Raw genomic sequence first — 56,359 nt, forward strand, 5'->3', positions numbered from 1 at the left:
GTAGTGACTGGTAATTCCTTGCCAGTCGCTCATAACGTGTAGACAACCGCCTGAATTTCTTGATTTTCTGAAAAAATCTTTCTACCAGATTGCGATCCTGATAGCAGTGCCAATCGACTTCGATGCGTGCCCGGCGATTCCTTTTGGGAGGAATCACCGGCTTTGCCCCCACGGCCTGAATGGTGGCTCGTAAAGCCATCGAATCATATCCCTTGTCACCCAGCACCGCTTGCGGAGAAAAGCCTTCCAGTAACGCGGGAGCAGCACGATATTCCGATGCTTGTCCCGGGGTGAGAAGCAGCCGTACGGGGTTGCCCAACGCATCGACAGCGGCATGGATTTTGGTACTCAAGCCCCCTCGGGACTTGCCCATGGCTTCTATGTGCTGGGTGGTTTTTTTGCCGCTCCCTGCTGATGGACTCTGACAATACTGCCATCGATCATCAGCTGCTCCATGTCGGGATCATCGGCTAACGTGTCGAAAATCTGTTGCCATACGCCTTTCCTGGCCCAACGGTTATAGCGCATGTAAACCGTGTGCCAACGTCCGAACGCGTCGGGTAGGTCGCGCCAGGGAGCGCCTGTCCGGGCAATCCAGAGGACGGCTTCGACGAATAGCCGGTTGTCCTTGGCTGTTACCCCACGGTCTGAAGCCTTGCCGTGAAGAAGGGGCTCAATTCGATGCCATTGATCATCGCGTAGAAGTAACCGAACCATATCTATGCTCAAAAATTTCCATAATGGACCGGATCAGCGCTCACCATCAATTGTTAACGCTCTCTAGGCTGCCGACTTAATTTTTCTCTTTGTCGACCAGCTGATTAGCGGCAATCCAGGGCATCATGCCGCGCAACTTAGCCCCGACTGTTTCCATCTCGTGCTCGGCGTTGAGACGGCGGCGTGCGGTCATCGACGGATAGTTGGTCTCGCCTTCGTTGATGAACATCTTGGCGTATTCGCCCGTCTGAATGTCCTTCAAGGCGCTGCGCATGGCGGCTCTGGACTGCTCGTTGATGATCTTCGGGCCAGTCACGTACTCACCGTACTCCGCGTTGTTGGAGATAGAGTAGTTCATGTTGGCCACGCCGCCTTCATACATCAGGTCTACGATCAGCTTGAGCTCATGGAGGCATTCGAAATAGGCCATTTCCGGCGCGTAGCCGGCTTCGGTCAGCGTCTCGAAACCGGCCCGGACCAGTTCAACGGTACCGCCGCAAAGTACAGCCTGCTCGCCGAACAGGTCCGTTTCGGTCTCATCCTGGAAGGTGGTCTCGATGATGCCGCTGCGACCACCGCCAATACCTGCAGCGTAGGACAGCGCAAGCTCCTTGGCACTGCCTGAAGCGTTCTGGTGCACTGCCACCAGATCGGGAATGCCGCCTCCGCGGACGAACTCGCTGCGCACGGTATGCCCCGGCGCCTTGGGCGCGATCATGACCACGTCAAGATCCTTGCGCGCCTCGATCTGGTTATAGTGAACGTTAAACCCATGCGCAAAAGCCAGCGTCGCGCCCTCTTTCAAGTTAGGCGCCATCTCATTTTCATAGATAGCCTTCTGGTTCTCGTCCGGCGCCAGCACCATGGCCACGTCAGCGACCTTGCACGCTTCCGCGACGGTGGCGACTTTCAACCCTGCGGCCTCAGCCTTGGCGGCAGAGGAAGAGCCTTCACGCAGTGCCACAGTCACATCCACGCCGGACTCCTTCAGGTTGTTGGCGTGAGCGTGGCCCTGAGATCCATAGCCGATAATCGCAACCTTCTTGGCCTGAATCAGGGACAGATCGCAGTCTTTATCGTAATAAACGCGCATAGCTAAAGCTCCACAGCAGTATAGGCAGAAACAGAATGGACAGAGAAAGCGCTAGCGCAACGACACGTGTCAGCGCTATCAGCCACCCCGGGCATCGCAGGCACCAGGGTGCGCCATGCGACATGAATAGACTTTACGTCATCCCGCTTATTGCGTAAAACGCTATATTTGCAATGCAGTATTGCAGTTATGGCAACGCTGGAGACATCATGGACTTTCGCTCGCTACACTATTTCATGGCCCTGACTGACACCCTGCACTTTGGTCGCGCCAGCGAGCTCTGCCATATCAGCCCCTCGACGCTCAGCCGCGCGATCCAACAGCTCGAAGAGAGACTCTCGGCCACGCTCTTCGAGCGCGATAACCGCCACGTAACGTTGACCCGACAAGGCCTTATATTCCAGCGCTATGCTCGCGACACCCTTGAGCAATGGGACAACATCCAGCGCACCCTGGCCGATGACGCTACCCAGCTGACCGGTGCCATCAGCATTTACTGCTCGGTGACCGCAAGCTACAGCTTTCTCTACGCCCTACTCAGCGACTTTCGCGCCCGGCACCCGGGCATTGAACTCAAGCTACGCACCGGTGATCCGGCCGAGGCCATGGGTCGAGTACTATCCGGCGATGATGACATGGCCATCACGCCGAGACCGCGCACACCACCGCCGGCGCTGTCATTCAAATCGCTGACCCGCTCACCGCTGGTGTTTATTGCGCCCAATGCGCCGCTGGACTGGCTTCCACAAGCCCCGGAAAGCTCGACCCCTGCGCAGTGGCACCGTGTGCCCATGATCCTTTCCGAGGCCGGCCTGTCGCGGGAGTACGCCGATACCTGGTTCAAGGCACTCGGCGTCTCCCCCCACATTTACGCTCAAGTGGCCGGCCACGAGGCGATTGTCAGCATGGTTGGCCTGGGGTTTGGCGTGGGCGTAGTACCACAGATCGTGCTGGATAACAGTCCCCTGGCCGCCCGCGTCCAGATTCTCAGCGTCAAGCCCGAGCTTCCCCATTATGACGTTGGGCTCTGTGTGCTTGGCCGACGCCTGAAGCGCCCGCGCCTGCAGGCCCTGTGGGACGCCGTGAGCGAGCAGAAGCTTTAACAAAAAAACGGCAGGCGCTGGCCTGCCGTCGTGGTGAAAACCGTTGATAGCGCTTGCGCTACTTTTTGGGCGCCACGCCCTTGGGCTGCGCGCTGCCTTCTCGACGAGTCGCTTCCGAATTGCGCGGGCGCACGTACAATACAAGCGCATGGTCCACGAGCTCGAAGTCGTGCTCCTCGGCGATCTCCTGCTGGCGACGCTCGATTACCTTGTCCACGAACTCGAAAATTTCCCCGCTTTCCAGGCAAACGATGTGGTCATGGTGCTCTTCCTGGGCCATCTCGAACAGCGCATGCCCGCCGTCGAAATTATGCCGTATCACAAGGCCAGCCGACTCGAATTGAGTCAACACCCGATACACGGTGGCCAACCCCACATCCTCACCTGCATCAATCAGGGTCTTGTAGACTTCTTCGGCGCTCAGATGATCCTTGCCCGAAGCTTGTTCGAGAATCTGCAGGATTTTTACCCGCGGCAGGGTCACTTTTAACCCGGCTTTACGCAGCTCATGATTCTGATCGGCCATGGTCACTCTTCGCAGTAACAGGTTAGGTCGGGTATGATCGACCAAAACCACGATAGTGAAGAACAGGCGCAAATGCAAAAACTGACGAGAATCATCGCTCTTTCCGTTACCTTGGCCACCGTCAGCGGTTGCAGCACCTTTGGTGTGTACAAGCGCGATATCCCCCAGGGCAACCTGATCACCCAGGAAATGGTCCAGCAGCTGCGTCCCGGCATGAGCCAGCGCCAGGTTACCCAAGTCATGGGACGCCCTCTGCTGGAGGCCCCGTTTGACGCCAGGGAGTGGGACTACGTCTTCCAGCTGGACAAGGCCTATAGCGGCGTTGAAACTCGGCGCCTCACGCTCACCTTCGATGACACCGGACAGCTGGTCAATATTGAAAAAGATGGCAATATTGCCAAGGATCTGCCGCTGGACATCAACACGGCACCCGGCGCTAGTGAAGGCGCTGACCCCCTGAAGGCGATGCCCGAGGAAAGCACCGGTGTTTCAGCGCCGGAGGCTGGCCCTGCCAGTACGCCGCGGCGCTAGCTCAACGCCGCTGGCGCTTGGCCCGCGCCAATCGGGCAGCCTTGGGATCAATGAGCAGAGGGCGATAAAGCTCCACGCGATCCCCTTCGCGCAGCCGGTAGCCCGCCGGCTCGCGCAGCACCTTGCCGAAAATGCCTACATCCAGCCGTTGAAACATCTCGGCGGGGACTTCCGGAAACAGGGCGGGCAAATCTGCCCGAGCCACCGCCTGGGCGGCGGTTGTACCCGGCGTGACCCCCAGGCTCACCAGGCGTTGCTTCTCCGGCCGGGCAAACGCTACTTCAACGGTTAATGAATGGTCCGCACTGCTCACGCCTCTCTCCTTTCCCGCAATTCTTGTCCCGAGCCCCTATCGTCAAGCCTGCACCAGATCTGTCATTGGCCATAAAGCTCATCGGCACGTCGGGTGAAGGAGTCCACCAGCTGAACGGCAATCTGCTCGAAAAGCTTGCCAAACGCCATGCTCAGCAGGCGGTTGGCAAATTCGAACTCCATCTCCAGACTGACCCGGCACGTCGTGTCATCCACGGGGGTGAAAAGCCAACGTCCCTTGAGACGCTTGAACGGCCCTTTCACCAACGACATTTCAATTCGCTCGGGCGTATAAAGGTCGTTGCGCGTGGTAATGGTCTGCTCGACACCGGCTCGCCCAAGCGTCATTTCCCCCACCAGGTGAGTTTCATCACGCTCCAACAGCCGGGCACGACGGCAGCCGGGTAAAAACTGCGGGTATTGCTCAAAGTCGTTCACCAGCTCAAACATTTGCTGGGGAGTATGCCGCACCAGGGCGGAACGATTCACGGTTGGCATTGACCTCTCCGCTGACTTCACTGTGCCCAAGGCGTATCATTGGGGCAATTTTCCATGAATGGTACCACGCCTTTTCCATTCACGAAGGGCAATCCACAGATCAATGATGAGGTGATATGGCCACGAAGAAGGGAAAAACCAAGAAGGGCCCGGGCAGCAGCGTGATTGCCCAGAATAAAAAGGCGCGCTTCGAATACCACATCAACGAGACCTTTGAAGCCGGGCTTGCGCTGGCCGGCTGGGAAGTCAAAAGCCTGCGCGCAGGCAAGGCCCAGCTTACCGATACCTATATTCTGGTGCGCCGGGGCGAAGCCTGGCTGCTGGGCAGCCATATCATGCCGCTGGATACTATCAGTACCCATGAGACGGCTGACCCCACGCGCTCCCGCAAGCTGCTCCTTCATCGCAAGGAAATTGCCAAGATTTTCTCCCGGATCCAGGACAAGGGGCACACCTGCGTGCCGCTCAAGCTGTACTGGAAGCGTAATCTGGTAAAGTGCGAGCTGGCCCTGGTCAGCGGCAAGAAGCAGCACGACAAGCGCGCCACCGAAAAAGCCCGCGACTGGCAGCGGCAAAAAGGTCGTATCATGCGGGAACAAAATAAAGGATAGCTGGTCAATGAGGGGTGAGCACGTTAGAATGCTCACACGCTAAGGGGGCGACATGGTCTCGACGCCGATGACAACCCCTGCGGTGCATGCCGAGAGCGTGATGTATCTCGTAAATCCAACATCACGAAAAATAGTCGCAAACGACGAAAACTACGCTCAGGGCGCGCTGGCAGCGTAAAAACTGCTAGCTTCTTGCCCGGCTCCAAGGCCATGTGCCTGTTCATGGCTGCGGAGATACGAGCTAAAACTGACAGGATCGCAGTTGGCGGCGTCTTCACGTCAGCTGTTAAACCTTTGAAGACTCGCGTGGCTGAATCCTGATCGTCGGAGTCAGTCGCGCTAAAGCAAAAGACGAAATCTAAGCATGTAGAGCCAATGGGCGAGTATCGGCGGACGCGGGTTCAATTCCCGCCGCCTCCACCACTTAAGTAAGCGAATCAAGCACCTACGGGTGCTTTTTTCGTTTATTGGCCATCCCATTAGCCATCCCCAAAACGCTACCCTGGCGCCCTGTTCGATGCCTGTAGGCAGGTGCGCGCGATTCATCATTCTTCAACATCCTGGCAGAAGGCAGCCCTGGCCGGTGCTTTCGATTCCTTGCCAGGGACGCCGGTTCGATTCCGAGAACTAAGCTGGGCGGGCCATAACAGCCGAGAGACTCCCCGAACAATGTCCCTGTTTTCCCGATTTTTCTTGTTTCTCGCCCCCCCCTCTCTCGGGAAGTGGGACACTCAGCCTCGCGCCGACCATGCAAGCCATCCCGTTTGATTGGGGAGGCTGATGCCCAGACATCAGCGCTCTACTCACGGGGGCTTGGGCGCCCTCAGTCCACAGACGCAGGCAAAGAAGCCATACTGCGCCCTCACTAGGCTTAACTTAGGGGAGCGAACCCCCTACCATACTCAGCCTAATCGGCTCCATTCGCTCCTCATCGCCCCAGGAAAGGGACCTTCCATGCAATACCGCCCTGAAGTTGATGGCCTCCGAGCCATTGCAGTGCTGCCCGTGATCCTCTTCCACGCCGGTTTCTCGGCCTTCTCTGGAGGCTTCGTCGGCGTTGACATCTTCTTTGTCATCAGCGGCTATCTGATCACCACCATCATCTACCAAGAGATGGCCCAAGGTCGCTTCTCCATGTGGCGCTTCTACGAACGTCGTGCCAGGCGCATCCTCCCAGCCTTATTCGTAGTGTCGCTCGCCTGCATTCCCTTCGCCTGGCTTTGGATGCTGCCCAACGAGTTCAAGGACTTCAGCCAGAGCCTGGTCGGGGTGGCCACCTTCACCTCCAACATCCTCTTCTGGCGCGAGAGCGGTTACTTTGCTGGCGCAGCCGAGCTCAAGCCATTGCTGCATACTTGGTCGCTGGCAGTCGAGGAGCAATTCTACATCCTCTATCCGCCGCTACTGCTCGCACTTTACCGCTTCGTTCCCAAGTTACTGTTCAGCATCATCAGCCTGGGTGCGTTAGCCAGCCTTGGCCTCGCGCACTGGGCCTCCTCTGCGCACCCATCGGCTAACTTCTACCTTCTGCCTACACGTGCCTGGGAGCTCGGCTTAGGAGCCCTAGTGGCCATTTACCTGCAACGGCTGCGCTCCGGAGATAATGCCAGTTCACCATTGGAAGGACCGCTGCGCGAAGTCGCTGGTTTGCTTGGTCTGACCCTGATCCTCTACTCCATTGTCGCTTTCGACGAGGCCACCCCCTTCCCGAGCCTGTGGACCCTGATCCCCGTCCTCGGCACTGCACTTATAATCCTCGCCTCCAATCGCAACACCTTGGTCGGCCGCCTACTCGGCGTGCGTTTACTGGTCGGTATTGGCCTGATCAGCTATAGCGCCTATCTCTGGCACCAGCCGTTATTTGCCTTTGCCCGAATCCGCCTCTTCGAGGGCGTGCCTGATTCGGCCTTCTGGCTCTTAATAGCAGTGACGTTCGCATTGGCCTGGCTGACCTGGCTTCTTATCGAAGTACCAACACGGAAATATCTTAAACTACCAAGGCCACAGGTTCTCTCTGCTGCAGCTTCCGGTTGTTTGGCGGTCGGTATCGTCGGCGGACTGGGCTGGTTCAATGGCGGCCTACCAGATCGGTCTGCCCCTTCTGGGCTCAGCTTCTCTCAGCTTGATTCGGCTAAAATGACAAAGGTCAATCATGGGCTCAGTAGCACCTGCGAAGGATCATTCACTCTATCGCCAGATTGCCGCACAGGAGAAAAACCCTCGGTCATGGTTTGGGGGGATAGCTATGCCATGCATTTAATGCAGGCATTGACCTCTAGCCAGGCCTCGAAAGAAGTCGACTTTATTCAGTTTACGAAATCTGTGTGCGCCCCCATCTTCGACTTGGCGCTTACGAACCACAAATATGGCCCTTCATGGTCTGCGGGGTGCATCGACTTCAACAACCAAGTCAAGGAGTGGCTCAAAGAAAGTATAGATGTTGACTATGTAATCATGTCGTCTCCAATGGGCATAATATTCAACAAAACTTATGACGGTTCCGGAAAACTATATCCAGCAACCGAATCCTTAGTAATGGAAAAACTGAACGAAACGGCTAACTACATCAGAAGTCTTGGCAAAAAACCTGTCTTCATCTCCCCGCCCCCCAGGACCGGCGACAACCTTGCCCGCTGCGTTATTGGCAGCCTTGTTTTCACCAACAGTAAAGGGGAAGAAATTAGCTGTGACTTCTCTTATAATGAAACCAGCTCAGAGCATAAAAGCGTCACCCAATTTCTCCATAACACAGAGATCAACATGGCCGTAGTAGAACTATCAGACCACATGTGCGATGGAAATAAATGTTCAGCAGCTATCAGTGACACAAACATCTTTCGTGATCCAGGTCACCTCTCTCACGCCGGTTCAGCACTCATAGGCCAAGAGAGCAATCTGTTAGGCGTGGCCATGGAAGCGGCTGATAGCTTTTCTGCGACTGACTGAAAGGACAAGGCCTCAAGGTGATCCTCAGCAATGTAATCGGTAGGAGCAAAGCTTGTTCCCTCAGCAGCTTAGGCCAGCAGTGATGTGCTGGCCACCCGCGCGTACTGGTCGAAAAATCATCAGACGCCCGTCACGGCAAAGGCGCCCAGCCTGGGGCGCCCTTGGTTGTTGCCGTCACTCAACCACCAATCCTTCCAAGAGCTCGGACCATTCATCAGGCCGCTACAGCGCCAGCTCTTGCTCAATAGCCTGCCGGACGAACTCGGCCGGGTTACAGTGGCTATGGTGCGTCATTTGCTGTTGCACTCGCGGCATTCGTTCTGCGCTGCCCTTGGGAGCCGGTGGCTTATGGTTGGCCGGCCGAACCACCTAGAAGTCCTTCACGGTAGCAGAATCACTCAGTAGGCGGTGAGCCTTGCGACGGGCGGCCTCGGTCTCAGAAGCCACCTCAAAGGTGTCGTCTATCATAGCCACCAACTCGGCCCGTACCTGCCTGCTCAGGGGCGCCAGCGTCACGCGTAGGCGATGCGCCAGCGCCGGCCCAAGGTCGCGGCCTGCATCAGCTAGGGCGGCCAGCAGCGTCTCGACCTCATGCGCCGGCCCGGCCTCGCCCTGCTCTACCTGCTCTACCTGCTCTACCTGCTCTTGGTGGTGTCCCACGTGTCCCGCCTGTCCCAATGGCTCAACCATGCGGGTTTGCGGCGGGACAGGTCCGGGACTGATGGTGCCCATTCGTGTCCCAGCGAAGGCGCGGTAAACATCGTCCAGGCTCATGCATCGCCCTCCTCGGCCTCAGCCGGGCGGATCGCATAGACGCGGCGCCGGCTACCATTGATCCGCACGCGCACGGACCGCGCGCCTGCATCGCGTTCGACTATCCAGCCGGCCACCTCCAAGGCTTCTGTGCCGCGCTTCACGTCGAAGCCGCCCAGCGCCTCGGCCAGCCCCTCGCCACTGAATAGGTAGGTGCGGCCCTCAGCATCATCACGCCACCAGCCGGCCCGATCTCGCACCATAGGGGAATGGCTCAGAGTGTTCTCGACGCTGCTGAATCGGGCATCGCCATGTCTCTCGATGAAACCGGCCACGTTGGCCAATATCTGCTCATGTTCGGACCTGACGCCGCCCTGCCCGGCGGCCCATGCGTGGAACGCCTCAATAGCGGCGGCCATGGCCTCGCCCGGTTGCCAGCCCGTCAGCCCGTACTCGGTGGCCAGCTCGCCGGCCAGCCCGATCAGCGCCAGCACCTTGGCGGCCCGGCCTTGCAGCGGGCGGGACGTGGCGAAGCCGTCCACCTGGGCGAAGCGGTCCACCTCGCCGGCCAGGTCGCGCTCCTCGGCCACCAGCCGCTCGATGAACGCCGGCCCAAGGTGGCCATGGTGGCGCGTCACCTCGCTTTTCAGGTGATCCGCGAAGGCGCGGCCATCGGCCAGGTGGTGCAGGGTATCGAAGGCACCGTGCTGGCGCTTGGCTGGTATATCCAGCAGTCGGACGGCCTGCCCGGCATGGGGGCGCTTGCCAGCCTCGCTCATGTGGGCGGCCAGGGTGCGCTCGCCACTGCTCAATACCGCAATGCGCCAGCGTTGTGGTCGCCTGGCAGTGCCATTGCGGCTGGCACGGGCTTTGCCGGTGCCGTTGCCCAGCGCATAGACAGTGGCGCCGATCTCTTTGCCATCGGCCTCGCCTATCTCGTCCAGCACCAGCGCAGTGTCGCTCAGGGCGGCGGCCACGCCTTCCAGTCCATTACCGGTGGCACGCCAGGTGCGCTTGAAGTCGGGACCGCCCCACACGCTCGACGCGACCTCCAGCAACGTCGTCTTGCCGTTGCTGCTGTCGCCCACCAGATGGATGCCTGCCGTCTGCCGGTGGCACAGGTGCAGTAGCGGCCCGGCCAGGGCAGTGGACACGGCCAGCACCATCAGCGGGTTGCCGCTGCATAGCCGGCCAATGCTCTCGCGCCAGCTCACCAGGCTGCCGGCGGTGGCGTACTCGTCTTGTCCGGCCACCTCGCTCTGGAAGGTGATTCGACGCGCCAGCTCGCCCTGGGCAATGGTGCGCCGGGGCATGACAAACGCCAGCGCCTCCTCGACTCTGTGCCAGCCCACACGGGTCGCGGCCACCACCACTTCATAGGGCCGGCATTGTAATGCCCAGCGGTGCAACGGCTTGAAGCCGTCAGGGTTGATACGAACGCCCATATCCAGCAGCTCGCCGCGCATCTCCTCGCCGCTGCCTTTCAGCAGCCGCAGGGGCATAGCCCATTGGCGCCACGGGCCATACGGGGATTTGAAGCGCAGCAGCAGCCCGTGGTTATCGCCGCGCTCGTCATGCGTGGCGGCAAGGCACTCGATGGGGCTGCATATCCACACGTCGAAGGGGATGGGCTCCCCGTCGCCCTTGGGCTGGCGCTCCCCATGGTAATACAGCCCCGGTGGCCCAAATTGGCTGGGGGCCAGGTAGCAGAGGAAGGTGGGGCGCCTGGGCTCCTTCACTTTGGCCGGTTCGGCCTCGCTGGGGTCCACCTCGCGGGTGATGGGACACGTTGGCACAGGTGGTGTCCCGGCGGTGTCCCGGCGAAAAGCCACGTCATTGCTGGGTTGGGACACATAGGACAGGTGGGACACGTCCAGCGGGGTATGGGCGGGCTTAGGGATTGGCGGCTGCCCGAACATGTCGCAGGTATCGAGGTCACGGTACTCACTCACCATGGCCACCTCCCAGCCGGCACAGGCGCACGTCGGCAAAGTCGGTGCAGCTCTCGCAGCCGTCGCAGAATTGCGGCATCAGCAGGTCGCCGCCAATGGCCAGGGCAGCGTGGCGGGCCTCAACCGCGCCCTTGTTGGCCTTGCCCTTGGCCGGCAGGTGGCGGTCATCGTCGCCACACACGGTAATGCCCACCTCAGCCGGCATACGTTGGCGAAGGCGCCGCGCCACGGGGGCCAGGTTGTCGGCATTGCGGGCCACCACCACAGGCGCGCCCATGGCCTCATGCAAGGCGGCGGCGGTACTCCAGCCCTCGGCCACCAGCACGCGCCCAGCGCCAGCCAGGTGGCCTATCAGGCTCGCCACGCCTTTGACACGCCCGCCCTTAAGGGGGCGCTTGCTGCCGTCGGGAAAGATGCGCTCTAGGTTGACCAGCTCGCCCTCGAAGTACAGCGGCACCAGCAGCGCCTCGCCGCGCTGGCGAAGGTTGTAGGGCGGTAGCCGCTTGCCAGCCAGCCAGGGGTGGCCAGGATCGCCGGGGCCAGCCTCGGCCCACCAACGCCGGGCCTTGTCGGCAGCCTTGGCCGCTTGCTGCTGGCGCTCATGCTCTTGCCGCTCGCGGTCGCGCATGGCGTCCAGCCGGGCCTGGGTGGCGGCCTCGGGGTCGCTGGCGCCGTGAAGCGTCACCACCTCGGACACGTCCAGATGCCAGATGCCAAAGCTCGCCGCCTGGGGGCCATGGATGCGATACCAGCCGTTGCCGTTGCCCTTGGGCTTGTCGGGCGCGTCGAATCGCTCGAAGCGGCCTGACGCCCTGGGGGTCAGCATCACGCCATAGGCGGCCAGGGCTTCAGCCAGTGCGACCTCGATGCTGCTGTGCTTGTCATTTCCTGAGTCTGAGTAGCATTGTGGCGAAATGGGATTTTGGGTAACCATCAGCAAACCCTCCGATTCTGGCTTGCTTCCCAGGTTTCCAGCTCTGCCACTCGCCAACGTGAGGATGCTGGCCCTATACGATGTGGCTTGGGAAAATCAGAACGCTCACGTGACCAGCGCCATACGGTAGGGATGGAAATCGCCAAGCGATCTGCCACTTGGCGAGCTGTCAGGAAGGTACTAACTGTCACGGTGATTCACCTCGTATTGACTTGATTGCAAGGTGAATCGTGAAGGCTCATCTATCTTTTGTTGTGTAAATACAGAAATGTAGAATGTACAGAATGACCTATTATCTCATTTGATAGGCATCCAGCGCGTCTCCTACCAATCTCTTCAGCTTTTCCTCTCTCATGCCACTACCTTGACCAGCCTGGGCCTCCATGGCCCTAGCAATCTGCGCGCAGTTCGGCTTCCCGCCCCACTGGTATTTTTTTTGATCTGTGCCAGTGTATGCCACCACTTCCACGAGAAGCCCAAGTGCCTCCAAAGCCCTAATTTCTCGCTTATCTTTCTTCTTTCCCTCCCTAACATCCTCGTCAGATAAAATCTGAGCGACAAGGGTTTCCAAGTCATCCTTTTTGAAAACCCACTCTTCTGGCACTGGCTTCCCCGGCCTTTCAGGAAAGCTCTTTCCACTTGGCAAGCTTTTATACTGGTGCCCAGGGATAAAGGACTCGCCGCTCTTCGGGTCTTTGACATACCACTCGCTCAAGGGGCTGAAGGCTGAAGGAGTTTTCAACTCATACTTGCCCATCAGCACACAATCTGTGTCGTCAGCATTAACCGTCATCCCAGGAAGGGGAGATGAAGGAACCGGATGCTCGTGAACAGTAAAGTTTAGGTGGGCTTTTGGAGCTCCCTTATCCCCAACCAAGGGCCACGCGGGCATTGAAAGATCAACGAAAATCGGGATATCGCCAGATCTGGCCAGCTCAATCAACTGGTCAACACTCACATCCTCGCCAATGCCGATGCTCAAAAATTGAGCCGCCGACTCCAAGGAGTGCCACTGCCGACGCTTCATAATAGTTTCAGAAAAAGCCACTTGTCCCTCACGATCATTGGTGGATTAGCTTCCTACAAACCGTGATGATATAGCATGAGACGAGTACTTTTATACGCAAAACCCAAGCTGGCAACATGCCCAGCACCATCAAGGCCTGCGCATCACGGTAAGGCTTGCCAAGCTATGACTGAGCGTCTTTCCGGAGCGAAACTACGCTAGCACCAGCCTTGGCCGGTTCCGCGCAGTATTCCGCCCATGACTTCATCAGCTTGGCACGCTGGGGCATCAGTTCGTCGCGGGCATAGGCGGCACGGGTGGCATCGCTGTTCACGTGGGCCAGCGCCAGCTCGCTGACTTCATCCGGAAAGTTCGAACGGCTACGCGCCCAGTCCTTGAAGGCAGAACGGAAGCCATGCGGGACCACGGGGCGGCCATCGGTAGGGTCGGTGTACTGTTCGCCCCCTTCCTTCAGCTTGGTGGCGTTCATACGCTTCACGGTGGCCAGGATAGTCACGTCGCTGATTTTCTTCCCCCGCGCGGCCGGGAACACCAGCGGTTGCCCTTCCATGCGGGGCAGGGATTCCAGCAGGGCCACGGCATCCGGGCACAAGGGCACGTGGTGGGGCTTGCCTGCCTTCATCCGGTCGCCGGGAATCGTCCACACCCTGGCGGCCAAATCGACTTCATCCCACGTGGCGCCCCTGACTTCCCCGCTACGGGCGGCGGTCAAAATGACGAATTCCAGCGCCCTGGCGCCCATGCCTTCACGGGAGCGAAGGTCTGCCATGAATTCCGGGACGCGCTGCCAGGGAAGGGCCGGTTGGTGGCGCTTGCCCTTACCCAGCTTGGCAGGCTTGGCCAGCACGGTATCAAGGCATCCAGCCCAGCGGGCCGGGTTGTCCCCCTGGCGGTATCCGCGCACGGTCGCCCAGCTCAACACGCTTTCCAGGCGCTGGCGCACGCGGGTGGCGGTTTCCGTCTTGGTCGCCCAGATAGGGTTCAGCACGTCCAGCACGTGGGGCAGCTCTACATCAGAAACGGCCAAGTCCCCAAGGTGGGGGAAGGCGTGGCGCTCAAGGGACGATAGCCAGTCGTTCCGGTGCTTCACGCTTCGGAATTCCCCGGCCTTGTCTTGGTGGTAGCGCTCGGCAGCTTCCCGGAAGGTCACGCGCTTGGCTTGTGCAGCCACGTGGGCAGCCTTGGCGGCCTGGCGCTCGGCTACGGGGTCAATGCCTTGCGCCAGCTTGTCGCGCAGCTCGCGCGCCTTGGTGCGGGCATCCGCTAGGCCGGTGCCTGGGAAGCTGCCCAGCCCAAAGCCACGGCGGCGGTTCCCCACCTTCACGCGCAGTACCCACGAACGCCCCCCGCCAGGGGTGACTTGCAGCAGCAGCCCCGGCACGCCCCCCACGGCATGGAACCCTGGCCGGTCGATGCGCCTGACTTCAGCGGCGCTCAGTTCCTTAGCTATCTTCGGCATCGCCCTTCCCCCATTAGCCATCCCATTAGCCATAAAAGATAACATAGGGTGACATTCCCTGATACACCACAAGACAAGGGAATCCAGGGAACACAAGGAGTTCAGCAGGTTACGGCTTCAGCATGGCGCGGCCTGATACGGGGGGAAGGTGGACGCCGCCTCCACCAAACAAGCAAGACAATCAAGCGCCTCAGGGCGCTTTTTTGTTGGCTGGCGGTTTGGCATATGCCTAACGATTTTTTCGGGGTCTCAGGTTTGATCTACGACAACTGCTAGACACATGGCGCCAGTGCCGTTAGGATACGCACCCATCAAGCGCCCATAGCTCAGCTGGATAGAGTATCGGCCTCCGAAGCCGAGGGTCGCAGGTTCGAATCCTGCTGGGCGCACCAGACAAATCAAGGGCTTACGCCAATTCGTGAGCCCTTTTTGTTTGCCTGTGTGGCCATTCCGTGACCACATGGTCGCCATAACAGCGGCGTCTAACGACCTCTGGCCTTATCCAAGGCACAGGATTGGCCACCAAAAGGCTCATAGACGACGGGCCAACCCTTTGGGGACGGCGCTTGCGGGCATGGGCCGACCCAACGCCGGATACGGAGCTTTCAGGATGTGGCCGATGTCCTGGACCCAAGGGCCAGGGCCGTTTTCGACGGCGCAGCGCTATTCGGCATACAGCGCCACCTTGCCAAACTCTGTACGAATTCCAGAGAATAACGGCTTCTCCACTCACCTGAGGCACCTGCATGCTTACCGAACTCTTCGCGGTGATGGCGCCGGTCCTGGCCGGAGCTGGTCTAGGATTTTCCTGGGTACGCCTGGGGCAGCCCTATCCGGTCGAGTTCGTCACCCGCCTGGTGTTCAATATCGGCACCCCGACGCTGGTCATCGCCTCGCTCTCCAGCGCCGAGATCGAGGCCAGCAACTTTGGCCGCACCATGCTCGCCACGGCGCTGGTGATCTGCACCATGGCGGCGATGACCTGGCCGCTGGCGCGTCTGCTGCGCCAGGACTGGAGGGTGCTGCTAGCACCGGCCATGTATCCGAACACCGGCAACATGGGGCTGCCGGTGGTACTCTACGCCTTCGGCAGCGCCGGCTTCGCCTACGGCATCACGGTGATGGTTACCGTCTCGCTGTTTCAGTTCACCCTGGGCTCGGTGATGGCCAGCAGCGGCGGCAATCCGCTACGCACTCTGGTGCGCACGCCGACCGTCTACGCCATCCTGCTGTCGCTGGTCCTGCTGCTCACCGGCACCGACCTGCCGCTGTGGCTTGCCAACAGCGTCGAGCTGATCTCGGGCTTTACCGTCCCCTTGATGCTGATCACCCTGGGCGTCTCGCTGGCCAGCATTCAGGTAAGAAGCCTACGCTCCGGCATCAGCTTCAGCCTGCTGCGCATTCCGGTCGCTGCGGCGCTGGCCTGGAGCATCGGTGCACTGCTGGGCCTGCCACCGCTGGCCCACAGCATCGTGGTGCTGCAGATGAGCATGCCGGTGGCGGTGTTCAACTACCTGTTCGCCCAGAAGGCACGGCGTGAACCGGAGTATGTGGCCAGCCTGGTATTCTGCTCGACCCTGCTCTCGCTGCTCTACCTGCCGCTGCTGCTGGCGTGGCTGATGTAGATATCGGGCCCAGCGTAGTGGACTCTCCGGTACCCTGTATTTACAGCTGCCAGTCATTGTTGGTAAGCGGCGCTCCGCCGTCAGAAGTGACTCGCACGGTGTCACTCAACCCGATCCCCCATCGTCCCGGTAGCCGCAGGCAGAGCGGCAAATGGAAAACCATATCAGGGGCAAACTCGGCATGCTGCCCACGGGCGATGTAGCCTGTCCCTTCGACCCAGCTGGGAGGAAACTGAGCCCCTACCGTATAGCCAAACACGCCCGAAAAGAACACGCGCTCGACGTGGGGTGCCAATACGGTCTCAGCGGCCCGCGCCGCATCGTCAAAGGAAGCGCCTGGCCGCATGGTGGCACACAGCGCCTCAAACATCTCACAGCAAACGTCTCGCAGCGCCTGCATGTCCGCACTGGCTCGCCCCGCCACAGCAGTGCTCATCATCGGCGCGGTGTAGCGTTGAATAGCGGAACCAAACTCCAGAAAGACAGGGTCGCCCGGCTCTATTGGGTGGCGCTTGTGATTGACATGAATCGTACCGATACGCCGGCCGGTAGCAACGATGGGCTGAAGGCTCATGAATTCGCTCCCCGCTGCCAGCATGGCCCGGCTACCCTCCGCTGCCACCTCGCTATCGGTAACGCCCGGAGCAATCATCGCTTCGGCCGCGCGTAATCCCGCTGCGGTAATTCGCGCACTCCGGCGCAGGCAATCAAGTTCTGCAGGCGTCTTGACAATACGGACACGGTCAAGCAGCTCGCCTCCATCATCGCGAAAACGATCGGCCCCCAGGCGTGCTTGCAGCTCGCGGATAACACCGTAGCGCAAACCGGCTCCGAAAGGGTCCAGGCCAACGGATCGAAAAGGGGCCAGCATATCGGCCAGCGGTTCAATCACCTCATCGATGCCTTCCCAGCGGTACCCCAGTATCTCATTCCACCCTTGCAGTAACCACGGCAGGGCCGATCTCGATAGAGGGCACCTGTAACACCAGGCGGTCGGCCGACACTACCAAACAGGCATGCACCGACACCTCAAAGGTGTGATACCCCGTCAGATAGAAGATATCGGCCGGGTCAGTCAGCAGCAGCGCCTCGAGCCCGACAGCCTGCATGGTTTCTCGCACCCGTTGCCGGCGCCTCGCGAACTCTGCAGGGGGAAAAGGCAGTTCGCTCTCGGCCAGACTTTCAGCCAAAACATGGCGATAAGCGTGATGATCCACAAGCAGCCTCCTGATAAACAAGAATGCCTTTCAGGGGCTCTTCGTCGTTGGGTGTGGAATTCGCCCCCTGAGCTGGGCCAGGATATGACCTCCACGACGACAGGAGGTATGACATGGACGGCACCCAGATTCTGACCCTCGGCCTGGGCCTGGAAGCGCCCTGGATTCTCAAGGACCAGCACCTGGATACCTCCGTATCGCCCCACCGTCTGGACCTCTACGTCGAGGCCGAGCGTGGCAGCCTCTACCCCTGTCCTGATTGCGGCGAGGCCTGTCCGGCTCATGACTTCGCTGACAAGACGTGGCGGCACCTGAACTTCTTCCAGCATCACTGCTACTTGCATGCTCGCGTGCCGCGTACCAAGTGCCCGGAGCATGGCGTCAAGCGTATCGAGGTGCCCTGGGCGCGTCCGGGGAGTGACTTTACCCTGCTGTTCGAGCAGGCGGCCATGTCGCTGGTCAAGGAGATGCCGGTGTTGGCCGTCTCCCGACAGCTGGAGATCTCCGACAAGCGGCTGTGGCGCATCGTGCATCACTACGTCGGTCGGATGCTGGGGCAGCTGGATCTGAGCAACGTGGCCACCGTCGGCGTGGACGAAACCGCGTCCCGGCGCGGCCAGCGCTATGTGACGGTGTTCCTCGATATGCAGCGCAAGCAGGAGCCGGTGATCTTCGCCGTCCCCGGCCATGGCAAGGACGCCATCGAGGCCTTCAGCGCCTTCCTGGCGGCCCATGGCGGCGATCCGGACAACGTGGTCGAGGTCGTCTGCGACATGTCACAAGCCTTCCTCAGCGGCGTGGCTGAGTACCTTCCCAAGGCCGAGGTCACGGTCGACTGGTTCCATATCGTGCAGACCTTCACCAAGCGACTGGACGAGGTGCGCAAGAAAGAGCGCCGCGAGCAGGAGCACCCCAAGTCGCTACGCTGGGCCCTGCTGAAGAGCCTGGATAACGAGAATCTGACGCCCAAGCAACTGGCGGCGCTCCAGGAGCTGGTGGCCGACCAGAGCGCCACGTCCGATGCCTGGGTGATCAAGGAGAAGCTGCGCTGGATCCAGAAGGCGCCGACGCCACGCGCGGCTCGATGGCGCATCACGCACTACCTCAAGGTCATGAAGGCGGCGGTCTCGGAGAAGCCATTGCTGAAGCCGATGGGAAAGGCCTTGGCGACGCTGGAGCGCCACGCCGATGCGGTGGTCAGGCGTTGGATTTCGGGACTGACGAACGCACGGCTGGAAGGCATGAATGGTCTGTTTCAGGCGGCTCGGTCACGCGCACGGGGTTACCGGAACGAGGCCAACTTCATCGCCATGATCTACCTGATTGGCAGCCCGGTAGGCCGCCTGTTCGATCAGGCCAAATCCACATGAAACGACGAAGAACCCTTTCAGGGAGTCATACCCGTCCTTTGTCACTCGGACAACCCTGAAGCAGAGAACCGCCAAGTATCGGGACCGCTTAACGCTGGGTGTCGGATGCGAGATGCTTCCCTGTCCTATAGGGGTTATCCTTTTCCTGCCATGGGCAGACGCTCCAAGCCGTATTGCAGTCCAAAAGCGCACTTTACTCTATCCAGAAGGCGAAGAGACGATATAGCGCAGCTGCTGGCTGTAGCATCACCCAGCACACAGGGGGCGCTGCCTCATAAAAGCACTACCACGGCAATCACCAAAGTGACAGACGGTGACTCACCATGCGTTACCTGATAATGACATGAGCTCCTCTAGCCCAGACGCGGCGGCGCCTTCCCCGCTTTCAGCCTATCGGCAAGCGCTGGCCTTCGGCTTTAGAGAGGACCCTGCCCAGCATGAAGCGGCCCTGTGTCTGCAGCGCTGTTATGAGCAGCTGCAGGCGGGCCAGTCGGCTATTCGGGGTGTGTATCTCTGGGGGCCGGTGGGTCGCGGTAAAACCTGGTTAATGGATCGTTTCTACCAGGCGTTAACCATACCGGCCCGCAGGCAGCACTTTCACCACTTCATGCGCTGGGTTCACCAACGCCTGTTTCAACTCACCGGCCAGGAAGAGCCGCTGACACTGCTTGCGCGGGAGCTGGCGTCTGAGGCGCGTGTGCTGTGTCTGGACGAGCTGTTTATCAGCGATATTGGCGACGCCATGCTGGTCGGCGGCTTGTTTCAGCAGCTGCTGGCTCAAGGCCTGGTGCTGGTGAGTACGTCCAACCAGCCGCCAGACGATTTGTACAAGGACGGCTTTAATCGTGAGCGACTATTGCCAGCTATCGCGGCCATTAAACAGCATACGCAGGTAGTGGACGTTGATGGCGGCCGGGATCACCGGCTGCACCCCGGGGAGCGCCAGCAGCGCTATTGGGTTAATGAGCCGCAGGCGTTGGAAAAAGCCTTTGCCGAACGCCTAAGCCAGGGTGAGCAGCCACATAGCGAACCCCTGCTGCTGGGTCACCGCAAGATTCCGGTGGTGAAGCGAAGCCAACATATGCTCTGGTGTCGTTACGACGACCTATGCGAGCAAAAACTGGCATCGCAGGATTTTATCGAGCTGTGTGACCGCTTTTCCCATGTTTTCCTGAGCGAGGTGCCGCAACTGACCGGTAGCAGCCGGCAAAAGACGATAGCTCGTGGCACGGAAGACGGGGTGGTGCAGGTCGAAGCCGGGGAGCGCCGGCTGCCGGCGCTATCGCATCAGGACGATGGCGTGCGCCGATTTATTGCGCTGGTGGACGAGTGTTACGACCGCGGCATACCGCTTTACCTGGACGCAGCCGTGCCGCTACATGAGCTTTACCGCGACGGCGCGCTGGCCTTTCCCTTCCGTCGCACGTTGAGCCGTCTGCAGGAAATGCAGCTGCGGCGTTTTGGATCGCCCATGCCGAAATAGCTCTTGCCAGCGGGGTCATAACGTCATCGAGTGTTCTGGATCCCCTCTTGTGCCCCCAGCGTATGGCGCAACAGGTCAGAGAGGCGAATCACGCCCAGCAGACGGCGCTGCTCGTCGACTACCGGGATATCCTCGACGCGGCGCTCTACGTGCTTCTGAAAGAGATCATGCCGATATAAGATATCGTTGATCTCCTCATCCGCCTCGGCGCACATCACGCGATCGTTCATGTGCTCAGCCACGCTACCCAGGGTGATCCGCTCTACCAGCTCGCGCAGACTATGCGTGGGGCGCAGCGCGACCAGCAGCAGGCTGGATACATGCCAAAAACCCAAGTGCCCGCACACCCGCCCTTCGGCGTCGAGAACGAAGATATCCCGCCTTTCCGGATTATCCAGCAGCATGCGGGCTGCCTCCTGCAGCTCGTATTCACCGGTGAGGGTCAACGCCCTGACCGGATAGGCAGCTATCCAATCGCTGGTCTTCATTCTGTTTTCTCCGTCTCGCCGATGGTCGCTGTCTGACCCAGTTCACCGGCTCGACCCAGCCCAAAGCGAACGGCTACCGCGCCCAGTGTCTCGGTCAGCAGCGTGGTGGCGGTGACGATGTTGACGATCACCAGCGCAGACGCCTCCAGCCGCGGCACGCCGGTGAGCAGCAGCGCCATCCCGATAGCCACCCCGCCCTGGGGCAGCATGACCAGCCCCACGTTATGGCTGATGACCCGGGGCGCGCCGGCCAGCCGCGCCCCGGCCATGGCGCCAGCAATCTGTCCGCCTGCGCGCAGTACAAAGTACAGAGCGATCAGCCCCGCATGTCCCCATACGACGCCGGGGGCAAAATGGAGCCCGGCCAGGGTGAAGAACAGCACAAAGACGACTTCCTGGAGCTGCTCCAGGGGACGAAACAGCGGTTCGGAATGGGCGCCACTGAAAAACCGAGTGAAAAAGCCCAGCGCCATGGCAGCCAGCAGCGGAGAGAAATGCCAGGCGTCAGCCAGCCCGGTGAGCAGAACGATGGCGCCAAGCAGCCCCACCAGCTGCAGCTCCGGCTCGGGCAGATAACGCGCGGTGCGTTCAACCACGTAGCCGCCGGCTGTCCCAAATCCGATGGCCGCCACAATCTCCCAAATGACGGCCGGAATCGCCGCGGCGAAGCCGGTACTGTCCATGGCGGCCAGCACCAGCGAGAAAATGACCAGCGCCAGCGCATCATCCAGCGCCACCATACCCAGCAGCGTGGTGGTCAACGGGCCGCGAGCCCGGTACTGGTGGATGATCGCCACGATGGCGGCCGGCGCCGTGGTGGTGGCGATCGCTGCAAGCAACAGCGCCAGCGTCCAGCCGGGCACATCGGCCACGGCCAGGCCCACCAGCGCAAACCCTGTCAGTACCGCAAGAAAGCTACCGGCCACCTTACCGGCCGTCGCGGTCACAATCGCCCAGCCCAGCTGGCGAAGCTGCGTGACAGTTGCCGCTCCGCCGATTAAATAGGCGATGATGCCGAGAGTGACGGCAACGATAGAGCGAGTCCATTCGGTCGTTTCTGCGCCCAGCGGCCCACCAAGCAAATCGGGCGCGAAAAGGATGCCGGCCAATATATATCCCACCACGCGCGGCAGGCGCAGAAAGCGGCTGCCCAGCACCCCGAATGCCAGCCCGGCCAGCAGTAGCATTCCAATCAGCAGAACTTCCACATGACCTCCATCGGTGCCTTTTCAGCTCGGGGCGTGGGTCTGGCGTATCGCACGAATACCCGACGCAGCGCCTTGGCAGTATGTCCGCAGGCAATCGTCATCGCCCTATCCAGGCCTACATACAACGCCTTTTGACTCTGATCGGAGAGACCCGGCACCAAGGCGGCAGGTCCCTGGTTTTGTACGCAGCGGCACGAATCCATACCTCAATCAGCCGGCCAGGTAGGCCTCAGTGCCGGTAATGGACGCATAGGCAAACGCCAGCGCCGCCATGGCCGTCGCGTGTACCTGGGCCGCCGGCACCTTCGTGTTGTGGAACTCCAGCTCCATTGTGGCGCACGCATCCTCCACGACGGTAACGGCATAGCCAAGGTCACTGGCCGCGCGGGAGGTCCCTTCCACACACATATGGCTCATGGCGCCAATGATCACCACTTCCTCGATATCCTGCTCATCCAGCTGCTGCTTCAGGTTAGTGCCGCGAAACGCATTAGGATAGTTCTTGAGGACGACAGGCTCGCCTTCGGCTGGTGCGACGGCGGAAATCGTCTCAACGCCATCGCTTCCCGGTACAAAAACCTGCGCGTCGGGCTCGGCAAACTCATGGCGAACATGAAAGAGCGCTTCTCCCCCGTCACGCGCCGCATCAATAAGGCGAGCGGCATTTGCCAGGGCGTGATCCATACCGGTCAACGGTAGCTTGCCGGTGGGAAGATATTCGTTCTGAAAGTCTACGACGATAATAGCGCGCTTGGTCATGGCTACCTCTTTGCTGTTGCGTGTCTTGCGTGTCGGGCCAGGTGCGCTTGACGAAAAACCGAGCCGCTGCCGGACACGTGCGGGGCTTAAGCCTCTACCTGTGATCATATCAAACGGCTGATTTTTCAACAGATTGTCTTTACACTAACAATCACTGGGTCAGTTTGACGATGTCATTCTGTCTTGGCGGGCAACGGATCTGACTAAAACAGCCGTCCCTTTCACGCCACACAACGACGCTATGGAAGGCACGACACCATGCCCTCGCTCAGGAAAATGAGCCTGTTCATTGCCTCCGCCACCATCATGGCTCTGCTGCTGATATTTGTTGGCTGGCAAGGCGACGTCGCCGCCACGCTGTTCTCGCGCCTACAGGACATCATGGCAGGCTCTACCGGCTGGCTGCTCATTTTCATCATGAACGCCGTGCTGCTGTTTGCCTTATATCTCTTGTTTACTCCGCTGGCGCGAATTCGCCTGGGCGGGCCCGAGGCACGCCCCGAGTTCAGCCGTCTTGACTGGTTTGGCATGTTATTCGCCGCGGGCATGGGCATCGGGCTTTTGTTCTACAGCGTTTCCGAGCCGCTGCAGCATTACGCGTCGTTCGGCCCTTATCTGAATAGCGATGCCGCTACTGCCCAGTTTTCCATGGAAATGACGTTTCTTCACTGGGGCCTTCATCCCTGGGGTATCTACGCTCTCGTAGGACTAACGCTGGCCTTCTTCCATTATAACGCCGGCCACAGGCTCAGCTTCGAGGCGCCGCTACGCGAGCTTCTACCCGCCGCCTGGGCACGCCGTCTGGGCTGGGTGGCGAACATGGCAGCCGTCATTGGCACTATTTTTGGCATCACCACTTCACTTGGGCTGGGCGCCAGCCAGGCCAGCGCCGGCATCGCCGAGCTAACCGAGCTGGACGCCAGCCTGGGCCTCAACCTGGGCATTATCGGCGGGGTATGCGCGCTGGCCATGGTTAGCGTACTCAGCGGACTGGGCAACGGCGTGCGTCTACTCAGCAAGTTGAATCTGGTCATCGCGGCCAGCCTGATGCTCTTTGTGTTATTTGCCGGCCAGCCGCTGTTTGTTTTCAAGGCGCTGGGCGAGCATTTGGGCAGCTATATCAACGATCTACCCAAGCTATCCACCTGGAACGAGACCTATACCGGCACCCACTGGCAGGATCAATGGACCATTTTCTACTGGAGCTGGTGGATCTCCTGGTCCCCGTTCGTGGGCATGTTCATCGCTCAGGTCTCCCGGGGTCGGACCATCCGCGAATATCTGCTTGGCGTGCTGTTTGTCCCAACCCTTTTCAACTTCCTGTGGATGACGGTATTTGGCAGCAACGCGCTGTTTCTGGAACTATTCGAGGATGCCGGCTTTGCCGACATCGTGACCGTTGCTCCTGACGAAAGCCTCTATCGCTTGCTCGACTATCTCCCGCTGAGCCCCTTCACTACCGGCGTGGCCGTGCTGGTAGTGCTGATATTTTTCGTTACCTCAGCCGACTCCGGCGCCCTGGTGGTGTCAACGCTGACGTCGAACGGTAACGCCCCCAGCTGGCGACAGCGCTTTTTCTGGGTAGCCGCGGTAGGCCTGGTCACCGCCTTCTTGCTGCGAGCAGGTGGACTCGACGCCCTCCAGTCTGCGGCCATTGCCAGCGGCCTGCCCTTTGGCCTGCTGCTGCTGACCTTCATCCCCGCGCTTAGCATCGCCCTGCGTCGGAGTCTGTCAACATAGTTGCCATATAAAATGACTTCAGCTCTTTAAAATCCTGCGGCCTGTGGCACTGAGTCCCGTTCGGGATTTAGGTGCACCACATCCGGCAGGCTGAGTTTCCGGATGTCACCTGACCACCGCTCCGGGTGGCGCTGCTTCGCGGCTTCAAAAACCTCTCGGCGCTGCGCCAGAATGCCTTTGGCCTCGCCGTTGTGACGCTGGCTCGGCGTGACGTAGCGCAGGGCACTGTGCCGGTGCTCATGGTTGTACCACTCGGTGAATTGCTGGACCCAGTCTTGTGCCTCGGCCAGCGTGGCGAAGCCGTCGGCGGGGAATCCCGGCCGGTACTTCAGTGTCTTGAAGGCCGACTCGGCGAAGGCGTTGTCGTTGCTGACCCTTGGCCGGCTGTACGACGGGGTGATGCCCAGGTCGTAGAGCTTCTCCAGGAAGGTCGCCGCCTTCATCGGGCTGCCGTTATCAGAATGCAAAATCAAAGGCTTGTGACGATCGGTGAGGTGCTCTCGCCAGCAGGCCTTCTGGATCAGCTCGGCGGCCAGCTCGCCGGTCTCGGTTTCATAGACCTCGTGCCCCCTGTGTGTCAACCTGAATCCATACACCGGCTCAGTGAGTTAAGCTCAATATCAGAGCCCGAGGTTCAGGAGCCCGTATCATGCCGAAACCGCCAACCGAGCTGCCCGATCATCAGGTCACGCCGAATCCCAAGCTGGAGAAACGCACACGTCGTCAGTTCTCGACCGAATACAAGTTGCGCATCCTCGCAGAAGCCGATGCCTGCCAGCATGGTGAGCTCGGGCAGCTGTTACGCCGCGAAAAGCTCTACAACAGCCAGCTGACCACTTGGCGCAAGGAGCTTGCCGAGAGCGGCGTGGAGAAGCTCCACAAGACCGCCCCAGGGCCGAACCCGAGCAAGACGCCGGAGCAGAAGCGTATCGAGGCACTGGAGCGTGAGAACGCCCGTCTTCAGCAGAGGCTCTCGACCGCCGAAGACTGCCTATCGCTCCAAAAAAAAGCGCTATCGATGCTCGATCGCATGAACAATGGGAGCGAACCATGATCACGGTGCTCGAAGAGCGCCCGGCGCGCCTCCCATTGGCCATGGCCTGCCGAGCCCTGGGCATCAACCGCAGCACGGTGTACGCCTGGCGAAAACGCCGCCATGAGCCTTATACCGGAGCTTCAACGTCGCGCCGGCATTGCCCGCAGCCCAGGGCCCTGTCGGCCGAGGAGCGAGCGAAAATGCTGGAGATCGCACATAGCGAGCCTTATCGGGATCAGCCGGTGTATGAGATCTATCACGACCTGCTGCAGCAAGGGATCTATCTTGGCTCGCTCAGCACGTGGTACCGGCAGCTGCGTGAGGCCAAGGAGAGCGGTGACCGCCGTCCTCAGCGTGCTCCCCAACACCATGCCGTCCCACGCATCACGGCAAGGGCCGCCAATGAGGCCTGGACGTGGGACATCAGCAAATTGCCCACGCGGCGACGCGGCGTCTACCTCAACCTCTACGTGGTGCTGGACCTGTACAGCCGCTTCATCGTGGCCTGGATGGTCTCCCACAAGGAGAATGCCGCCTTGGCTCAGCAGCTCTTCCAGGAGGCCGTGGATCGCTACGGTATCCCGCATGGCGCACTGACGCTCCACCAGGATCGAGGCTCGCCGATGATCGCCCGGAGCTATCTGGATCTCATGGGAGAGCTGGGGGTCACGTGCAGTCATAGCCGGCCGCGGGTCAGCAACGACAACCCCTTCAGCGAAAGCCAGTTCAAGACCAGCAAGTACCAGCCCGATTACCCGGGGCGCTTCGAGAGCATCGTCCATGCCCGGCAGTGGTACAGCGCTTACGTCGACTGGTACAACCTGCTGCACCATCACAGCGGGCTGGCTGGCTTCACGCCGGAGCAGGTCTTCACCGGCCGATATCGCGAGATTGCCGAGGTCCGCCAGCGAGCGCTCGATGACAGCTTCGAGGCGCATCCCGAGCGGTTCCTACGCGGACGCCCAAAGGTGGCGCTGCCACCGGACAGTGTCTCGATCAATCCAGTACAGCCCGATGACGACGACCCGGCCCCCTACAGCGTGGTGAACTTCCCGACGCTATCGGCGGCAGGTGCCACCGCGACGAAATCGACACTAATTTTTAACGATCTGTCCGAATCAGGTTGACAGGTTCCGTGCCCAACGATCTTGCGGCTGAAGACGTCCATGATCAGGTACAGGTACCACCAGGTGCCGCGTGCAGGGCCCGGTAGTGGAGTAAGAAGCAGGGCGTAGTCGAGCTATTTCCCTACTTCTCCTCCCCGAACCGTACGTGCACCTCTCAGCGCATACGGCTCTCCATTCAAGTGTGGCTCAAAGCCATGGCAACATCTCGGTAGCGCGAAGTGACGGTGTTGCGTACCTCTTCCTGTGGCAGATAGGGATTTGCCTCAGGAAGCCGCCATCGGAAGGTCATCTTTCGACTGGTTACCAGACGTCTCAGGCTCGTTACGCAGAAAACACCTCTGCCATTTGGGCCAAAGAATTTCCATGTCTTGGCTTGTTTCTCTGTTGGTCTCAGGAAGTGTTTTCGCATCATGGACTTTATCGATGCGCGATACTTCCTTGATAGCCAGTGGCCAAATCGCCAGAAGACAATGCCATCTATCTTCCTGTAAGTGATCGCGGTGTAGGGCGTGTTGACGTTTCACATGGGCAGCCATAAAAAGCCGCAGGCCAAGGCCACCATGCTTTCGTAGTTTCGCTTGAGCTTGTCGTAACGCGTTGCGATGGCGCGATACGGCTTCAATCGAGCAAAGGCATTCTCAACCAGATGCCGATAGCGATATAAGCCTCTGTCCAGATTGGCATTTCCTTTCTTTGAGTTGCGTTTGCGTGGAATGACGGCAGCCATGCCCTTGGCTTCGATCTGTTCACGGATACGCTCGCTGTCATAGCCCTTGTCAGCCACCAATGCATCACCCGCTGGCAAATCGTCAATCAATGCCCGGGCTTCCGTGCTGTCGTGCACCTCACCCCCGGTTATTCTGAAGGTTATCGGTAGCCCATAGGCATCTACGGTCAAGTGGATCTTGCTGGTATTGCCTGCACGACTTTTGCCAATGGCTTCTGCGTCTTCCGTGGCAGCTCCGGTGCTGTCCTGGTGGGCCTTGACGTAGGAGCCATCAATGAACAGCCACTCAACATCAGGCTCCTCCACCAGAGAGCTGAAAAGCCTCATCAGCTTTCCACTCGCTGACCAGGCGTTAAAACGCTTGTAGACCGTGTTCCAGGGGCCAAACGTCTCCGGTAGGTCCCGCCACGGGCAGCCGGTGCGCATCCGATAAAGGATGCCTTCTATCGTGGTACGCAAGTCGGCCTTGTCATAAATACCTTGTTGAAGCAGGATAGGTTTCAGCTTCGACCAGTGTTCATCCGTGAGCATTTGTCGGGGCATGGCAGGCTTGCAGTTTGTTGGTGTGGGAACCTTTATTCTGCGAGCTTGCCCCTATCCTGCCAATACCCCTGCCATGAAACGTCAACAGGCCCTAGTCGGTATGCTGGTAGAAATTTGCCCATCCCGCCAGTCGGCGATTCAGGCGGTCCACCATGTCAATCCTATTCGCGCTATGATTGCTAGACAATTCTTTCGCCAGTGATGCAGCGAAATTCTTTGCCTTTTCACGGGGGATGGACGTGACCGGGCGCATTGTGCCATTGGGACCTGAGGAATCCCCATGAAATGGGTAATAAAATCAGCATGATAGGATTGAAAAAGCCTGCATGAGTCATGCATGTTGTGAGTTACGACACACAACAACATGCGAAGGAGACCCATGCAGGCCCCTCGATTCTTGCATAACTTGCTGACGTCTTCACTCTCCGTGATCCATGCCAAGCGGCTACAGACCGTCCTCGATACCGTTGGCGCTCTGCTGGGCGAGCGACGTCTGGGATTAACGGCCATTGGCCGTGCGTTGCCGAGCTCGACGGATGCCAAGCACGCCATCAAACGAGTCGATCGACTATTAGGCAACCCTCACCTTCATCAGGAACGACCGCTGTTCTATTGGCTCATGGCCTCGCTGCTGATCGGCCATACAACGCGCCCACTGATTCTGGTGGACTGGTCGCCGATTGATGACCGCGGCAGGCATTTCCTGCTGCGTGCGGCGGTGCCCTTCGCCGGGCGATCGCTGCCCATCTTCGAGAAGGTTCATCACAAGGAAGGATGCCCATACTGTGAAGCCTATCTGCTGGATGCGCTGGCAAGGATCCTGCCCGACAAGGCCACGCCGATCCTGGTGACCGATGCCGGCTTTCGTAACCCGTGGTTTCGGGCCGTTGAAGCGCGCGGCTGGTATATCGTTGGACGGGTCCGTCAGCCCGCCCGTTACCAGGCGTCAGGCGAAGCATGGCAACCCGTGAAGACCCTGTTTCAACACGCGACATCGGAACCGCAGGCGTGGGGCTCCGTCCGGATCGCCGAAAACCATCCGTTCCGCGCTCAGATGGTGCTCTATTATCGACCGCCACGGGGACGTAAGCATCGCAATAAACAAGGCCGGATCTCTCGGGACGGCGGCAGCCGGACGATCGCCCGGCGTCAGCAGGAGCCCTGGGTGCTGGTCAGCAATCTGCCGGACCGCTCAACGCTGGCGAATAAAGTGGTAACGATCTACCGACAGCGCATGCAGATTGAGGAAGGGTTCCGCGATGTCAAAAGTCCCTTGTTCGGGCTGGGCTTCGGCATGCATCAGTCTCGCCAGGGCAAGCGCATCGAGGTCCTGCTGCTGATCGCCATGTTGGCGAACGTGGCCATGATGGTGGCCGGCCTGGATGTCCGAGCCCGGGGGCAACAGCGGCGCTATCAGAGCAACAGTATCCGGCACCGGAGCGTGCTTTCCGTGTGGCGCCTGGGCTTGGAATGTCTTCGTCGTCATCAACCCGACGCCGTGCCTTGGCCTGCTTGGACAACCCTCCGAGCACGACTTCGCGAGGAAGTCAGGGAGCAGAGCCTATGCGGCGAGTAGCAACATATTCGTGGGGATTCGTCAGCATTGGGACCGCGTTTACGGACTACTCTATGACCCAGGAAAATGAACCCATCATTCACATGTGTAACATGGGTCTTATCCATATTCAGAGTTAATGAGAGGTCGTCCTCAAGGAACAGTCGGCACTCCTCGCGGATAGCCTCAGCATGAGCCTTGTTTCCTTTAACAACCAAGACGAAATCATCAGCGTAGCGACAGTAAGCTACCGCTGGTCGCCAATGTCGTCTTTCTCGCATGGCGATTGGAAATTCTCGTTGGATGCTAGAGTTCCAGTACCAACGATCTTTGCGAGCCTTCTTGCCAAGATAGCGTTTCTCAAGCCATTGGTCGAATTCATTCAGCATGATATTCGACAGTAATGGTGAAAGCACACCACCTTGCGGAACGCCGTCGTGAGCAGCATGAAACAGCCCTTTGTCGACATGGCCCGCTTTGATGAATTTCCAGAGGAGGTCTAGGAAACGACTGTCACAAATCCGCCTGCGAACGCACCGCATCAGCTTTCGGTGGTGGACAGTATCAAAGTAGCTTGCCAAGTCGCCTTCTATGACCCAGCGGCCCTTTGTTTCTCCACTATCCGTAAGCTGCAATTTCACGGTTCGGATAGCATGGTGCACGCTTCTTTCGGGGCGGAAGCCGTAGGATAAGCGATGGAAGTCGCTTTCCCATATGGGCTCCATTGCCATCAGCATCGCACGTTGTACAATCCTATCTCGCAGTGTTGGTATCCCCAGTGGGCGCTTCTTGCCGTTGGCCTTCGGAATATAGATACGACGAGCAGGCTGAGGCTGATAGGTTCCAGCCAGCAGCTCTGAGCGAATATCATCCACATAGTGGCTAATATCCTGCTCTACTACTCGTCGAGTCTCACCGTCTACCCCAGCAGTCTTGGCCCCCTTTGATGCCAGTGTTTTCCACGCAGCATCCAGGAGCCAATCGCGCCCTGCAATCAGCCTCAACAGTCGATCAATCCTACGATTCGGATCTTCTGTTGACCATGTTGCTAGCTTGCTCTGCATTTCCCTGATTATCAAAGGTCTTCACCTCTCTCAGTCAGGTAATTAGTGGAACAAGCCACTTGAACTGCCTCCCTTCGCCATGTGGTGGGCTTTCCCCACCTCGGACTACTACGGAGGCTCCGCCAGCTTGTTGGGCATCGGGGTCGCACTCCCTTACCATCCCATACAAGCCTTCCCTCGTTTACATGCTGGACTCAAGCGTATGGAGGAGGTTGCCGATCGCAATCTTTACCCTTGCATGCTGCAAGTTGGTGTACCCGGTACGGATTAGCTGCGCACTGTCCATACCTCTGTTGGCAACGACTTGGCTATTCGTTGCCCGCAGCAGAAGTGAGCCGTACCTGTACTCACTGCTGGGGTACACACCTCCAATAAGCCGTGTAGGAGGTGGCGACACGTTCAGCCCACAGACGCGGATTAATCGGTTCGTGTTCCTCAACCTTTCCATACTTAGCCTAGAGGTGCATCTTGGCGTAACGGCTTCGCCTCACACCCCGTTTCCCACGGGTTACATCACCCTGCCAGTGCACTGCAGGTCACTGCCGCTTCGGCTCATGCCCTCTCACAGCAGAGGGCAGCCCTTCACTAGGAGCATCCTGCTCGTCATGAAGGTATTCCAGTCATGCTCGTGCCCATTCAGCTACTTCCTGCTGCCTTCAGGGTCGAGGCACACACCAGCTGATATCCCAGCACCAAAGCCGGTTTGGCGCCGTGGCCTGGTGTGTGGTCGGCGGTCGCTTGCGCTGTGGGGCCTGCTGTCGGCCCCGGTGGTGTTGCTGATCGTACTCATGAAGCACTCGGTACATCGTCGACTCAGAGGCCAGGTAGTTCCCCTTGTCCGCCTGATCGGCCACGATGAAGGCCGGAGGGCGGCTTCGATACTCCGGGGCATTGCACAGCGCCACGATCGCCTCTCGCTCCCCGGGAGACAGCTTGTTGGCCGGCTCCGGGCGGTCGGCGTCGGGACGGCGATCAGCCATCACCTGGCCTTCAGTGACCCAGCGGTAGTAGGTGCGCACATTGATACCCATCACCTGACAGGCTTTGGCCAGCCGAGCACCGTCACGCTGGGCGTCTTGCACCAGAGTCACGATGCGTTGGCGATCCGGGAGGCTGGTCAGTCGTCCTCGTCGTTGGTCGTGCCCCAGATCGCCTCGGCTTTTTTTGACAGGGCCAACAGCGCCGCCGTCTCGGCCAGGGCCTTGTCCTTGCGGTGCAACTCGCGCTCCAGCTTACGGAGCCGCTTCTGCTCCTCCTTGCGGGCCTGGCGTTGCTGCTTGGCCTGCGCTGCCGCATCGTCGTTGGCGTTCATGCAGGCATCCCGCCAAGCCTCCACCTGCTCGGGGTAGAGCCCGCGCTCGCGGCAGTAGGCGCTGACTTCAGCCTCGTTCATCGGAGCTGTCTCCAGGACGATCTGGAACTTCTCCTGACTGGTCCACTGATCTGGCTGGGTAGAACGTGATGGCAAAACCTGTCCTCGTGCTCTGGCCTGTTTCCGCCAATTGTAGAGGGTTGTCGCGGTGATGCCTTCCTGTTCGGCTAATTCCGGGATGGTCATGTTCATGGGCGGCGCCATCTTCTTGAGGATGGCTTCCTTACGCTCTGCGGGGTAACGCACGTTGATCACCTCTCAATCCGTTTGGGTGACAACTACGTTGACGCATAGGGGCGTCGCCCTTACGTACGCCCCCCGAGCCCCGTGACGGCAGCGAGCACCGAGGTACCCGCCAAGCCTTCTGCACAGGAGAATGAGTAACGCTGTTGGCCCACCCCGGCCTGCCCTGCCGCTGGCATCCGCTAAGCCAGCGCCATTTCAGGGAAGCCGATCTCCAGACAGGTCGCTTTTTTCGCCCAGTTGCTCGAACTGTTGGCGCTCGCTATGCTGCCCGGGACCTGTCTTCACGATAACCACCACAGCGCAAGGAATTTCGGGGCCATGCAATCCACCCGCCGCTCGGTGTCGTTGTTTCGGCCGCTGGGCGGGCTTAGCCTGGCGGCCATGCTCACCGGCTGCGCCGTGCTGGCGCCGGCACCGCCCGCAAACCAGGAGAATATCTGCGAGATCTTCCGCGAACAGCCCCGCTGGTACGACTACGCACAGGACTCGCAGGAGAAGTGGGGCACGCCTATCGCCACCCAGATGGCCTTCATCCAGCGCGAATCCAGCTTCCGCAGCCATGTAAAGCCGCCCCGTCGCCGGCTGCTGGGCTTCATTCCCTGGACACGCCCCTCCTCGGCCTATGGCTACGCCCAGGCTCAGGACCCGGTTTGGGAAGAGTACGAAGACGACGCCGGACGCCTGTTTGCGCGCCGTACCCACATGAAGCACGCGACCGACTTCATCGGCTGGTACAACGCCCGGACCCATCGCCTGACGGGCGTATCTCTCCACAATCCCGAGCACCTCTATCTGGCCTACCATGAAGGCCAGGGCGGCTATCAGCGCGGGTCCTATCGGGCCAGGCCGGCGGTCCGGCGGGCAGCCCGCCAGGTAGCGCGCAGCGCCTCGCGCTACCGAGGCCAGCTGGCAGCCTGCGAGGAAGAGTTCCAGTGCGACGGCCTGCTGGCATTCTGGCCCTTCTGCCGATAGCGGCGCCGAGTTGCGGCGCGAGCACTCACTCATGGATAAGCGACTCCGGCATGTTAACTGCCGAATAGGCCTGATGGCTTGCAGGGCAGCGCTTGCAGCGCGGCCCCTGGCCTCTGTATGCCTCTATGCTAAGGTGGACGAACAGGCGCCTTTATCAGGCGTTTTGCAAGTTCGCACGTGACAGAAAGGAGGGTTTACCATGGCGCATCGTTGGCATGCCGATCCGCTCGTCTGGGGTCACGGCCCGCGTCTGCTTGAGGTGTTTCAGGAACCGACCTGCCCCTTTTCCGTAAAGACCTTCAACAAGCTCGACGAGTTTCTTAGCCAGGCCGGCAAGGACAACGTCCGCGTGCAGATCTGGCTGCACTCTCAGCCATGGCACCTGTACTCCGGTATCGTCATCCGCGCCATTATTGCTGCCTCAACGCTTGAGGGCGGTAAAGACAATGCCTATCGGGTCATGGACGCGGTGGGCAAGCACCGCGACGAGTTCGTGTTTGAGGATCACTGCCGAGGGGCCAACCGGCGCACTACGCCGGATGAGGTTCTCCAGCGGCTGGAAGAGTACAGCGGCGTGGCACTCACCCCGGCGTTTGACACCCCCGACCTTGAGCGCGAGATCAAGCGCCACGCCAAATACTCACGCCAGAACGGCATCCACGGCTCGCCCACCTTTATGGTCGACGGCCTAATTGATCCCGGCATGGGCAGCGGCGATGAAGTGAGCGAATGGGTCAAACGCCTTCTCGAATGAGCTCAACTGATTGGCCGCAGGAGATATTCCGCGGCCTGCCCAAGCAACGATTCATCTACAGCTCGGCAGGCCGGTAGCGAGGCAGGGACGCTTGCAGCAGAGCCCGCTAAGCTTCTAACACAAGCCGATCGGCAAGAGCCTTCATGTCAGGCACGACAATATCCGGATAGGGAACGCCCGGTGCGGGTAAAACGGCGTTGTGGGGGCGCTTGAGAAAAGCACTGCGGCAGCCAGCAGCCTGAGCGCCGATGGTGTCCCACAAATGACAGGCCACGAGGCACAGGCTGGAGGTTTCGACAGATAGCTCCCGGGCGACCAGACGATAGGTGTCAGGAGCCGGCTTGAACCGGCCCACCGTCTCGATGCTGAACGCACGCTCAAAAAATGGCTGAAGCCCCGCGTTTTGCAGCGGCGTGGGTGAAGCGCCAGCAGCCGAGTTGGTGAGCGTTACCAGCCTGAAGCCTGCAGCGCTCAATCGAGTGAGCGCCGGGGTAGCGTCAGCATGAGCCGGCATGGTGCTGAGGAGCTCCTGCTGCTCGTTAATATCCGCTTGCGTCACGCTAACCTGGTGGATATCCGCCAGCATTCGTAATACGCCCGCTCCAATGTCGCCAAAAGGGGTATAGAGACCGGAAAGCGTCATGGACTGGGAGTAAAGCACCAGCTGCGCAAACCATTCGCGCAGCACCGCGCGATCACCGAAAACGCGCTCAAAAAAGGGGGCAAGGTGCGTTATATCCAGCAGCGTTTCGTTAACATCGAAAACAATAACGGAAGAAGCTGTGACATGAGCCATGGTGTCTCCTCTGCGCCGCTCAGTCCTTGACAAGTATCGCCATTGATCTTGCAGCACAAAAAGCCGAGAAGCCATCGGCGGAAGACGTCAGGCCGCTGCCTTCTGCCGGAGCAACAGCGGTAACAAAAGCGCCAGCAGCGAAATACGCAGCAGGTGGTGGGTCGTGACGAACGCCGGCTCGATGCCGAGCGACAGCGCGACCAGGCTGAGCTCGGGGGCGCCGCCCGGCATATAGGCAAGCAGCGCCGCGGCGGCCGAGTAGCCGGTCAGCAAATGGCCGATCCAGGCCGCTACCATAGCGATGACCAGCAGTACCAGCGCCTGAGCCACCGCCATCAGCATGGCCCGGCCCACCAACGCCAGCGACGTACCCGCAAAGCGCACGCCGATCGAGACACCGATAAGCACCTGGGCCAGGGCCACCAGCACTGGCGGAATCGCCGCCTCGGTGACGCCGGCAAGATGCAGCGTCGCCGAGGCCAGCGCCGGCCCAAACAGCAAGGCATTGGGCAGGCGCAGCCGACGCCCCAGCCAGGCACCGCCCACCCCGGCAGCCATCAGCCAACCCGTATCCGCCGGCCCGGGCAGCGTGAACCATCGCGCCGGCCCCGGCGTGGCATTGCCCAGATCCACATGCCCGATAGCCTGGATCACCGGCGGAATGGCCACCAGCAGCACCATGATGCGCACCGCATGGGTAATGCCGATCACTCTCAGGTCGGCACCGGTTCCCGCCGCCATCATCCCGCCTTATTCACGAAGACGCTGACTGGGCGGCGTGAAGAGGCTGGCTGGCGGCGTCGCTCATCAGGATCGGCCTCTCCGACGCGAGAGGCCGCTGAGTAATGCCCGAACATGGCTTTCTTCCCGGTTTCTTATAGCTCTTGGGAATCCATTGCGACCGTCAAAGCAGCCGTGACCGCCGGCCGCTGCAGCGGTCGCTCGATTTCAGGTCCTGAAGCCGTCTCGCCGGGCGTCAACTCAGCGCCGTCAGCTTCGGCAGCCCCTTCAGCAACGTCGGCCACCACTTATCGGCGGCGGCACCCAGATGAAGGGTGATCCGCCGGGCATGCAGCTTCAGTGTGGCGGCGACCTTAAGCACCTGCTCGCGCATCCGACTCAGGCTCCAGCCTTGCCGAGTCTGCCGCTCCAGCAGGCAGCGCAGGCCATGCAGGACCTGATAAGCATAGAGGCTGAGTAGCAGGCTCACCTCGTTACGCGCCATCACGTCCTGAACCGTGGAGGCGCCACGATCCGTCGACGAGAGGTGTACGTCGAGCGCTGATTTCACCTCGCCCATGTGCGCTTCGGCGCTACCGCGCTTGCGGTACAGTGCCAGGACCTTCTCCGGCGGCCAGTCGAACTTGTTGAGGTTGGTGACCAGGAAGAAGGCATGCAACAGCAGGTCATCGGGTCGCTCTTGCACGACCAGTACCACGCGCCGTGGTTCAGGCCAGGTGCCGGCCTGGTACTCCAGGTCATGACACCATTCCCGTGGCTGCTCGGGCGGCCGACCTCGGGGCCGCTTCAGGTACGGCGCCGCCAGTGTCTGCAGCCCCGTGTGACTGCGCAGCCGGCCCAGGTACTCGATGCCGCGATCTTCCAACGCCTCCAGCGTGTCGTTGTCGGTGAACCCGGCGTCGATACGCACCCGAACCTGGGCGCCGGTGCTTTCGTTGAGCCGCTTCACCAGGTGCGGGATCCAGGTATCGGCGTTCTCGGCCGGGCCGGCGTTGCCTTCGCGTAGTAGGCCGCCCACCATGTCACCGGTTTCGGCCAGCGAGGCGACCAGCGGCGAGTAGATGCGGACCCCGTAAAGGCCATGATAGGCCGAGCCACCTTGGTGACCGTGGACCTCGATCGGCAGGCCGTCGATGTCGAGGGTCAACTGCTTGGGTCGCTCGCCGTTCTTCAGCGAGGTCAGGCGCCAGACTACCAGTCGCAGCAGGCCTTCATGCACGGCATCGATGTTGTCGTTGCGTCCAAGGCAAGTCAGCAGCCGCGACAGCGTGGCTTGAGACGGCCGGTCCTGGGCCAGTGGCGTCATTCCACGCGCATCGCTGCAGGCCAGCTGCCAGAGGGGATCACGCCGCAACGTGTCGGTATCGCTGAGGTCGATCCAGCCCATCGCGCGCTGCAGCACCAGGGTTCGCAGCTGGCTGGCCAGCGAGTGGCGGATGCGTAGCGGGTGGCGTTGATCGACCAGATTGTCTTCGAGCGCCTCGATCACACCGCTGTTGTCGAGGGCTTCACGCAGCAGCAGAGCGCCGCTGTCACTGGTGGTGCGGTGGCCGCTCAGCTCGACACGGACGGAGCCGTTGCACGAGGGCGTCCAGGTAGATAGGCTTTCACCCATAGCGGATGGCTCTCTTGGTTCAGGTTCTTGGCGGAACACATTGAATTTTCAAGAGAATACCATCCGCTATCTTCGTTTTCAGGCCGGCCTCATGAATAGGCCGGGATCATGGTAACCAGCGAAACGCCGCCCGGGACGCCGGCATAGAGCGCCGTATCCGCTGAGTAGCCGCCGAGCCGCCGTGAAAACCACACCGAGAACAACATCATGGCCGCCGTCGCGACCAGCATGATCGCCAGGCTCAGACTCCACCGCCCCAGGGCGCCCGAAAGTTCCGGCGTGAACGCCGACCCCAGCATCACCCCGATCACCACCAGCACGCCTTGACGGCTGCGCGTCGGTGAATGCAGTTCCATGCCGGCCAGGCTTGCCGCGGTAGTGGCCAGCATGGCACCCAGCAGCCAGGGCAACGGCAAGCCCAGCGCAAACGCCAGCGTACCGCCGGCAAGCCCCAGCGCGAGAGCGGGCAGCAGCCGAAGCAGGGAAGACAGCAAGGGCAAAGCAGAGTCCCTCAATTCAAAAAGTACGGGCCCGCCAGCGGGCCCGATGAAGAAGTGCCGGCCTTCTCACTGCCGCTGGCGGCCGGCAAGCAGCCTCCCACACTTGCTAGTCGCATCTGCCAGGGGGTCAAGGCGCGGCAGGTACCACCACCACGGGTACCGTCGCGCGCTTGATAACGCCTTTGGTAATCTTGCCGGCGTAAGACGCCCTGCTGCCCTGCTTGTTGGCCGCCATCACGATCATGCTGAAGCCGCCGTCAGTGGCAAAGTGCGCAATGATCGAGCCGGGATAGCCCTCCCGCACCAGCTGGGTAACCCTTTGCTCCTGCACCATTTTCTGCAGCGCCGGATAGCGTGTACAGGCCGTCTCAACTTTTTCGGCCAGCTCAGTGCGTCGCTCCTCGAGGCGCTGTTCCAGCAGCGCGTTCAGGGTTTCGCGGTCGCGGATATTGGTTTTCAAGGTATTGTACATGTCCTCGGGAAAGGACCTGGCGACGTGCAATATGTGCAGCTCGGCGCCGGTGACAAGCGCCAGGTCAGCGGCCTGTTCAAGCACGTGATCGCAGTTGCCGCGCATGCCGATGCTGCACAGGATCCGCTTTTTCTCTTGGGTCATACTGTCTCCTTGGCTTGTCGGGCGGCACAAGACTCAGCGCCTTCAATCGGCACATGCTCTGTGGCCGGCACTAAGCATTTTCTGGCCTTACCCTAAATATTTGATCATAACACCCGCGGCGACGGCAGACCCGATAACACCGGCCACGTTGGGCCCCATGGCGTGCATCAAGAGAAAATTATGCGGGTTGGATTCCAGCCCCACTTTGTTGGAGACTCGCGCCGCCATCGGCACGGCCGACACGCCGGCTGACCCGATCAGCGGATTGATCGGATGCTTGCTTATCACGTTGAGTAGCTTGGCCATCAGCACACCGCACGCGGTACCTATGGCAAAAGCCACGATACCCAAGCCGAGAATGCCGAGGGTTTCTACTGCCAGAAAGCGATCGGCCATCAGCTTGGAGCCTACCGAGAGTCCGAGAAAGATGGTCACGATATTGATCAGCGCGTTCTGTGACGTCTGCGATAGCCGTTCGACCACGCCGCATTCGCGCATCAGGTTGCCAAAGCAGAACATCCCCAGCAGCGGAGCCGCATCGGGGAGAAACAGCACCACCAGAATCAATAGAGCCAGCGGAAAAACGATCTTCTCGAGCGTCGAAACCGGGCGCAGCTGAGTCATGGCGATGGCGCGCTCTTTCTGCGACGTCAGGGCGCGCATGATCGGCGGCTGGATCAGCGGAACCAGCGCCATGTAGGAGTACGAGGCAACGGCAATCGCGCCCAAAAGCTCCGGTGCCAGCAGGCTCGACACATAGATTGAGGTGGGGCCGTCGGCGCCGCCGATAATGGCGATGGCCGCCGCCTGATCAAGGCTGAAGTCCATCCATCCCATCACCGTCATGAGCACTGCACCAAGCAGCGTGGCAAAGATGCCGAACTGCGCCGCCGCTCCCAGAAACAGCGTGCGTGGATTGGCCAGCAGCGGCCCGAAGTCGGTCATCGACCCCACACCCATGAAGATCACCAGCGGGGCGATACCGGAGGCAATCGCCACGCGGTAGAACTGGTACAGCATGCCGTGCGCGTAGCCCGCCTCCATGGCCACATCATTGGCGGAGCGTAAGAGCGACGGCGAGGCGTCACCGCTAAGCGCCTCCCCCAGCGCCTGGCGCCAAGCTTCCAGGTCGCCGCTCGCCGGCAGCGCTACCTTCAGGGCATCGGCCATTGGCTTGAGCAGTTCGGGAGGTCCCTGATGGATGGCCTGTTCGGCGGCCGACAGCGCAAGCCCGGCCTCGGGAATATTCGCCAGGATACCGCCAAACCCGATCGGCACCAGCAGCAGAGGCTCAAACTTCTTGGCAATGGCAAGCCACAACAGCAGCAGACCAATACCCAGCATCACGGTCTGGCCGAGGCTCAGGTTATATAGCCCGGAGCCGTACCAAAGTGTCAGTATCTTTTCCATGAGGTGTCCTTAAAGCACGATCAGCGCGTCGCCCACGGATACGCTGTCGCCTTCCGCTACCTTGACCTCGGAAACCGTGCCGCTCTGGGGGGCCCGCACTTCGGTTTCCATTTTCATGGCTTCAAGAATAAGCACTACCTCGTCCTCGACAACGCTCTCGCCGGGCTTGACGTTGATCTGGAAGATATTGCCGGCCAGCGGCGCATTGATGCTTTCTCCGCTGGAGGCCGCCAGTGCCGGCGCTTCGCTGTCGGCAGACGGCGCCGGTGACGACGGCTGCACCTGGGAAATATCGCCGCCTTCGCTCACCTCGACCACATAAGATGCGCCGTTGACGCTGATCGTATAGGTCTCGGGGCCGGCAGGCGGGGCCGGGCGCTCGGCTTTCTCGGAGACCGCTGGCGAAGTCTCGGACGCTGCCTCACCCGGTACAGGCTCAAAGGCGTCGGGGTTATCGCGGTTTTGCAAGAACTTAAGCCCGATCTGAGGAAAGAGGGCGTAGGTCAGAACGTCGTCGATATGGCGTTCGCCCTCGGCCAGGCGAATATCTTTCTGCTCGGCGGTCTCGTCCAGCTCATCGGCAAGCCTGGCCATCTCGGGCGACAGAAGGTCGGCGGGGCGCTCCGTCACGGGGTCACCGCCCTCCAGGACTCGTTTTTGGAGCGCTTCATCGAAGGGCGCGGGGGCGGCACCGTACTCTCCCTTGAGCAGGGCCTGAACTTCCTTGGAAATCGACCCATAGCGCTCGCCCATCATCACGTTCATCAGCGCCTGGGTACCGACGATCTGGGACGTGGGAGTCACCAGCGGAATCAGCCCCAGGTCGTCCCGCACGCGCGGAATTTCGGCCATGACCTCATCCAGCTTGTCGCCCGCTCCCTGCTCCTTGAGCTGATTTTCCATGTTGGTCAGCATGCCGCCGGGCACCTGGGCGACAAGAATGCGCGAATTGACGCCCTTGAGCGAGCCTTCAAAGGCCGCGTATTTGCCGCGCACCTGGCGAAAATAGGCGGCGATATCCTCAAGCTGTTCAAGGTCCAGCCCGGTATCCCGGTCGGTACCTTCAAGCATCGCCACGATCGACTCGGTAGGGCTATGGCCATAGGTCATCGACATCGAGGAAATGGCGCTATCGACGTTGTCGATCCCGGCTTCTATGGCCTTGAGGATGGTGGCCGTCGACAGGCCCGTGGTCGCGTGACAGTGCAGCTGGACGGGGATGTCCAGCGTGGCCTTGAGCCGGGTGACCAGCTCATGGGCCTCGTAGGGCCTGAGCAGACCGGCCATGTCCTTGATCGCCAACGAGTCGGCGCCCATGGCAGCAATGGTGTCGGCAAGTTCCACCCAGCTTTCCAGGGTGTGCACCGGGCTTTGGGTATAAGACAGCGTCCCCTGAGCATGGCCGTCGTTGGCCTTGACGGCGCCAATGGCGCGCTCCAGATTGCGCGGGTCGTTCATCGCGTCAAAAACGCGGAACACGTCGATGCCGTTGACCCTGGCCCGCTCGACAAAACGGTCTACCACGTCATCGGCATAGTGGCGATAGCCAAGCAGGTTCTGCCCGCGCAGCAGCATTTGCTGCGGCGTGTTGGGCATGACTTCCTTTAGCGCCCGGATGCGCTCCCACGGATCCTCGCCCAGATAGCGAATACAGGCATCGAAGGTAGCGCCGCCCCAGGATTCCAACGACCAGAACCCCACCTGGTCAAGCTTTTCCGCGATGGGCAGCATATCGTCCAGGCGCATGCGCGTGGCGAGAAGCGACTGGTGGGCATCGCGCAGGACGACGTCAGTGATACCTAGCGGGCGTTTCGTCTCGCTCATTGTCGTTTCCTTGTCATTGTGAGCATGGGAGCGTCAGATAAGAACTGCCAAGCGATCAGCGCGGATGATCCCGCCGATAGCGATGCACCGCCGCACTGAGCACGGCGATCAGCTGCTCGTCTTCACGGGCAGGTGCCCGTTCGGCAGCCGCCTGTGGAGAGGCCGATGCGGCTGGGCCAGGGGGCGGCTCGGGAAACAGGCGTCTAATCACCCGGGACATCAGAGTCGTGATCATGACCAGCACGGTCAGAAACACAACCACAAAGCCCATGCCGGCTGCCATGAGCGCGAGACTTTCACTGACTAGCTGGGCATCTTGCATAGAGACTGGCATCCTCCAGACGCAATTGACTCAAGGGTGAAAGCACGTTTACGCGCGGGTCCCACGCTATTGCGAGGTATTTTGCTCGTTCAACCGCATGGCATGGCGTCACAGGCAGCAGACGCTAGCGGCCTGGAGTTCACCCTGGCACGCTCCAAAGAAAACTCCCTGGCCATTGCTTTAGCTCCCCTCGGCGGCGGCTGCCACTCCTTCTGCCAGCACCTGAACGCTATCGATGACGGGAATCTGAGTGGTCAAACCATCGCGGATCACGGAGAGCTCCGTGCATGCCAGTACCAGCACGTCGGCGCCGCGGTGGTAAAGTTCTTCCGCTGCCTTGGTGAAAGCCGCAAGCGTTTCGTCATGATGGCCCTGGCCGCGCTTGACGGCACGGATTATCTCCAGCACCGGCGCTTCGTCTTCGGGGTACAAAAGCGACAGGCCGCGCTCTTCGATAAAGTTTTCATAAAGGCCGATTTTACGCAGCGCCGGCGAGCAAAGCATACCCACTTTGGCCCCGGGCGCCTGGCACGCAACCTCGTCCAGCGTCATCGCCACAATATGCCAGACGGGAATGTCCACCGCCTTCTGGGCATCCTGCCAGTAGTAGTGAGCGGTGTTGCACGGCATCACCAGGAAATCGGTGCCGGCCTGCTCCAGACGACGGGCCATCGCGGCAATGGTCGGGCCGGGGCTCTCCCCGGTTCCTTCAATCAGCGCCTTGATACGCGAAGGCACCTTGGGGTTGTTATCGACCAGCATGTGCACATGCTCGATATCATCTTCGGCCGGCGTGGCATCAATCACACGCTGCATAAACGTCAAGGTAGCGTCGGGACCCATGCCGCCCAGCACGCCAACCATTGCATGACGGTCAGTATGCTGAGCCTCACTAGCGTTATGATCAGCGGTCTTGTTCATGGCTTGCCTATTACCTCTCTGTTAGAAGCCCATGATGCGGGGCAGCATCAGCGACAGCTCGGGGAAAAATGCCAGCACCAGATCAATCACTACCATGGAGCCAACCAAGGGCAGAGCACGCACGGAAATCCGCTCGATCGAGACGTTGGCAATGCTTGAACTAATAAACATGTTTTCGCCCAGCGGCGGCGTAGAAAAGCCGATGCCCAGGCTCACTACCAGCACAATGCCGAAGTGGATAGGGTCTACCCCCAGCTCCATCATGACGGGCAGCAGCACCGGAGTGACGATCATGATGGTCGCCAGAATCTCTATGAACATCCCGACTATCAGCAGGAACCCTATCACCAGTAACCATATTAACCACAGGCTATCGGTAATATAGAGAATACCCTGAGCAATCATCGCCGGTATCTGGTGCTCTACCAGTATGCGGCCGAAGGCAGTGGCGGTAAACATGATGATAAGCACGCGCCCGGTGAGCCAGGTCGTGCTTTGAAAGGCCTCATTAAGGCCGCGCAGGGATGACTCCTTGTGAATAAAGACACCCACAAACAGAGCATAAAAAATCGATACCACGGCGGCTTCGGTGGGAGTAAACATGCCGGAGTAAATACCGCCCAGTATCACTACCGGTGCCATTAGTGACCAAATACCGTCCTTCAGAGCCTTGGCGACACGTTTGACGTCGTAGCTGTGCCCTTCTGTTTGATAGCCGTTGCGTTTGGCCGCGATATAGTTGGCTGTCACCAACCCTACACCGAGCAGCATCCCGGGGATCACCCCCGCCATGAACATCGCCGAGATCGACTCGTTGGCCGTCACGCCATAGATGATCAACGGCATACTGGGAGGGATGACGACGCCTAGCCCCCCGGCCGTTGCGGTCAGCGCAGCCGGATAGCTCTTGCCGTAACCCCGCTCGATCATCGCCGGAATTACCAGCATCCCCACCGCCGCCGTTGTGGCCGGACCGGAGCCGGAAATGGCACCAAAAAACATGCAGGCAATGACGGTAGCCGCGCCAAGGCCGCCGGCAGCGGGCCCGGCAAGCTCTTCGGCGATATAGATCAAGCGTCGAGCAATGCCCGCATCACCCATCAAGGCGCCGGCAAGAATGAAAGAGGGTAGTGCCATGAGGGGGAACGAGTTGATAGCGGAAAAGGCCAGCTCTATCAGCGAGCTTATGTCCTGCCCGCTGACCACGTAGACCGCCATGGAAGCCACGCCCAGGGCAACTACTATTGGTGCGCCAAGCAGCAGCAGCACTCCGAAAAAGGAAAAAAGGACTGTTGCGGCCATTGTTCTTACCCCTTGTCCGTGTTCGAGTCAGTATTATTTTTCTGATAGGACTCGTCCTCAGTAATCTTGTCGGTTTCCTCCTTTTCCACATCACCCGGTTCAATACCTTTTACCAGCTTGAGATACTGAACCTGCAAAACACGAAATGCCATCAGGGTAAAAGCAATAGGGAAAATAAAGTAGACGTAAGCCAGAGACCAGCCCAACGCCGGAGATTTATAGGGAAACTCAAGCAGCAGATCAATAAGCTCAAGACTCTTGTAAGCAAGCACCAGGCAAAAACCTGCCCAAATAAGGTCTACAAATAACAGCAGCCCCTTGGCCATATTCTTGGGAAGCAGGTTGATATGCACCTGCAGCCGATTGTGCGCACTCAGGTGAGCCGCATGAGTCGCCCCTAGAAACACAAACCAGACAAAAGAATAGCGTGCCAGCTCTTCAATCCATGACATGCCAATGCCAAGCACCATCCTCATGACTACCTGAACAAAGAGCAGGATGACGAATACGGCAAGCAGGGCGCGGCAGGCGTAGTCTTCTATATAATTGAGTTTTGATAACACGAGAGCATCCTCCCCTCAGGGGATAAGTGATCATAGCCAGGCCGGGCAGCAGCATGCTTCCCGGCCCGGCCCTACTTCACTCAGCGGCCCAAAGCTTTTTGCATTTCATCGAAGGCTTCCTTGCCGCCGATCTCGTCATAAAACTCCGGCCAGACTTCTTCCCTGGCAATTTCAATCCATTTGTCCTCATTTTCCAGAGTCGATACCTCGACGCCTTCTTCTTCCATGTTCGCGCGTGCCTTGGGCGCTTCGGTCAGCTGGAACTGAAGCGCATACAGCTGCGACTCCAGGCCTGCCCGATCAATAATCGCGCGCTCTTCTTCCGATAGCTTCTGATAGGTTCTAGCCCCCATCACAATAGGCTGTAGCGAGTACTGGTAATGCACTTCCGTGAGGTAGTCCTGCACCTCGTAAAACTTCATCGTATTGTTGACGATATAAGGATTGTCTTGCCCATCGATGACGCCCTGTTGCAGCCCGGTAAAGACTTCCGGCCAGGACATGCTGATGGGATTGGCTCCCCAAGCCTCGTAGGTAGAAACCATCTGTTCGTTCTGGGGCAGCCTCACCTTGAGACCGTCCAGCTCCTCTAGCGTGGTTATCGGACGCTGGGAATTCGTCAGGTAACGAAAGCCTGAATACAGCCAGCTGACAATGTGGACGCCGGCGTCTTCCTCGGCAATATTGTTCCAGCGATCGGCCAGCGTACCGGTAGTCGCCTTGACGGCATCCGCATGGCTGCGGATGGCATAGGGCATGGTCAGAGCGCCCAGGCGCGACGCGTAGGGCGTTAGGTTACCTACGCCTACCAGGGCAAAATCCAGCTTGCCGATGCGGGTACCCTGGATCATTTCTGTCTCGGCGCCCAGCTGGCCGCCGGGGTACAGCTCTACCTGCATTTCGCCATCGGAAAGCTCTTCGACCATTTCCTTGAAGCGCTGCGCCAGCGCCCCCTGGTCCGAGTCCATGGGATCTCCCATGCCGAGCTTGAACGTCTCGGCCTGGGCGGCCTGAACGCTCAGGAGGGAAAAGACGGCAGTTGTTAATAATGCTTTCTTGTACATTGTTATCACTCCAGTCGATAAGCGGTGAGTGTTACACAGTGTTGGATTTGCTGATGACTTCATTCATAGCATCGTCCATCAGCTGAATAATGTCGTCGCAGTCTTTCTCATCAAACGTCAACGGTAGGCGCAGGTCACAAAGCGTGGCCAATACACGATCGGCGTTGGGCAGTGGCCGAGTCGCGGGGAGATACCCCCAGCTATCATAGCGGCTGGTGTAATCTGCCGGCTGTGCCTGGCCGAACCACTTGACCGGGATACCGCGCTCGGCACAGCCAGCGACGAAGCCGGCAATATCTTCTCGGGTCAGCGACGGCAGACGAAACTGGATCGAACTGCCGACAAAGTCTTCCTTTTCATGGCGCGGAACGCGCTCAAAACGCTCCATGCGGGACAGGCCGGCATCCATGCGGTGATAGAGCGCATTCCAGCGCTCCTTGCGCGCTTCAAGCTCGGCCAGCTGCGGCCGCAGAACGGCTGCCCGAAGGTCATCCATCCGCCCGCTCATATTGGGCGTCACCAGTCGGGTATCGCCATACCCTGCCGCTTCCGGCGCGGCCAGATGACGATCGTAAAACATGTAAGACCCCGAGAGGATGACCGCTCGGCGCATCACTTCGGGATCGTCCGAACTCAGCACCCCGCCTTCACCCGAATTCAGGTGCTTATAGGTTTGCGTGCTGTAGCAGCCTACCTTCCCGAAGGTGCCGCTTGGCTTGCCGGCAAAGTTGGCCCCCAGCGTATGGGCGCAGTCCTCGATCAGGGTAATCCCATGGGTCTCACATACCGCCATAACAGCGTCCATGTCGCCAATGTGGCCGCGCATATGCGATAGCACGAAGAAGCGCGCGCCGGACTCCCGCGCTGCCGCCTCAAGGTCATCCGGATCAATGGTGGTATCGTCCAGGATGTCGACCAGTACGGCCTCCCCACCTGCGGCATGAATACTGCCCGGTACGGGCGACAGCGTGAAGGCATTACACAGCACGGCATCGCCGTGCTGAAGCCCGCAGGCACGCAGCGCCAGCTGCAGCGCATAGCCGCCCGAGGCACAGGCCAGCGCGAAAGGCACGCCAAGCGCGTCGGCAAACTCTTGTTCAAAGAGTGCTGTCTCGCCCTTCTCGCCTTCTACCAGGTTATAGCGGTGCAGGCGCCCGGTGCGCATGAGGGCCACTGCCGCGTCAATCGAGGCGTCGGAAAGCGGCTCTTGCTGGGTGAACGATTTCGAGAAACGGCGCATTTGGCGTACCTCAATAGCGCTGCTGACGGTGGACCGGAAACTGCCAGTCCTCGTCGGGAAAATATTTGATCAGACGCCAGTCGCAGGCCCGGGCATGCCCTTCCATGCCTTCCACCCGGGAAATGCGTGAACCCACCGCGCTGAACGTGCGGTTGGCCTCTTCGCTCAGCTGCTGGGTCGTCAGCACCTTCATGAACTTGTGCACGTTCAGCCCGCCGGAATAGCGGCCAGCCCGTTTGGTGGGAAGGATATGGTTGGTGCCGGAGCACTTGTCGCCGTGTGTGACCGTGCTGCCCTCGCCCAGAAACAGCGACCCATAGTTGGACAGGTTCTCTTTCCACCAGTCCAGATCCTCGCACAGGACTTGCAGGTGCTCACACGCGTAGCGATCGCTGATCTCAACGATTTCTTCACGGCTGTCACCGACGATGACTTCACCGTGATCACGCCAGGCAGCATGAACGACGTCAGCGTTGGGCATGTCATCGGCGACCTTGGGCACCAGCTCAATGACTTTTTTCCCTACCGCTTCGCTGGTGGTGAACAGCCACACCGGCGAGTTGGTCCCGTGCTCGGCCTGAGACACCAGATCGACGGCAATGGTCATCGGATCCGCTTGATCATCGGCGATGATGGCCGACTCGGTGGGGCCGGCAAACACGTCGATACCCACCTGACCAAACAGCAAACGCTTGGCTTCGGCCACGTAAGCGTTGCCCGGGCCAACGAGAATATCTGCCTCGCGGCCGTCGAAGAGGCCAAAGGCCATGGTCGCCATGGCATGCACGCCGCCCATCTCAAGAATCACGTCGGCGCCGGCCACATCGAGCGCATAGGCCACGGCCGGATTGATGCTGTCGCCGCGCGGCGGCGAGCAGGCGACCACGTGAGGCACGCCTGCCGCCTTGGCAGTGGCGACGCTCATCAGCGCCGATGCCGCATGGGCAAAACGCCCGCCGGGGATATAACACCCGGCGCAGTTAACGGGCAGCACTCGCTGACCAAGGCGAACGCCGGGCTCGGTCTCGATCTCGAAAGAGGTGAGACTATCGCGCTGCGCGTCGGCGAAGCGCCGAATCTGACGATGGGCAAAATCGATATCGTCTTTCACCGACTGGGGCACGCTATCGATAAGCTGCTTGCGCTTGGCGTCGCTGAGCGTGAAATCGGAGGTCCAGCCGTCAAACTTTTCAGCATAGTCACGTACCGCGGACTCCCCGCGCTTGCGGATATCCTCCAGCATTTGCTGCACCGAGGCAGTGATGCGCTGATCTTCGGAGGCAGCTTCTTCTCCTCCCTCCGCCGGCTTAAGATACTGAATTGTCATTGTCTTCTCCGAAATGGAGCTAAAGTTCAAAGGATCGTTGAAGTTGCCCAAAGACACTTAGCCGCTCAGCGGCCCGGCTCAGGCCTGCGCGTTATGCCTGGTAGTCAGGAAGCCCAAAGGCGTTGGTATAGCCAAACAGGGCAACGCTTCCGCCGGTGTGGAGGAAGACAACGTCTTCACCTTCCTTGAAGTGCCCCTGACGAATCAGGTCGATCAGCCCGGCCATCCCCTTGCCGGAATACACCGGATCGAGCAGGATGCCTTCGTGGCGCGCCAGCAAGGTCACCGCTTCCACCATGCTGTCGGTGGGGATACCATAGCCGTCGCCGACGTAGTCGCAGTTGGCAACGACCTTGTCGCGCTTGACCACGTCGGACAGCCCCAGCTTGGCTTCCGTCTTCTGCGCCAGGGCAAAGACGTTGGCTTCCTGCTTGTCCTTCGGAGCGCGCACGCCGACACCCAGTATCGGGATGCCCGCGTTGCAGGCCTCAAGGCCTGTCACCAGCCCGGCCTGCGTGCCGGCGCTGCCGGTTGCGTGTACCAGGTGATCGATCTGCAGCCCCATGTCGTTCGCCTGCGTCAGCAGCTCCAGCGCTGCGTTCACATAGCCTAGCGCGCCGATTTCATTGGAACCGCCGCCGGGAATAATGTAGGGCTTCTTGCCTTCGCTTTTCAGCTGCTCGGCCAGCTTTTCCATCTCGGCTGCCATGTCGGCACCTCCGGGACGCTTGCTGACGGTAGCGCCGTGCAGCTGGTCGAGGAGGACGTTACCGTTGTAGTTGTAGTCGGGAGCCTCACTACCGGTACGGTCTTCGAGTAGAATGTGGCAATCCATTCCCAGCTTGCAGGCCGCGGCAACGGTCTGGCGGGCATGGTTTGACTGGGTAGCCCCCTGGGTGATGATGGTGTCGGCGTTTTGCTCCTGGGCATCGGCCATCAGAAACTCGAGCTTGCGCGTCTTGTTACCGCCGGTGGAAAGCCCGGTGCAGTCGTCGCGCTTGATCCACAGGCGCGGCCCGCCCAGCAGGCGGCTCAGATTGTCCATGGGCTCTAGCGGTGTCGGTAGATGGCCAAGCCGAACACGGGGGAAACGGGAAAGATGCATACGGGCCTCCAGGCGGGTGGTTTTGTGCATAGCGTGCTCTCATCGCAACCATCGGCTAAATAACGGAATACTACGTTTCACAACCGATCGGTCTGCCCTCAACGCTAGCTCTCAGGTCTTGCTGCTTGCCAATGCCAAGTTACTCACTAGCGGTTAATTTTTTGCATGTATGGTAAAAAATACCAATATCGTCGATTCTTTTAGGACATTTACATGAAAACGGAGTGGCTGGAAGACTTCTTTGCCTTGATCGAGGCCGGGACCTTCTCCCAGGCCGCCGAGAGGCGCCATGTTACCCAGCCGGCCTTCTCGCGCCGTATACGGCAGCTGGAAGAGTGGCTCGGCGCTGAGCTGATCGATCGCACTTCGTCTCAGCTAACGCTTACCCCCCACGCCCGAACGTATGAGGTGCCGATGCGCAACTGGCTCGCCGGGCTCTATGCCATGCGCAGCCGCATACGCGCCGACGTGGAGCGCGGCCCGCGCGCCATTCTGACCACCCAGCACACCCTGACCGTCAGCTACCTGCCGCAGCTGCTGCGCTACTTTCGCAACCGGGCGCCTGAGGCGCGATTACAGGTCAGGACGGCCGACCGCATTGACTGCATCCACGATTTCCAGCGCGGCGAAGCGGATCTGCTGCTGTGTAACGAGGTGGTGGATTCACCGCTGTTTTTGTCTCAGGACGATGTCGAACGCGTCACCCTGGGCACCGAACAGCTGATTCCGGTATGCGCAGCCGACCGCCTGGGCCGGCCGATATACGATCTGGACAGTGAAGCCCGCCTGCCGCTTATCGGCTACGATGACAACAGCTTTCTGGGCAAGATTCTGGCAGCGCCCTACCTGCTGAACCTGCAGCGCCGCTATGAAATTGAGCTGGTTTGCGAAACGGCCTTCACCATCGGCATTCGTGAGCTTTCACTGGCCGGACTCGGCGTCGGCTGGTTGCCCCACGGCCTGATTGAAGAAGACCTGGCGGCGGGCAAGCTCGTCTCTCTGCTGGAAGTGCTCGGCGGACCCAAGCTGGTAGTGGCATGCTACACCCACCCCCAGGACGACGCCTCTAGCGTTAATCAGCTCTGGCAGCTGCTTAACGAGCGTCCACCTACCCTATAATCCTTGCCTTGTCGCTCGAGAGTCGGGAAACGCGAGGGATTTGCGACGAGCCGCGGGTGAGCGAGGCACAAACACGGCACCAGTGCCACGCTAAGACAGGCTGGCCACGACGGCCACGGCAGCCCGCTGACGGAAGGCGACGTCCTGATGGTAAGCGAGGCCGCCTCCCAGCGCGCCAATAGCCAGCACGCGCCGGAGGAGGCAATACCGGACTATCGGGCGACGCCCGAGCTGGCGCTGATTCCGGGCGCGCAGATTGCCGAGTTCGACGGCGCCAGCCTGTACGCAGCATTCAACCGGCCCTGGCACATTGACGACCGGGCTGACCGCATGGGCGTGCGCCTTTGTGGCCCGGCGCTTCGCTGCCGTCTTGACCGGATGATTTCGGAAGGGCTCGGGCTGGGCGCCGTCCAGGTCCCGTCGGACGGCCAGCCCATCGCCCTGCTCAACGATCGCCAGACCATTGGCGGCTACCCGCGGCTGGGAGCGCTCGCCCCTCTGGCCTGCGCCCGCCTGGCGCAGTGCATGCCGGGGGACACCGTCACCCTGAAGCCCGCATCAGCCGAGGCGGCGCTTGCCCACTACCGCCGCTTTATCAGAAGTTTGCACTAAGGGACGGCGTCAACGCCGCCCTCCCTACATCCCTGCCAGGCCAAAATAAATGCAGGCCAACACCAGCAGCAGCAAGAAAAGCGTTTCCGCCATCATCAGGATGACCGGCTTCCAGCCCACCACGGCAAGCTTCTGGAAAGATGTCTTGATACCCAGCGCCGCAATGGCCGTGACCAGACACCAGCGCGACAGGTCGGTAATCGCCTCGGTCGCCATCGTGGGAATCCAGCCTAGGCTGTTGATCAGCACGATGACGACAAACGCCACCAGAAAGCTGGGCAGAAGCGGCATTTTCCTGCCTCCCTCTTCCTGACGGCTGTTGCGGAAAATAAACATGAACACCATGACAGCGGGAACCAGCATCGCCACGCGCATCAGCTTGACGAAGGTAGAAATATCGCCGGTACCTTCGGAAATCATGTAGCCGGCCCCCACCACCTGCGCGACGTCATGGATGGTACCCCCCAGGAGAATCCCGGCATCGCTGTCGCTCAGGTTCAGCGCAGAGACGAGCAGCGGATAAACGATCATCGCCATGGTAGACAGGGTCGTCACCCCGGCGACGGTCATGATGGTATTGCGCTCGTGCGTTTCATGGCGTGGCATAACGGCGGATAGCGCCAGCGCCGCTGAAGCGCCGCATATCGCGACCGAGCCGCCGGTCAGCAGCCCCATGTCACGCTCAAGCCCCAACACGCGGGCCAGCAGAGCGCCGATTGCAATCGTCAGCGTGACGCCGCCAATCACCGTCACCAGGGGACCGATGCCCAATTCGGCCACCTGCTCGAGCGTGATACGCACCCCGAGCAAGGCCACCCCCAGGCGCAGTATCGTGCGTGCCGAAAACTCGATACCGGCCAGGCAGCGACCTTCTTCCGAGAGAAAATGCAGCGTCATACCGAATAGCAAGGCATATAGCAGCGTGGGACCGCCGTAGTTATCGGCAATAAACGTCGTGGCCAGGGCAATAGTGACGCAAATAATGACCCCGGGCATGACTTGCTGGCCCCTGGCAAACAGGTTGGGCAACGACAGTCGCGTTGGCTCGAGACTCGCCATCTTTTTATCACTCCTGGAACTATCAGCTTGCGTTGGGCATCACCACCACCGGCACCCGCGCGCGTTTGATCACGCCCTTGGTGACCTTGCCGGCGTAGGACGCCATTTGATGTTGCTTGTTGGCCGCCATGACGATCATGCTGATGTTTTCCTGGCTGGCGAAATGGGCAATCACCGAAGCGGGATGCCCTTCAAGCACGGTATTGACAATGCGGCCTTCTTCCATGGCCTTTTTCAGCGGCGGGTACTGCTGACAGGCAGCGTCAACGTTTTCTGTCAGCTTTTCGCGCCGCTCCCTGATGCGCTGCTGCATCATCGCTTCCAGAGCCTCGCGATCACGGATGTTGATTTTCAGCGTGTTGAGCACGTCACCCGATAGCGGCTTGATAACGTGCAAGACATGCATATCTGCGCCGGTTGCGTTAGCCAGAGCGAGGGCTTTTTCCAATACGTGACCATCGTTTCCGCGCAAGCCGACGCTGCACAAGACAGACTCATGTTCTTTCGCCATGCTTCCTCCTCCACTATCTCCTCCACTATCTCCTTCCCTACCTCGCCCCATCTCAAGCACGCCGTAGAGACGTTTTTAGCTATGGCTTTAATAACCCAGCAAACGAGGTAGCCACAAGGACAGCTGAGGGAAGTAGGCAATTACAAAAATGGCCGTGATCGAAGCCGCCGCAAAGGGCAGTGCCTTGAGGGAGATCTCCTCCACCGAGCATCCCCCGATCCCCGAAGCGACAAAGAGGTTTTCCCCCAGCGGCGGCGTCTGAAAGCCGATGGCCAACGAGCACACCACCACAATGCCGACGTGAACCGGGTCCATCCCCAGCATATACATGATCGGCAACAGCACCGGGGTAAGGATCATGATGGCGGCCAGGGTTTCCATGAACATGCCCACAAACAGCAGAAAGCCGATAATCATGGCCCAGATCAGATAGAGGTTATCCGTAACCGCCAGCATGACTTCGGCAATATAGGCCGGCACCTGGTTCTCAACGAGCAGGCGGCCAAAGACCGTCGCGGTAAACAGAATAAGCAGCACCCGCCCGGTAATCCAGGTCGTGGTCTCCAGCGTTTTCAGCGCCGGCTTAAGCTCCAGTTCCTTGTGCAGGAAAATCCCTACCACCAGGGTATAGACGATTGCCACCACGGCGGATTCGGTCGGTGTAAAAAGGCCGCTATAGATACCGCCCAAAATGATGATAGGTGCCAGCATGGACCAGATACCCTTGCGCAGGGTGGTGCGAATATCCGCCATGGACCAGTGTTCGCTCAGCCCGCGGTAGCCACGCTTGCGTGAAATGAAATAGTTGACCACAAGAATGAATCCGGCAATGACCATGCCGGGAATAATGCCGGCAATAAACAGCTTGGGAATGGACAGTGTCTGGAAGGGGCCGTGCTCGGCAATCGCCTCGGAGGGCGGCTGCAGCCCCATGCCCGAGATGCCGAAAATCACCATCGGAATAGAGGGCGGGATCACCACGCCCAGCCCCCCCGTTGAGGCCGTCACCGCCGAGGCGTAGCCGCGGTCATAGCCGCGGTTCGACATCGCCGGAATCATGAGCATGCCCACGGCCGCGGTCGTTGCCGGGCCGGAGCCGGAGATGGCGCCAAAAAACATGCAGGCAAACACCGTCGCCGCCGCCAGGCCGCCCGATACGGGCCCGGCAAAGGCTTCTGCTATGTCGACCAGCCGCTTGGAAATACCCGATACTTCCATCAGCGCGCCGGCAAGGATAAAGGCCGGCAGCGCCATGAGAGGGAAAGCCCCCACTGAGGTAAAGGCCATTTGGACAAAGGCCAGCGGATTTTCCCCCAGGGTAAGATAGGTGGCCAATGCGGCCACGCCCAGCGAGATCGCAATGGGAGCGCCCAGCACCAGCAGCAGGAAAAACACGCCAAACAGAACATAGACAAGCGTCGTGACCATTTTTATTCTCCCCCGTTTTCTTTCAGCTGCGGCTCATCCCGCTCTTTTTTGTCTATGCTGTCGAGCTCTTTCTCCTCAGCGTTTGGAGCAGATTTTTCCTTAAAGAACTTGAGGTAGTTCTTCTGAACAACTCTTATCGTCATTGCCACAAAGGCAATGGGCAATATGAAATAAAAGTACTTCATCGGGACGCCCATGGTTTGGGAAGTCCAGAAAGCGTTCATTCTGTTGAACACAAAGTCATAGCTCAAATATATAAAGACGGCATTAAAGCCAATCCAGACAATATCTGTGAGCAGCTCACAAAACGTTGCCACCCACCGGGGAAACAGTTTGAACTGAAAAGTGATACGGTTATGAGCCGACAGCTTCGTACCATAGGCGGCGCCCAGATAGGCAAACCAGACAAAGGCGTAAGTTGCCAGCTCGTCGCCCCAGGGTATAGAGTAGCTGAAGATATTCCTCATCACGATTTGCACAAACAAAAGCGCAACAAACCCTACCAACAGAAGCTGGCAAAGATACCCTTCTATATTATCTATAAAATAAAGCAGCTTCTTTTTCATATCAGCTACCACCTGACAAGACACTCGAGAAAGTGGCACCCGGGCTTTTCATTCGAAAAGCCCGGATATTTGAGTGGTTAATCCTGAAAGAAGGCTTATTTTTCGGGAGCCGGCTCGCGACCCAGGACTTCCAGCACGTGGTCAAGCTTTTCCTTGCCGCCGATACTGTCGTAGAAATCCGGCCATATGCTGGTTGCCTGGGAAATCCATTCCTCTTCGTTGTTATCAGGCTCGGTAATTTCGATACCTTCTTCTTCCACCAGCCGGGTTTTGATTTTTTCTTCCGTTTCTTGCAGGTAGTCGTAGCTGTGCTGAGTCGCCGCTTCACCGGCTTTCTTAACGAGCTCCTTGTTCTCTTCACTCAGGGCCTGGTAAGCCCCTTCGCCCATGACCAGCGGCTCAAGGGAAAACACGTAGCAGCTATCGGTGATGTAGTCCTGAACCTCATAGAACTTCATGGCATCAATGGTGATATAAGGGTTGTCCTGACCGTCGACGACCCCTTGCTGCAGCGCGGTAAAGGTTTCCGACCATGCCATCGGGTTGGGATTGACGCCCCATGCCTGATAGGAGGCCATCATGATTTCGTTTTTGGGCACCCGGATGACCAGCCCATCCAGGTCTTCCGGCGAGGAGACGGGCCTTTCGGAGTTACTCAGGCGGCGGCAGCCGGAATAGGCCCAGCCCAGGATACGAACGCCGGCATCGCGAATGGTATTCTCGGTCAGTTCCTCTCCGACCTCCCCCTGGGTCAAGGTCTTGGCGTCTTCCGCTCCCTGGATGACGTAAGGCAGCGTCAGAACGCCTACCGTGGGCGAGAAGGGCGTAATATTGTTAATGGCAATGATCGATAGATCCAGCATCCCCATGCTGGCGTTATTCAGCGTGTCCTGCTCGCTGCCAAGCTGGCTGTTGGGAAACAGATCGACCGTAATCTCGCCGTCAGAGCGCTTCTCTATCTGTTCGGCAAACGTCTTGCCCAGCTCATACTGGGTGCCACCGGCAGCGTCACCGATCGCCATTTTCCAGGTTTCCGCGGCGGCACCGGTGCTGAGCGCCAGGCAAGCGGTAGAAATAGCTACAGACAGTGTCAATTTTGTTGGGTTAGGCATAATGTCCTCCAGACCTTGTTATTATTTTGATGGCTGTCGTCGGGCAGCAATGTCCGGCCCGACGGCGGCATCAGAAACATGAATATGCTGACCCGTCTTCTTTTACGCACTTCTGGCGCCGTTCCATAGTGCCAGCTGGCCACCTGGTTTGGTGCCAGCAAGGAGAAGCTATGCCACCATCTAGTCTTTAGTCGCATCCTGCCGACTACTACCGAGTGCCATAATGGCCCGCTGTCCTTACTTCACCTGGCAAGCCAAGGGGTCTGACGCCATGCTGCTTTTCCATCTAGACCCGGCACGCCCAGAAAGCCTGCAAAATCAGCTGCGCGAGCAGGTGGCCAACGCCATTCTCGACGGCCAGATCCCGGTCGATAAGGCGCTACCCTCCAGCCGCAAGCTGGCCGAGCAGCTTAACGTGGCGCGCAATACCGTCGTGCTGGCCTACGAACAGCTGCTGGATGACGGCTACCTCATCGCCAGAAGCCGCAGCGGCTACTTCGTCAATACGGACGTGCTGGAAGGCCGCGCCGAACGCCCGGTGCGCCTCAACGATATCGACGCCGACCCCATGCCCTGGGAACGCCTGCTCACGGCGCGCCCTTCGCAGCAAAAAGCGATCCGCAAGCCGGTTGACTGGCATCGCTACGAGTATCCCTTTGTCTACGGCCAGATAGATCCGGCGCTGTTTCCTACCCAGCACTGGCGCGAATGCAGCCGCGACTCGGTGAGCGTGCCGGCAATCAACCGCTGGTCAGTCGACCATTTCACCGAGGACGATCCCGCTCTCATCGAGCAAGTGCGCACCCGGCTTCTTCCCCGGCGCGGGGTATGGGCCAGGCCGGAAGAGATACTCATCAC

Annotated in this window: 56 protein-coding genes, 1 tRNA gene, 1 other RNA gene and 1 pseudogene (2 of these 59 cut by a window edge); 18 read left to right on the plus strand and 41 right to left on the minus strand. The window is 59.8% G+C overall.

Annotation, left to right across the window (positions count from 1 at the left end; genetic code table 11):
* Together P1P91_RS13615 and ilvC are read right to left on the minus strand one after the other, a co-directional pair.
* Window positions 1-717, minus strand: a protein-coding gene (locus P1P91_RS13615; RefSeq protein ID WP_311883299.1) for an IS5 family transposase whose coding sequence is annotated in 2 segments (ribosomal slippage) — window positions 1-382 and window positions 385-717 — 750 coding nt in all (it extends 35 nt beyond the left edge of the window). Because the reading frame shifts where the segments join, the coding sequence is not laid out codon by codon here.
* Window positions 718-793: 76 nt separating this feature from the next.
* Complete coding sequence (gene ilvC, locus P1P91_RS13620) at window positions 794-1,810, minus strand: ketol-acid reductoisomerase (RefSeq protein WP_311883302.1); 1,017 nt, start codon at window positions 1,808-1,810, stop codon at window positions 794-796.
* Window positions 1,811-2,019: 209 nt separating this feature from the next.
* Between ilvC and ilvY the strand changes: the two genes are divergently transcribed.
* A complete protein-coding gene (ilvY, locus tag P1P91_RS13625) occupies window positions 2,020-2,913 on the plus strand; it encodes an HTH-type transcriptional activator IlvY (RefSeq protein ID WP_311883303.1) in 894 nt (297 codons plus the stop codon).
* A 58-nt stretch (window positions 2,914-2,971) separates the two neighbouring features.
* Here the strand turns inward: ilvY and fur are convergent, their stop codons facing one another.
* The gene (gene fur / locus P1P91_RS13630) at window positions 2,972-3,439 is read right to left on the minus strand and encodes a ferric iron uptake transcriptional regulator (protein ID WP_311883305.1); all 468 of its coding nucleotides are present in this window, start codon (window positions 3,437-3,439) and stop codon (window positions 2,972-2,974) included.
* Window positions 3,440-3,472: 33 nt separating this feature from the next.
* Between fur and P1P91_RS13635 the strand changes: the two genes are divergently transcribed.
* On the plus strand, window positions 3,473-3,970 hold the full coding sequence (locus P1P91_RS13635) for an outer membrane protein assembly factor BamE (protein ID WP_311883306.1): 498 nt from the start codon (window positions 3,473-3,475) through the stop codon (window positions 3,968-3,970).
* Window position 3,971: 1 nt separating this feature from the next.
* On the opposite strand, the gene P1P91_RS13640 is transcribed toward P1P91_RS13635, so the two are convergent.
* Entirely contained in the window at window positions 3,972-4,283 is a 312-nt protein-coding gene (locus P1P91_RS13640; RefSeq protein ID WP_311883307.1) for an RnfH family protein, read from the minus strand.
* Between the two features lie 62 nt (window positions 4,284-4,345).
* The gene (locus P1P91_RS13645; RefSeq protein ID WP_311883308.1) at window positions 4,346-4,780 is read right to left on the minus strand and encodes a type II toxin-antitoxin system RatA family toxin; all 435 of its coding nucleotides are present in this window, start codon (window positions 4,778-4,780) and stop codon (window positions 4,346-4,348) included.
* 116 nt (window positions 4,781-4,896) lie between these two features.
* Here P1P91_RS13645 and smpB point away from each other — a divergent pair, with 116 nt between their 5' ends.
* The 3 genes from smpB to P1P91_RS13660 all read left to right on the plus strand — a co-directional run bounded on the left by smpB (window position 4,897) and on the right by P1P91_RS13660 (window position 8,337).
* The gene (gene smpB, locus P1P91_RS13650) at window positions 4,897-5,391 is read left to right on the plus strand and encodes an SsrA-binding protein SmpB (protein WP_311883310.1); all 495 of its coding nucleotides are present in this window, start codon (window positions 4,897-4,899) and stop codon (window positions 5,389-5,391) included.
* Window positions 5,392-5,434: 43 nt separating this feature from the next.
* Window positions 5,435-5,814: a transfer-messenger RNA gene (gene ssrA / locus P1P91_RS13655) on the plus strand.
* 531 nt (window positions 5,815-6,345) lie between these two features.
* Window positions 6,346-8,337, plus strand: coding sequence for an acyltransferase family protein (locus P1P91_RS13660; RefSeq protein WP_311883312.1), 1,992 nt, complete (start codon window positions 6,346-6,348; stop codon window positions 8,335-8,337).
* Between the two features lie 369 nt (window positions 8,338-8,706).
* On the opposite strand, the gene P1P91_RS13665 is transcribed toward P1P91_RS13660, so the two are convergent.
* From P1P91_RS13665 to P1P91_RS13685, 6 genes are all read right to left on the minus strand, one after another.
* The gene (locus P1P91_RS13665; protein WP_311883313.1) at window positions 8,707-9,111 is read right to left on the minus strand and encodes a hypothetical protein; all 405 of its coding nucleotides are present in this window, start codon (window positions 9,109-9,111) and stop codon (window positions 8,707-8,709) included.
* Window positions 9,108-10,886: a DUF927 domain-containing protein gene (locus P1P91_RS13670; protein ID WP_311883314.1), complete on the minus strand. Its 1,779-nt coding sequence runs from the start codon at window positions 10,884-10,886 to the stop codon at window positions 9,108-9,110. Before P1P91_RS13670 ends, P1P91_RS13665 begins: the two co-directional genes overlap by 4 nt.
* A 148-nt stretch (window positions 10,887-11,034) precedes the next feature.
* On the minus strand, window positions 11,035-11,976 hold the full coding sequence (locus P1P91_RS13675; RefSeq protein ID WP_311883315.1) for a toprim domain-containing protein: 942 nt from the start codon (window positions 11,974-11,976) through the stop codon (window positions 11,035-11,037).
* On the minus strand, window positions 11,976-12,167 hold the full coding sequence (locus tag P1P91_RS15190; protein WP_407650546.1) for a helix-turn-helix transcriptional regulator: 192 nt from the start codon (window positions 12,165-12,167) through the stop codon (window positions 11,976-11,978). Before P1P91_RS15190 ends, P1P91_RS13675 begins: the two co-directional genes overlap by 1 nt.
* 101 nt (window positions 12,168-12,268) lie before the next feature.
* Complete coding sequence (locus P1P91_RS13680) at window positions 12,269-13,024, minus strand: hypothetical protein (RefSeq protein WP_311883317.1); 756 nt, start codon at window positions 13,022-13,024, stop codon at window positions 12,269-12,271.
* A gap of 142 nt (window positions 13,025-13,166) precedes the next feature.
* Entirely contained in the window at window positions 13,167-14,462 is a 1,296-nt protein-coding gene (locus P1P91_RS13685; protein ID WP_311883318.1) for a tyrosine-type recombinase/integrase, read from the minus strand.
* Between the two features lie 315 nt (window positions 14,463-14,777).
* Between P1P91_RS13685 and P1P91_RS13690 the strand changes: the two genes are divergently transcribed.
* Window positions 14,778-14,854: transfer RNA gene (locus P1P91_RS13690), tRNA-Arg, on the plus strand.
* A 354-nt stretch (window positions 14,855-15,208) separates the two neighbouring features.
* Window positions 15,209-16,087 (plus strand): AEC family transporter, encoded by an 879-nt coding sequence (locus P1P91_RS13695; protein WP_311883319.1) that lies wholly within the window; start codon window positions 15,209-15,211, stop codon window positions 16,085-16,087.
* Between the two features lie 40 nt (window positions 16,088-16,127).
* On the opposite strand, the gene P1P91_RS13700 is transcribed toward P1P91_RS13695, so the two are convergent.
* Entirely contained in the window at window positions 16,128-16,979 is an 852-nt protein-coding gene (locus P1P91_RS13700; protein WP_311883321.1) for a M24 family metallopeptidase, read from the minus strand.
* 34 nt (window positions 16,980-17,013) lie between these two features.
* Window positions 17,014-17,304, minus strand: coding sequence for an aminopeptidase P family N-terminal domain-containing protein (locus tag P1P91_RS13705; protein ID WP_311883322.1), 291 nt, complete (start codon window positions 17,302-17,304; stop codon window positions 17,014-17,016).
* Between the two features lie 113 nt (window positions 17,305-17,417).
* Here P1P91_RS13705 and P1P91_RS13710 point away from each other — a divergent pair, with 113 nt between their 5' ends.
* Window positions 17,418-18,674, plus strand: coding sequence for an ISL3 family transposase (locus tag P1P91_RS13710; protein WP_311883323.1), 1,257 nt, complete (start codon window positions 17,418-17,420; stop codon window positions 18,672-18,674).
* 343 nt (window positions 18,675-19,017) lie between these two features.
* Window positions 19,018-20,157 carry a cell division protein ZapE gene (gene zapE / locus P1P91_RS13715; protein ID WP_311883324.1) on the plus strand — a complete coding sequence of 380 codons (1,140 nt, stop codon included), beginning with the start codon at window positions 19,018-19,020 and terminating at the stop codon, window positions 20,155-20,157.
* Window positions 20,158-20,180: 23 nt separating this feature from the next.
* Here the strand turns inward: zapE and P1P91_RS13720 are convergent, their stop codons facing one another.
* From P1P91_RS13720 to P1P91_RS13730, 3 genes are all read right to left on the minus strand, one after another.
* Window positions 20,181-20,645: a CBS domain-containing protein gene (locus P1P91_RS13720; RefSeq protein ID WP_311883325.1), complete on the minus strand. Its 465-nt coding sequence runs from the start codon at window positions 20,643-20,645 to the stop codon at window positions 20,181-20,183.
* Complete coding sequence (locus P1P91_RS13725; RefSeq protein ID WP_311883326.1) at window positions 20,642-21,853, minus strand: cation:proton antiporter; 1,212 nt, start codon at window positions 21,851-21,853, stop codon at window positions 20,642-20,644. The genes P1P91_RS13720 and P1P91_RS13725 overlap by 4 nt, the downstream gene beginning before the upstream one ends.
* Before the next feature lie 210 nt (window positions 21,854-22,063).
* Window positions 22,064-22,612 carry a cysteine hydrolase family protein gene (locus P1P91_RS13730; protein ID WP_311883327.1) on the minus strand — a complete coding sequence of 183 codons (549 nt, stop codon included), beginning with the start codon at window positions 22,610-22,612 and terminating at the stop codon, window positions 22,064-22,066.
* Between the two features lie 276 nt (window positions 22,613-22,888).
* On the opposite strand from P1P91_RS13730, the gene P1P91_RS13735 reads away from it, so the two are divergent.
* Window positions 22,889-24,352 (plus strand): BCCT family transporter, encoded by a 1,464-nt coding sequence (locus P1P91_RS13735; protein ID WP_311883328.1) that lies wholly within the window; start codon window positions 22,889-22,891, stop codon window positions 24,350-24,352.
* Between the two features lie 26 nt (window positions 24,353-24,378).
* Here P1P91_RS13735 and P1P91_RS13740 read toward each other — a convergent pair.
* A pseudogene (locus P1P91_RS13740) lies at window positions 24,379-24,915 on the minus strand (transposase); the annotation flags it as partial.
* An 86-nt stretch (window positions 24,916-25,001) separates the two neighbouring features.
* Here P1P91_RS13740 and P1P91_RS13745 point away from each other — a divergent pair.
* Window positions 25,002-25,406 carry a transposase gene (locus P1P91_RS13745; protein WP_027961730.1) on the plus strand — a complete coding sequence of 135 codons (405 nt, stop codon included), beginning with the start codon at window positions 25,002-25,004 and terminating at the stop codon, window positions 25,404-25,406.
* Window positions 25,403-26,515 (plus strand): IS3 family transposase, encoded by a 1,113-nt coding sequence (locus P1P91_RS13750; RefSeq protein ID WP_051530273.1) that lies wholly within the window; start codon window positions 25,403-25,405, stop codon window positions 26,513-26,515. Before P1P91_RS13745 ends, P1P91_RS13750 begins: the two co-directional genes overlap by 4 nt.
* Before the next feature lie 520 nt (window positions 26,516-27,035).
* Here the strand turns inward: P1P91_RS13750 and P1P91_RS13755 are convergent.
* The gene (locus P1P91_RS13755) at window positions 27,036-27,785 is read right to left on the minus strand and encodes an IS5 family transposase (RefSeq protein ID WP_311881892.1); all 750 of its coding nucleotides are present in this window, start codon (window positions 27,783-27,785) and stop codon (window positions 27,036-27,038) included.
* Between the two features lie 379 nt (window positions 27,786-28,164).
* Here P1P91_RS13755 and P1P91_RS13760 point away from each other — a divergent pair, with 379 nt between their 5' ends.
* Entirely contained in the window at window positions 28,165-29,361 is a 1,197-nt protein-coding gene (locus P1P91_RS13760; protein WP_311882096.1) for an IS4 family transposase, read from the plus strand.
* Here the strand turns inward: P1P91_RS13760 and ltrA are convergent.
* From ltrA to P1P91_RS13775, 3 genes are all read right to left on the minus strand, one after another.
* Entirely contained in the window at window positions 29,271-30,404 is a 1,134-nt protein-coding gene (gene ltrA, locus P1P91_RS13765) for a group II intron reverse transcriptase/maturase (RefSeq protein ID WP_456068450.1), read from the minus strand. The two genes, P1P91_RS13760 and ltrA, sit on opposite strands and share 91 nt — an antisense overlap.
* Before the next feature lie 656 nt (window positions 30,405-31,060).
* Window positions 31,061-31,495, minus strand: a complete 435-nt coding sequence (locus P1P91_RS13770; protein ID WP_311883331.1) for a hypothetical protein — start codon at window positions 31,493-31,495, stop codon at window positions 31,061-31,063.
* Between the two features lie 26 nt (window positions 31,496-31,521).
* Window positions 31,522-32,022 (minus strand): transposase, encoded by a 501-nt coding sequence (locus P1P91_RS13775; protein ID WP_311883333.1) that lies wholly within the window; start codon window positions 32,020-32,022, stop codon window positions 31,522-31,524.
* 318 nt (window positions 32,023-32,340) lie between these two features.
* Here P1P91_RS13775 and P1P91_RS13780 point away from each other — a divergent pair, with 318 nt between their 5' ends.
* Both P1P91_RS13780 and P1P91_RS13785 read left to right on the plus strand, forming a co-directional pair.
* Window positions 32,341-32,994 (plus strand): transglycosylase SLT domain-containing protein, encoded by a 654-nt coding sequence (locus P1P91_RS13780; RefSeq protein WP_311883335.1) that lies wholly within the window; start codon window positions 32,341-32,343, stop codon window positions 32,992-32,994.
* A 199-nt stretch (window positions 32,995-33,193) separates the two neighbouring features.
* Window positions 33,194-33,748 carry a DsbA family protein gene (locus P1P91_RS13785; protein WP_311883337.1) on the plus strand — a complete coding sequence of 185 codons (555 nt, stop codon included), beginning with the start codon at window positions 33,194-33,196 and terminating at the stop codon, window positions 33,746-33,748.
* 106 nt (window positions 33,749-33,854) lie between these two features.
* Here P1P91_RS13785 and P1P91_RS13790 read toward each other — a convergent pair whose 3' ends face one another.
* The 15 genes from P1P91_RS13790 to cuyA form a co-directional block, all read right to left on the minus strand.
* Window positions 33,855-34,544, minus strand: a complete 690-nt coding sequence (locus P1P91_RS13790; RefSeq protein WP_311883339.1) for a haloacid dehalogenase type II — start codon at window positions 34,542-34,544, stop codon at window positions 33,855-33,857.
* Window positions 34,545-34,631: 87 nt separating this feature from the next.
* Window positions 34,632-35,285, minus strand: a complete 654-nt coding sequence (locus P1P91_RS13795; RefSeq protein WP_311883341.1) for an AbrB family transcriptional regulator — start codon at window positions 35,283-35,285, stop codon at window positions 34,632-34,634.
* 235 nt (window positions 35,286-35,520) lie between these two features.
* A complete protein-coding gene (locus tag P1P91_RS13800; protein ID WP_376717491.1) occupies window positions 35,521-36,900 on the minus strand; it encodes an IS1380 family transposase in 1,380 nt (459 codons plus the stop codon).
* A gap of 89 nt (window positions 36,901-36,989) precedes the next feature.
* Window positions 36,990-37,394: an AbrB family transcriptional regulator gene (locus P1P91_RS13805; RefSeq protein ID WP_311883343.1), complete on the minus strand. Its 405-nt coding sequence runs from the start codon at window positions 37,392-37,394 to the stop codon at window positions 36,990-36,992.
* 133 nt (window positions 37,395-37,527) lie between these two features.
* On the minus strand, window positions 37,528-38,016 hold the full coding sequence (locus tag P1P91_RS13810; RefSeq protein WP_311883345.1) for a universal stress protein: 489 nt from the start codon (window positions 38,014-38,016) through the stop codon (window positions 37,528-37,530).
* An 87-nt stretch (window positions 38,017-38,103) separates the two neighbouring features.
* Entirely contained in the window at window positions 38,104-39,426 is a 1,323-nt protein-coding gene (locus tag P1P91_RS13815) for a sodium ion-translocating decarboxylase subunit beta (protein WP_311883346.1), read from the minus strand.
* 9 nt (window positions 39,427-39,435) lie between these two features.
* The gene (gene oadA, locus P1P91_RS13820; RefSeq protein WP_311883347.1) at window positions 39,436-41,250 is read right to left on the minus strand and encodes a sodium-extruding oxaloacetate decarboxylase subunit alpha; all 1,815 of its coding nucleotides are present in this window, start codon (window positions 41,248-41,250) and stop codon (window positions 39,436-39,438) included.
* A gap of 55 nt (window positions 41,251-41,305) precedes the next feature.
* Window positions 41,306-41,572 (minus strand): OadG family protein, encoded by a 267-nt coding sequence (locus P1P91_RS13825; RefSeq protein ID WP_311883349.1) that lies wholly within the window; start codon window positions 41,570-41,572, stop codon window positions 41,306-41,308.
* A gap of 180 nt (window positions 41,573-41,752) precedes the next feature.
* Complete coding sequence (gene cuyB, locus P1P91_RS13830; RefSeq protein WP_311883350.1) at window positions 41,753-42,493, minus strand: cysteate racemase; 741 nt, start codon at window positions 42,491-42,493, stop codon at window positions 41,753-41,755.
* 21 nt (window positions 42,494-42,514) lie between these two features.
* Window positions 42,515-43,795, minus strand: coding sequence for a TRAP transporter large permease (locus P1P91_RS13835; protein WP_311883351.1), 1,281 nt, complete (start codon window positions 43,793-43,795; stop codon window positions 42,515-42,517).
* Between the two features lie 5 nt (window positions 43,796-43,800).
* Window positions 43,801-44,358 (minus strand): TRAP transporter small permease, encoded by a 558-nt coding sequence (locus P1P91_RS13840; protein ID WP_311883352.1) that lies wholly within the window; start codon window positions 44,356-44,358, stop codon window positions 43,801-43,803.
* Window positions 44,359-44,438: 80 nt separating this feature from the next.
* Window positions 44,439-45,422, minus strand: coding sequence for a TRAP transporter substrate-binding protein (locus tag P1P91_RS13845; RefSeq protein WP_311883353.1), 984 nt, complete (start codon window positions 45,420-45,422; stop codon window positions 44,439-44,441).
* Window positions 45,423-45,453: 31 nt separating this feature from the next.
* Window positions 45,454-46,662 (minus strand): DegT/DnrJ/EryC1/StrS family aminotransferase, encoded by a 1,209-nt coding sequence (locus P1P91_RS13850; protein ID WP_311883354.1) that lies wholly within the window; start codon window positions 46,660-46,662, stop codon window positions 45,454-45,456.
* Between the two features lie 10 nt (window positions 46,663-46,672).
* Window positions 46,673-47,989, minus strand: a complete 1,317-nt coding sequence (gene hisD, locus P1P91_RS13855; RefSeq protein ID WP_311883355.1) for a histidinol dehydrogenase — start codon at window positions 47,987-47,989, stop codon at window positions 46,673-46,675.
* A gap of 91 nt (window positions 47,990-48,080) precedes the next feature.
* Complete coding sequence (cuyA, locus tag P1P91_RS13860) at window positions 48,081-49,034, minus strand: D-cysteate sulfo-lyase (protein WP_311883356.1); 954 nt, start codon at window positions 49,032-49,034, stop codon at window positions 48,081-48,083.
* 273 nt (window positions 49,035-49,307) lie between these two features.
* On the opposite strand from cuyA, the gene P1P91_RS13865 reads away from it, so the two are divergent.
* The gene (locus P1P91_RS13865) at window positions 49,308-50,213 is read left to right on the plus strand and encodes a LysR family transcriptional regulator (protein WP_311883357.1); all 906 of its coding nucleotides are present in this window, start codon (window positions 49,308-49,310) and stop codon (window positions 50,211-50,213) included.
* Between the two features lie 126 nt (window positions 50,214-50,339).
* Window positions 50,340-50,825 (plus strand): 5-oxoprolinase subunit C family protein, encoded by a 486-nt coding sequence (locus tag P1P91_RS13870; RefSeq protein ID WP_311885810.1) that lies wholly within the window; start codon window positions 50,340-50,342, stop codon window positions 50,823-50,825.
* A 24-nt stretch (window positions 50,826-50,849) separates the two neighbouring features.
* Here the strand turns inward: P1P91_RS13870 and P1P91_RS13875 are convergent, their stop codons facing one another.
* The 5 genes from P1P91_RS13875 to P1P91_RS13895 form a co-directional block, all read right to left on the minus strand.
* Window positions 50,850-51,884, minus strand: coding sequence for a YeiH family protein (locus P1P91_RS13875; RefSeq protein ID WP_311883358.1), 1,035 nt, complete (start codon window positions 51,882-51,884; stop codon window positions 50,850-50,852).
* Window positions 51,885-51,906: 22 nt separating this feature from the next.
* A complete protein-coding gene (locus P1P91_RS13880; RefSeq protein WP_311883359.1) occupies window positions 51,907-52,395 on the minus strand; it encodes a universal stress protein in 489 nt (162 codons plus the stop codon).
* An 87-nt stretch (window positions 52,396-52,482) separates the two neighbouring features.
* The gene (locus P1P91_RS13885; RefSeq protein WP_311883360.1) at window positions 52,483-53,823 is read right to left on the minus strand and encodes a TRAP transporter large permease; all 1,341 of its coding nucleotides are present in this window, start codon (window positions 53,821-53,823) and stop codon (window positions 52,483-52,485) included.
* A gap of 2 nt (window positions 53,824-53,825) precedes the next feature.
* Entirely contained in the window at window positions 53,826-54,389 is a 564-nt protein-coding gene (locus P1P91_RS13890) for a TRAP transporter small permease (protein ID WP_311883362.1), read from the minus strand.
* 95 nt (window positions 54,390-54,484) lie between these two features.
* A complete protein-coding gene (locus P1P91_RS13895) occupies window positions 54,485-55,483 on the minus strand; it encodes a TRAP transporter substrate-binding protein (RefSeq protein WP_311883364.1) in 999 nt (332 codons plus the stop codon).
* Window positions 55,484-55,772: 289 nt separating this feature from the next.
* Here P1P91_RS13895 and pdxR point away from each other — a divergent pair, with 289 nt between their 5' ends.
* On the plus strand, window positions 55,773-56,359 hold the beginning of the coding sequence (gene pdxR, locus P1P91_RS13900) for a MocR-like pyridoxine biosynthesis transcription factor PdxR (RefSeq protein ID WP_311883366.1). Its footprint extends 883 nt past the window's final position; the window shows 587 of its 1,470 coding nt (coding positions 1-587); its start codon is at window positions 55,773-55,775; its stop codon lies beyond the right edge, outside the window.

The organism is Halomonas piscis (assembly GCF_031886125.1).
GTDB classification, from domain to species: domain Bacteria; phylum Pseudomonadota; class Gammaproteobacteria; order Pseudomonadales; family Halomonadaceae; genus Vreelandella; species Vreelandella piscis.

Excerpts from the sequence above, each read along its gene's own strand:
- ilvC (WP_311883302.1), bottom strand. The coding sequence starts at position 1,810 with ATGCGCGTTTATTACGATAAAGACTGCGATCTGTCCCTGATTCAGGCC.
- ilvY (WP_311883303.1), top strand. The coding sequence starts at position 2,020 with ATGGACTTTCGCTCGCTACACTATTTCATGGCCCTGACTGACACCCTG.
- fur (WP_311883305.1), bottom strand. The coding sequence starts at position 3,439 with ATGGCCGATCAGAATCATGAGCTGCGTAAAGCCGGGTTAAAAGTGACC.
- P1P91_RS13635 (WP_311883306.1), top strand. The coding sequence starts at position 3,473 with ATGATCGACCAAAACCACGATAGTGAAGAACAGGCGCAAATGCAAAAA.
- P1P91_RS13645 (WP_311883308.1), bottom strand. The coding sequence starts at position 4,780 with ATGCCAACCGTGAATCGTTCCGCCCTGGTGCGGCATACTCCCCAGCAA.
- smpB (WP_311883310.1), top strand. The coding sequence starts at position 4,897 with ATGGCCACGAAGAAGGGAAAAACCAAGAAGGGCCCGGGCAGCAGCGTG.
- P1P91_RS13660 (WP_311883312.1), top strand. The coding sequence starts at position 6,346 with ATGCAATACCGCCCTGAAGTTGATGGCCTCCGAGCCATTGCAGTGCTG.
- P1P91_RS13665 (WP_311883313.1), bottom strand. The coding sequence starts at position 9,111 with ATGAGCCTGGACGATGTTTACCGCGCCTTCGCTGGGACACGAATGGGC.
- P1P91_RS13675 (WP_311883315.1), bottom strand. The coding sequence starts at position 11,976 with ATGGTTACCCAAAATCCCATTTCGCCACAATGCTACTCAGACTCAGGA.
- P1P91_RS13685 (WP_311883318.1), bottom strand. The coding sequence starts at position 14,462 with ATGCCGAAGATAGCTAAGGAACTGAGCGCCGCTGAAGTCAGGCGCATC.
- P1P91_RS13695 (WP_311883319.1), top strand. The coding sequence starts at position 15,209 with ATGCTTACCGAACTCTTCGCGGTGATGGCGCCGGTCCTGGCCGGAGCT.
- P1P91_RS13710 (WP_311883323.1), top strand. The coding sequence starts at position 17,418 with ATGGACGGCACCCAGATTCTGACCCTCGGCCTGGGCCTGGAAGCGCCC.
- zapE (WP_311883324.1), top strand. The coding sequence starts at position 19,018 with ATGAGCTCCTCTAGCCCAGACGCGGCGGCGCCTTCCCCGCTTTCAGCC.
- P1P91_RS13720 (WP_311883325.1), bottom strand. The coding sequence starts at position 20,645 with ATGAAGACCAGCGATTGGATAGCTGCCTATCCGGTCAGGGCGTTGACC.
- P1P91_RS13730 (WP_311883327.1), bottom strand. The coding sequence starts at position 22,612 with ATGACCAAGCGCGCTATTATCGTCGTAGACTTTCAGAACGAATATCTT.
- P1P91_RS13735 (WP_311883328.1), top strand. The coding sequence starts at position 22,889 with ATGAGCCTGTTCATTGCCTCCGCCACCATCATGGCTCTGCTGCTGATA.
- P1P91_RS13745 (WP_027961730.1), top strand. The coding sequence starts at position 25,002 with ATGCCGAAACCGCCAACCGAGCTGCCCGATCATCAGGTCACGCCGAAT.
- P1P91_RS13750 (WP_051530273.1), top strand. The coding sequence starts at position 25,403 with ATGATCACGGTGCTCGAAGAGCGCCCGGCGCGCCTCCCATTGGCCATG.
- P1P91_RS13755 (WP_311881892.1), bottom strand. The coding sequence starts at position 27,785 with ATGCCCCGACAAATGCTCACGGATGAACACTGGTCGAAGCTGAAACCT.
- P1P91_RS13760 (WP_311882096.1), top strand. The coding sequence starts at position 28,165 with ATGCAGGCCCCTCGATTCTTGCATAACTTGCTGACGTCTTCACTCTCC.
- ltrA (WP_456068450.1), bottom strand. The coding sequence starts at position 30,404 with ATGCAGAGCAAGCTAGCAACATGGTCAACAGAAGATCCGAATCGTAGG.
- P1P91_RS13780 (WP_311883335.1), top strand. The coding sequence starts at position 32,341 with ATGCAATCCACCCGCCGCTCGGTGTCGTTGTTTCGGCCGCTGGGCGGG.
- P1P91_RS13785 (WP_311883337.1), top strand. The coding sequence starts at position 33,194 with ATGGCGCATCGTTGGCATGCCGATCCGCTCGTCTGGGGTCACGGCCCG.
- P1P91_RS13790 (WP_311883339.1), bottom strand. The coding sequence starts at position 34,544 with ATGGCTCATGTCACAGCTTCTTCCGTTATTGTTTTCGATGTTAACGAA.
- P1P91_RS13795 (WP_311883341.1), bottom strand. The coding sequence starts at position 35,285 with ATGGCGGCGGGAACCGGTGCCGACCTGAGAGTGATCGGCATTACCCAT.
- P1P91_RS13800 (WP_376717491.1), bottom strand. The coding sequence starts at position 36,900 with ATGGGTGAAAGCCTATCTACCTGGACGCCCTCGTGCAACGGCTCCGTC.
- P1P91_RS13810 (WP_311883345.1), bottom strand. The coding sequence starts at position 38,016 with ATGACCCAAGAGAAAAAGCGGATCCTGTGCAGCATCGGCATGCGCGGC.
- P1P91_RS13815 (WP_311883346.1), bottom strand. The coding sequence starts at position 39,426 with ATGGAAAAGATACTGACACTTTGGTACGGCTCCGGGCTATATAACCTG.
- oadA (WP_311883347.1), bottom strand. The coding sequence starts at position 41,250 with ATGAGCGAGACGAAACGCCCGCTAGGTATCACTGACGTCGTCCTGCGC.
- P1P91_RS13825 (WP_311883349.1), bottom strand. The coding sequence starts at position 41,572 with ATGCAAGATGCCCAGCTAGTCAGTGAAAGTCTCGCGCTCATGGCAGCC.
- cuyB (WP_311883350.1), bottom strand. The coding sequence starts at position 42,493 with ATGAACAAGACCGCTGATCATAACGCTAGTGAGGCTCAGCATACTGAC.
- P1P91_RS13835 (WP_311883351.1), bottom strand. The coding sequence starts at position 43,795 with ATGGCCGCAACAGTCCTTTTTTCCTTTTTCGGAGTGCTGCTGCTGCTT.
- P1P91_RS13845 (WP_311883353.1), bottom strand. The coding sequence starts at position 45,422 with ATGTACAAGAAAGCATTATTAACAACTGCCGTCTTTTCCCTCCTGAGC.
- P1P91_RS13850 (WP_311883354.1), bottom strand. The coding sequence starts at position 46,662 with ATGCGCCGTTTCTCGAAATCGTTCACCCAGCAAGAGCCGCTTTCCGAC.
- hisD (WP_311883355.1), bottom strand. The coding sequence starts at position 47,989 with ATGACAATTCAGTATCTTAAGCCGGCGGAGGGAGGAGAAGAAGCTGCC.
- cuyA (WP_311883356.1), bottom strand. The coding sequence starts at position 49,034 with ATGGACAATCTGAGCCGCCTGCTGGGCGGGCCGCGCCTGTGGATCAAG.
- P1P91_RS13865 (WP_311883357.1), top strand. The coding sequence starts at position 49,308 with ATGAAAACGGAGTGGCTGGAAGACTTCTTTGCCTTGATCGAGGCCGGG.
- P1P91_RS13875 (WP_311883358.1), bottom strand. The coding sequence starts at position 51,884 with ATGGCGAGTCTCGAGCCAACGCGACTGTCGTTGCCCAACCTGTTTGCC.
- P1P91_RS13880 (WP_311883359.1), bottom strand. The coding sequence starts at position 52,395 with ATGGCGAAAGAACATGAGTCTGTCTTGTGCAGCGTCGGCTTGCGCGGA.
- P1P91_RS13885 (WP_311883360.1), bottom strand. The coding sequence starts at position 53,823 with ATGGTCACGACGCTTGTCTATGTTCTGTTTGGCGTGTTTTTCCTGCTG.
- P1P91_RS13890 (WP_311883362.1), bottom strand. The coding sequence starts at position 54,389 with ATGAAAAAGAAGCTGCTTTATTTTATAGATAATATAGAAGGGTATCTT.